The 57,671-nt window shown below is 51.2% G+C and carries 55 protein-coding genes, 2 tRNA genes, 2 rRNA genes, 1 pseudogene and 1 riboswitch (1 of these 61 running past the window's edge); of the genes and pseudogenes, 16 read left to right on the top strand and 44 right to left on the bottom strand.

Annotation, left to right across the window (positions count from 1 at the left end; translation table 11 throughout):
* On the top strand, nt 1–563 hold the 3' portion of the coding sequence (gene rsmD / locus BZG80_RS02085; protein WP_077678631.1) for a 16S rRNA (guanine(966)-N(2))-methyltransferase RsmD. It extends 52 nt beyond the left edge of the window; only the last 563 of its 615 coding nucleotides appear in the window; its start codon lies off the left edge, out of view; the stop codon is at nt 561–563.
* A gap of 27 nt (nt 564–590) precedes the next feature.
* A complete protein-coding gene (locus tag BZG80_RS02080; protein ID WP_077678630.1) occupies nt 591–857 on the top strand; it encodes a DUF1145 domain-containing protein in 267 nt (88 codons plus the stop codon).
* A gap of 5 nt (nt 858–862) precedes the next feature.
* Here the strand turns inward: BZG80_RS02080 and BZG80_RS02075 are convergent, their stop codons facing one another.
* The 4 genes from BZG80_RS02075 to BZG80_RS02060 form a co-directional block, all read right to left on the bottom strand.
* Complete coding sequence (locus tag BZG80_RS02075; protein WP_021022232.1) at nt 863–1,162, bottom strand: putative signal transducing protein; 300 nt, start codon at nt 1,160–1,162, stop codon at nt 863–865.
* 2 nt (nt 1,163–1,164) lie between these two features.
* On the bottom strand, nt 1,165–1,800 hold the full coding sequence (locus BZG80_RS02070) for a lysoplasmalogenase (protein WP_021022231.1): 636 nt from the start codon (nt 1,798–1,800) through the stop codon (nt 1,165–1,167).
* Nucleotides 1,801–1,939: 139 nt separating this feature from the next.
* Complete coding sequence (locus BZG80_RS02065) at nt 1,940–2,299, bottom strand: DUF4145 domain-containing protein (RefSeq protein ID WP_077461876.1); 360 nt, start codon at nt 2,297–2,299, stop codon at nt 1,940–1,942.
* 148 nt (nt 2,300–2,447) lie between these two features.
* The gene (locus BZG80_RS02060) at nt 2,448–3,458 is read right to left on the bottom strand and encodes an acyltransferase (RefSeq protein WP_077660386.1); all 1,011 of its coding nucleotides are present in this window, start codon (nt 3,456–3,458) and stop codon (nt 2,448–2,450) included.
* A 249-nt stretch (nt 3,459–3,707) separates the two neighbouring features.
* On the opposite strand from BZG80_RS02060, the gene BZG80_RS02055 reads away from it, so the two are divergent.
* The 3 genes from BZG80_RS02055 to BZG80_RS02045 all read left to right on the top strand — a co-directional run bounded on the left by BZG80_RS02055 (nt 3,708) and on the right by BZG80_RS02045 (nt 7,389).
* Nucleotides 3,708–5,306 (top strand): AbgT family transporter, encoded by a 1,599-nt coding sequence (locus BZG80_RS02055; protein ID WP_077461874.1) that lies wholly within the window; start codon nt 3,708–3,710, stop codon nt 5,304–5,306.
* A 121-nt stretch (nt 5,307–5,427) separates the two neighbouring features.
* On the top strand, nt 5,428–6,450 hold the full coding sequence (locus tag BZG80_RS02050; protein ID WP_077678629.1) for an alpha/beta fold hydrolase: 1,023 nt from the start codon (nt 5,428–5,430) through the stop codon (nt 6,448–6,450).
* A gap of 135 nt (nt 6,451–6,585) precedes the next feature.
* On the top strand, nt 6,586–7,389 hold the full coding sequence (locus BZG80_RS02045) for a Cof-type HAD-IIB family hydrolase (protein WP_077678628.1): 804 nt from the start codon (nt 6,586–6,588) through the stop codon (nt 7,387–7,389).
* A 41-nt stretch (nt 7,390–7,430) separates the two neighbouring features.
* Here BZG80_RS02045 and BZG80_RS02040 read toward each other — a convergent pair whose 3' ends face one another.
* Entirely contained in the window at nt 7,431–7,886 is a 456-nt protein-coding gene (locus BZG80_RS02040; RefSeq protein WP_077678627.1) for an EVE domain-containing protein, read from the bottom strand.
* A gap of 93 nt (nt 7,887–7,979) precedes the next feature.
* On the opposite strand from BZG80_RS02040, the gene BZG80_RS02035 reads away from it, so the two are divergent.
* A complete protein-coding gene (locus tag BZG80_RS02035) occupies nt 7,980–9,011 on the top strand; it encodes a hypothetical protein (protein WP_077678626.1) in 1,032 nt (343 codons plus the stop codon).
* A gap of 58 nt (nt 9,012–9,069) precedes the next feature.
* Nucleotides 9,070–9,780: a tRNA-uridine aminocarboxypropyltransferase gene (locus BZG80_RS02030; RefSeq protein WP_158011517.1), complete on the top strand. Its 711-nt coding sequence runs from the start codon at nt 9,070–9,072 to the stop codon at nt 9,778–9,780.
* Between the two features lie 56 nt (nt 9,781–9,836).
* Here BZG80_RS02030 and BZG80_RS02025 read toward each other — a convergent pair whose 3' ends face one another.
* From BZG80_RS02025 to ftnA, 6 genes are all read right to left on the bottom strand, one after another.
* Nucleotides 9,837–11,717 carry a methyl-accepting chemotaxis protein gene (locus tag BZG80_RS02025; protein WP_077678624.1) on the bottom strand — a complete coding sequence of 627 codons (1,881 nt, stop codon included), beginning with the start codon at nt 11,715–11,717 and terminating at the stop codon, nt 9,837–9,839.
* A gap of 344 nt (nt 11,718–12,061) precedes the next feature.
* On the bottom strand, nt 12,062–13,393 hold the full coding sequence (locus BZG80_RS02020; protein WP_077678623.1) for an ATP-binding protein: 1,332 nt from the start codon (nt 13,391–13,393) through the stop codon (nt 12,062–12,064).
* A 132-nt stretch (nt 13,394–13,525) separates the two neighbouring features.
* Nucleotides 13,526–14,710: an NAD(P)/FAD-dependent oxidoreductase gene (locus BZG80_RS02015; RefSeq protein ID WP_077678622.1), complete on the bottom strand. Its 1,185-nt coding sequence runs from the start codon at nt 14,708–14,710 to the stop codon at nt 13,526–13,528.
* 76 nt (nt 14,711–14,786) lie between these two features.
* Nucleotides 14,787–15,908, bottom strand: a complete 1,122-nt coding sequence (locus tag BZG80_RS02010; RefSeq protein ID WP_101494574.1) for a mechanosensitive ion channel family protein — start codon at nt 15,906–15,908, stop codon at nt 14,787–14,789.
* 100 nt (nt 15,909–16,008) lie between these two features.
* Nucleotides 16,009–16,356, bottom strand: a complete 348-nt coding sequence (locus tag BZG80_RS02005; protein WP_021022219.1) for a universal stress protein UspB — start codon at nt 16,354–16,356, stop codon at nt 16,009–16,011.
* 53 nt (nt 16,357–16,409) lie between these two features.
* A complete protein-coding gene (ftnA, locus tag BZG80_RS02000) occupies nt 16,410–16,940 on the bottom strand; it encodes a non-heme ferritin (protein ID WP_021022218.1) in 531 nt (176 codons plus the stop codon).
* Between the two features lie 221 nt (nt 16,941–17,161).
* Here ftnA and BZG80_RS01995 point away from each other — a divergent pair, with 221 nt between their 5' ends.
* Entirely contained in the window at nt 17,162–17,587 is a 426-nt protein-coding gene (locus tag BZG80_RS01995; protein ID WP_021022217.1) for a universal stress protein, read from the top strand.
* Nucleotides 17,588–17,730: 143 nt separating this feature from the next.
* Entirely contained in the window at nt 17,731–18,621 is an 891-nt protein-coding gene (locus tag BZG80_RS01990; protein ID WP_077676490.1) for a carboxylate/amino acid/amine transporter, read from the top strand.
* Between the two features lie 61 nt (nt 18,622–18,682).
* On the opposite strand, the gene fre is transcribed toward BZG80_RS01990, so the two are convergent.
* The 5 genes and pseudogenes from fre to trxA all read right to left on the bottom strand — a co-directional run bounded on the left by fre (nt 18,683) and on the right by trxA (nt 23,988).
* Nucleotides 18,683–19,399 carry an NAD(P)H-flavin reductase gene (gene fre, locus BZG80_RS01985; RefSeq protein ID WP_021022215.1) on the bottom strand — a complete coding sequence of 239 codons (717 nt, stop codon included), beginning with the start codon at nt 19,397–19,399 and terminating at the stop codon, nt 18,683–18,685.
* 161 nt (nt 19,400–19,560) lie between these two features.
* A pseudogene (gene ubiD, locus BZG80_RS01980) lies at nt 19,561–20,982 on the bottom strand (4-hydroxy-3-polyprenylbenzoate decarboxylase); the annotation flags it as partial.
* A 74-nt stretch (nt 20,983–21,056) separates the two neighbouring features.
* A complete protein-coding gene (locus BZG80_RS01975) occupies nt 21,057–22,076 on the bottom strand; it encodes a hypothetical protein (protein ID WP_131825132.1) in 1,020 nt (339 codons plus the stop codon).
* A 136-nt stretch (nt 22,077–22,212) separates the two neighbouring features.
* Nucleotides 22,213–23,478, bottom strand: a complete 1,266-nt coding sequence (gene rho / locus BZG80_RS01970; RefSeq protein WP_021022212.1) for a transcription termination factor Rho — start codon at nt 23,476–23,478, stop codon at nt 22,213–22,215.
* Nucleotides 23,479–23,661: 183 nt separating this feature from the next.
* Nucleotides 23,662–23,988, bottom strand: coding sequence for a thioredoxin TrxA (trxA, locus tag BZG80_RS01965; protein WP_021022211.1), 327 nt, complete (start codon nt 23,986–23,988; stop codon nt 23,662–23,664).
* 112 nt (nt 23,989–24,100) lie between these two features.
* On the opposite strand from trxA, the gene rhlB reads away from it, so the two are divergent.
* Nucleotides 24,101–25,411, top strand: a complete 1,311-nt coding sequence (gene rhlB / locus BZG80_RS01960; protein WP_077461864.1) for an ATP-dependent RNA helicase RhlB — start codon at nt 24,101–24,103, stop codon at nt 25,409–25,411.
* Nucleotides 25,412–25,440: 29 nt separating this feature from the next.
* Nucleotides 25,441–26,982: a guanosine-5'-triphosphate,3'-diphosphate diphosphatase gene (gene gppA / locus BZG80_RS01955; RefSeq protein ID WP_077678621.1), complete on the top strand. Its 1,542-nt coding sequence runs from the start codon at nt 25,441–25,443 to the stop codon at nt 26,980–26,982.
* Nucleotides 26,983–27,060: 78 nt separating this feature from the next.
* Here gppA and prlC read toward each other — a convergent pair whose 3' ends face one another.
* Nucleotides 27,061–29,103, bottom strand: a complete 2,043-nt coding sequence (gene prlC, locus BZG80_RS01950) for an oligopeptidase A (protein ID WP_077576395.1) — start codon at nt 29,101–29,103, stop codon at nt 27,061–27,063.
* 281 nt (nt 29,104–29,384) lie between these two features.
* Here prlC and gorA point away from each other — a divergent pair, with 281 nt between their 5' ends.
* Nucleotides 29,385–30,740, top strand: coding sequence for a glutathione-disulfide reductase (gene gorA / locus BZG80_RS01945; protein WP_077678620.1), 1,356 nt, complete (start codon nt 29,385–29,387; stop codon nt 30,738–30,740).
* Between the two features lie 81 nt (nt 30,741–30,821).
* On the opposite strand, the gene BZG80_RS01940 is transcribed toward gorA, so the two are convergent.
* From BZG80_RS01940 to BZG80_RS01925, 4 genes are all read right to left on the bottom strand, one after another.
* On the bottom strand, nt 30,822–31,175 hold the full coding sequence (locus BZG80_RS01940; protein ID WP_077678619.1) for an Hpt domain-containing protein: 354 nt from the start codon (nt 31,173–31,175) through the stop codon (nt 30,822–30,824).
* 339 nt (nt 31,176–31,514) lie between these two features.
* Nucleotides 31,515–31,802 carry a hypothetical protein gene (locus BZG80_RS01935; protein ID WP_077678618.1) on the bottom strand — a complete coding sequence of 96 codons (288 nt, stop codon included), beginning with the start codon at nt 31,800–31,802 and terminating at the stop codon, nt 31,515–31,517.
* Nucleotides 31,803–32,582: a class I SAM-dependent methyltransferase gene (locus BZG80_RS01930; RefSeq protein WP_077678617.1), complete on the bottom strand. Its 780-nt coding sequence runs from the start codon at nt 32,580–32,582 to the stop codon at nt 31,803–31,805. It abuts the gene before it with no gap.
* A 35-nt stretch (nt 32,583–32,617) separates the two neighbouring features.
* Nucleotides 32,618–35,806, bottom strand: a complete 3,189-nt coding sequence (locus BZG80_RS01925; RefSeq protein ID WP_241833845.1) for a bifunctional diguanylate cyclase/phosphodiesterase — start codon at nt 35,804–35,806, stop codon at nt 32,618–32,620.
* A gap of 89 nt (nt 35,807–35,895) precedes the next feature.
* Between BZG80_RS01925 and asnC the strand changes: the two genes are divergently transcribed.
* Nucleotides 35,896–36,357, top strand: a complete 462-nt coding sequence (gene asnC, locus BZG80_RS01920; RefSeq protein ID WP_021022202.1) for a transcriptional regulator AsnC — start codon at nt 35,896–35,898, stop codon at nt 36,355–36,357.
* Between the two features lie 78 nt (nt 36,358–36,435).
* On the opposite strand, the gene hemB is transcribed toward asnC, so the two are convergent.
* The 9 genes from hemB to rmuC form a co-directional block, all read right to left on the bottom strand.
* A complete protein-coding gene (gene hemB, locus BZG80_RS01915; RefSeq protein ID WP_021022201.1) occupies nt 36,436–37,488 on the bottom strand; it encodes a porphobilinogen synthase in 1,053 nt (350 codons plus the stop codon).
* 69 nt (nt 37,489–37,557) lie between these two features.
* Complete coding sequence (locus BZG80_RS01910) at nt 37,558–38,340, bottom strand: TatD family hydrolase (RefSeq protein ID WP_077461858.1); 783 nt, start codon at nt 38,338–38,340, stop codon at nt 37,558–37,560.
* Nucleotides 38,337–39,089, bottom strand: coding sequence for a twin-arginine translocase subunit TatC (gene tatC / locus BZG80_RS01905; RefSeq protein ID WP_077646439.1), 753 nt, complete (start codon nt 39,087–39,089; stop codon nt 38,337–38,339). Before tatC ends, BZG80_RS01910 begins: the two co-directional genes overlap by 4 nt.
* Nucleotides 39,090–39,128: 39 nt before the next feature.
* On the bottom strand, nt 39,129–39,509 hold the full coding sequence (gene tatB, locus BZG80_RS01900) for a Sec-independent protein translocase protein TatB (RefSeq protein ID WP_077660400.1): 381 nt from the start codon (nt 39,507–39,509) through the stop codon (nt 39,129–39,131).
* Nucleotides 39,510–39,512: 3 nt separating this feature from the next.
* Entirely contained in the window at nt 39,513–39,758 is a 246-nt protein-coding gene (tatA, locus tag BZG80_RS01895) for a Sec-independent protein translocase subunit TatA (RefSeq protein ID WP_021022197.1), read from the bottom strand.
* Between the two features lie 53 nt (nt 39,759–39,811).
* Nucleotides 39,812–41,458: a ubiquinone biosynthesis regulatory protein kinase UbiB gene (gene ubiB / locus BZG80_RS01890; protein ID WP_077678616.1), complete on the bottom strand. Its 1,647-nt coding sequence runs from the start codon at nt 41,456–41,458 to the stop codon at nt 39,812–39,814.
* Nucleotides 41,455–42,069 (bottom strand): ubiquinone biosynthesis accessory factor UbiJ, encoded by a 615-nt coding sequence (locus BZG80_RS01885; protein WP_077461855.1) that lies wholly within the window; start codon nt 42,067–42,069, stop codon nt 41,455–41,457. The genes ubiB and BZG80_RS01885 overlap by 4 nt, the downstream gene beginning before the upstream one ends.
* 9 nt (nt 42,070–42,078) lie before the next feature.
* On the bottom strand, nt 42,079–42,846 hold the full coding sequence (gene ubiE, locus BZG80_RS01880) for a bifunctional demethylmenaquinone methyltransferase/2-methoxy-6-polyprenyl-1,4-benzoquinol methylase UbiE (protein ID WP_077461854.1): 768 nt from the start codon (nt 42,844–42,846) through the stop codon (nt 42,079–42,081).
* A 75-nt stretch (nt 42,847–42,921) separates the two neighbouring features.
* Complete coding sequence (rmuC, locus tag BZG80_RS01875; protein WP_077678615.1) at nt 42,922–44,457, bottom strand: DNA recombination protein RmuC; 1,536 nt, start codon at nt 44,455–44,457, stop codon at nt 42,922–42,924.
* Between the two features lie 133 nt (nt 44,458–44,590).
* Between rmuC and BZG80_RS01870 the strand changes: the two genes are divergently transcribed.
* Nucleotides 44,591–45,496: a DMT family transporter gene (locus BZG80_RS01870; protein WP_021022192.1), complete on the top strand. Its 906-nt coding sequence runs from the start codon at nt 44,591–44,593 to the stop codon at nt 45,494–45,496.
* A gap of 83 nt (nt 45,497–45,579) precedes the next feature.
* On the opposite strand, the gene tsrA is transcribed toward BZG80_RS01870, so the two are convergent.
* Both tsrA and BZG80_RS01860 read right to left on the bottom strand, forming a co-directional pair.
* Nucleotides 45,580–45,873 carry an H-NS-like global regulator TsrA gene (gene tsrA, locus BZG80_RS01865; RefSeq protein ID WP_021022191.1) on the bottom strand — a complete coding sequence of 98 codons (294 nt, stop codon included), beginning with the start codon at nt 45,871–45,873 and terminating at the stop codon, nt 45,580–45,582.
* 206 nt (nt 45,874–46,079) lie between these two features.
* Nucleotides 46,080–47,285, bottom strand: coding sequence for a multidrug effflux MFS transporter (locus tag BZG80_RS01860; RefSeq protein WP_077678614.1), 1,206 nt, complete (start codon nt 47,283–47,285; stop codon nt 46,080–46,082).
* Between the two features lie 98 nt (nt 47,286–47,383).
* On the opposite strand from BZG80_RS01860, the gene BZG80_RS01855 reads away from it, so the two are divergent.
* Both BZG80_RS01855 and BZG80_RS01850 read left to right on the top strand, forming a co-directional pair.
* A complete protein-coding gene (locus BZG80_RS01855; RefSeq protein WP_021022189.1) occupies nt 47,384–48,364 on the top strand; it encodes a LysR family transcriptional regulator in 981 nt (326 codons plus the stop codon).
* A 63-nt stretch (nt 48,365–48,427) separates the two neighbouring features.
* On the top strand, nt 48,428–50,215 hold the full coding sequence (locus BZG80_RS01850) for an aminopeptidase P family protein (protein WP_077678613.1): 1,788 nt from the start codon (nt 48,428–48,430) through the stop codon (nt 50,213–50,215).
* 54 nt (nt 50,216–50,269) lie between these two features.
* Here BZG80_RS01850 and BZG80_RS01845 read toward each other — a convergent pair whose 3' ends face one another.
* The 12 genes from BZG80_RS01845 to BZG80_RS01790 form a co-directional block, all read right to left on the bottom strand.
* Nucleotides 50,270–50,500, bottom strand: coding sequence for a glutaredoxin family protein (locus BZG80_RS01845; RefSeq protein WP_069361819.1), 231 nt, complete (start codon nt 50,498–50,500; stop codon nt 50,270–50,272).
* Nucleotides 50,501–50,513: 13 nt separating this feature from the next.
* Entirely contained in the window at nt 50,514–51,665 is a 1,152-nt protein-coding gene (gene thiH / locus BZG80_RS01840) for a 2-iminoacetate synthase ThiH (RefSeq protein WP_077678612.1), read from the bottom strand.
* On the bottom strand, nt 51,665–52,438 hold the full coding sequence (locus BZG80_RS01835) for a thiazole synthase (protein WP_077461847.1): 774 nt from the start codon (nt 52,436–52,438) through the stop codon (nt 51,665–51,667). The genes thiH and BZG80_RS01835 overlap by 1 nt, the downstream gene beginning before the upstream one ends.
* 2 nt (nt 52,439–52,440) lie before the next feature.
* Nucleotides 52,441–52,638 (bottom strand): sulfur carrier protein ThiS, encoded by a 198-nt coding sequence (thiS, locus tag BZG80_RS01830; RefSeq protein ID WP_077461846.1) that lies wholly within the window; start codon nt 52,636–52,638, stop codon nt 52,441–52,443.
* Nucleotides 52,622–53,389 (bottom strand): HesA/MoeB/ThiF family protein, encoded by a 768-nt coding sequence (locus tag BZG80_RS01825; protein WP_077461845.1) that lies wholly within the window; start codon nt 53,387–53,389, stop codon nt 52,622–52,624. The genes thiS and BZG80_RS01825 overlap by 17 nt, the downstream gene beginning before the upstream one ends.
* On the bottom strand, nt 53,373–54,041 hold the full coding sequence (gene thiE / locus BZG80_RS01820; protein WP_077461844.1) for a thiamine phosphate synthase: 669 nt from the start codon (nt 54,039–54,041) through the stop codon (nt 53,373–53,375). Before thiE ends, BZG80_RS01825 begins: the two co-directional genes overlap by 17 nt.
* Nucleotides 54,038–56,014 carry a phosphomethylpyrimidine synthase ThiC gene (gene thiC / locus BZG80_RS01815; protein ID WP_077678611.1) on the bottom strand — a complete coding sequence of 659 codons (1,977 nt, stop codon included), beginning with the start codon at nt 56,012–56,014 and terminating at the stop codon, nt 54,038–54,040. The genes thiE and thiC overlap by 4 nt, the downstream gene beginning before the upstream one ends.
* 94 nt (nt 56,015–56,108) lie before the next feature.
* A riboswitch (TPP riboswitch) is annotated at nt 56,109–56,208 on the bottom strand.
* A 55-nt stretch (nt 56,209–56,263) separates the two neighbouring features.
* The gene (crcB, locus tag BZG80_RS01810; protein ID WP_021022180.1) at nt 56,264–56,644 is read right to left on the bottom strand and encodes a fluoride efflux transporter CrcB; all 381 of its coding nucleotides are present in this window, start codon (nt 56,642–56,644) and stop codon (nt 56,264–56,266) included.
* A 257-nt stretch (nt 56,645–56,901) separates the two neighbouring features.
* Nucleotides 56,902–56,978: transfer RNA gene (locus BZG80_RS01805), tRNA-Trp, on the bottom strand.
* Nucleotides 56,979–57,123: 145 nt separating this feature from the next.
* A tRNA-Asp gene (locus tag BZG80_RS01800) sits at nt 57,124–57,200 on the bottom strand.
* Between the two features lie 59 nt (nt 57,201–57,259).
* Nucleotides 57,260–57,375 (bottom strand): 5S ribosomal RNA (gene rrf, locus BZG80_RS01795).
* A gap of 86 nt (nt 57,376–57,461) precedes the next feature.
* Nucleotides 57,462–57,671, bottom strand: a 23S ribosomal RNA gene (locus BZG80_RS01790); the annotation flags it as partial.

Raw genomic sequence — 57,671 nt, 5'->3', positions numbered from 1 at the left:
TTGGGTCTGTCCGTATTATTGCTGGCCGCTGGCGTGGCCGTAAGCTTGCGGTACAAGACGCGCAAGGGCTCCGCCCCACCACTGACAGGGTGAAAGAAACCGTTTTTAACTGGCTCGCGCCTTATTTGCCAGAGGCTCGCTGCCTCGATATTTTCGCAGGAAGTGGCGGACTCGGCTTTGAAGCACTCTCTCGTGGCGCAAGCTGGATCCATTTTTGTGAGAAACATCCCGCGGCAGCCAAACAATTACGGGCTAATGTAGATCACCTTGGGGCGCAAAACGCACACATTGATTGCGGCGATGCGCTCGCCCTACTTGCCACCGCCCCCAAAGACGGTCCGTATGATATTGTGTTTGTCGATCCGCCTTTTCATCAAGGCCTACTCGAGGACACCTTGGCCGCGTTAGACGCCAATCATTGGCTTGCGCCAAACGCCTGTGTTTATGTCGAAGCCGAGAGTGATTTAGAGGCCTATCAGATCCCCGCGCATTGGCACTGTCACCGTGAAAAACGCGCAGGACAAGTCAACTACCGGTTATATTTTACTGAACCCGATCATTAAGCAAACAAGACCCGTGAGAGAAAAACTATGAAAGTGTTAATCTTATTGGCTAAAGCCGCCATCGCCTTTGTGTGGCTGGTGTTGATTGCCAATATTGTCCATCCTTTTCCTGGTGTCGCCGCCATGGCACTGTACATCATGACGGGCTTTTTGTTGGTCATGCACGGCTTACAAATGCTGATCTTTTTAGGGGCCTTTGGCGATAAAGTTGCCATGAGCCGCTGGGAGAGGTGGTCAATTCTGATTTTTGGGATCTTTGCGCTGCTCGATATTCGCCGTAAGTATATGGTGTAACGCAATCACTCGCGACTATGCTGGCACTGCCAGCATAGTTCAAAGCTACCGGCATTCTCTTCACCGCATGCTTGGCAAATCCAATGGGTGTGACTTTGGGCTTCGTATTCCTGTAGCAACGTCCGCGCCTGAGTCACCTTTTCTGGCTCGACCCACAAGGTGACCCCCTGAACATCCGGGGGTAACTCTCCCACCGCGGCACTCAATGTTTCACCTTTTAACACACAATCAATCTGGTGGCTGACCAGTAACCCTTTTAGGCTGTGTGCTTCTAAGAGGTTCATCGCTTGATAGACTTGCTCCATGGTTATCCTCCTTGGGCGATCACCACCGAGGCGCTAATCAATGCTTGCGCCACAAAGTAACTCGACATCACCATCGCTTGTGCTGCACGGAACTCACCTTTAAAACGCGCAAAAGCAAGCACCGTATCTGAGAACATGAATAATATTGCTCCCGCTAACGCCATCCCTGCTGCGAGAGAATGGGTGTTCAACCAGTACTCGCCTGCGGCCCATACCATCTGTGTGATCACGGCAATATAGATAGCAACCGGTAAGGCAAAACGCCCAAGGTTGGGAAGTAGCAAAAGAAAGACGATCACCCCAAGGCCTGAGAGCATGGCGGGTAACCACCACACCATGTGGCCGTCAAATTGTGCCCAGAACGCAAATATATAAACGAGATGTGCGAATAAAAAGCTGGTTAACCCATGGACAAATCTGTCTTTGGGTAGCATTAAAAAGACATCACCAACCACTGACAGTAATAGTGCAACGAATACCCATTGCGCATAATGGGAGACGCTAAGGTGTGCACCAACAATGAGCATCAGCAGCACAATGGTCAGCGGTTTAAAAAGATAAAACTGCCAGCGCGGGCCCCGGTAGGCTGCGGAGATATGCAGCAGTCCAGAACAACAGACAGCGAACCAGCTCCACATGATTATCATTCCTTTCACAACAAGGACGCCAAGTCTAGGCAGGCTAGCGAAGATGTCCAGTGTACCTTGATAAGAACAAGATCCAGTTTAAAAAAATCGTAATGTTAACGAGGCGGTGACAGTCGCGGCGAGTCGTTCGTTAGCCGCTCCATTGCGGCCAAACTTGCGCGTAAAAACCTATCGCTCCCGCGGTAAACAGCAGAATAAGGGCAGCAGCAAGGCGCCATATTAAGCGGTTGCTTCGCGGTACCAGTTCCGACTCACAATACTTGCTTACCGATATAAATTTACGCATATCATCGACTTGGTAACCGTCTTCATGCACCACTTTATTCCTAATGGTCGCCACGAAGCGCAGCTTTTTGACCACATCATGGGGAAGCCGTTTTTGACTGCTGTCGATAAGCTGGTGGAGCCCTTTCCCTTCCGCGTGGTAGTGCTGGCGCAGTAAGCTTTCTAGGCGCTTACTGTGCTTAATAACCACTGCTACATCATCCATGATCTCTCTCCTTGCTGGCTCACTGCCATCTTTCTAGTATGACGGTTTTTACGCCCTTTAGGGATTCGCGATTTCATGATTGGGATCTGACTCCGTATACATGCTTTCAATTACTTATGACTGCTTTTATCGCAAAAAGTGTCATCCACTAGGGAACCAGCCACGCGGTGATGCGCTGACGCTGTAATAATGCCGTTATCAACGCCGCGCCTGCAAACGCATAAATCGTCAGAGCCGGGATCCATAGCCACGATGGCGATAAAGTGGGCCAGTATGCGCGCACCGGCCAAAGGAAAATCGGATGAATCAAATAAATGCCGAGGCTATAACGACTTAGCGTGGCCACCCATGATGGTGTGGTTCGTCCCTGCCGCCACTGCCGAACCGCCAAAAAGACCGCGGCGCTAATCAGTACCGTGTTGATCGTCGTGTAAGATAACCAGCCTTCGGTGATATAACGCTGGTATTGGATACTGGTACCAAGCACATGGTATCCGGTCATTCCCACGGCGAGTAACCCTAAAACCCACCAAAGAGGCCGCGCGCGTGGGTAATAATGAAGCCAAAATCCCAGCCACAAATAACCGCCATAAAGAATAAAGTCATTCCGCCACCACCCCTGCGCGCCCGATAAATACCAGGCGGTGACGCCCATCCACGCAAGCCCCACCGCCGCCACGCCCGGTGCCGATAAATGCGCGACAATGGGACGCAGTATCGGAATCCAAAGTAACAGCGGGATGTAATAGTAAAAAAAACCTAGGTGATAATAGGTCTCATGGTCGGGCGCAGCGTGTAATGTTTGCGCTACCGTCTGCCAAGAAAAGCCTTCAGCAGTGAGTCCAGATAAGCCCGCGAACAATAGCGACCAAAGCACAAAAGGCACCACCACTTTCATCACCCGACGCTGAATAAAGTGTCTAAGCGTGAACCGGTGCGAGGACGACAACAGCAACACCCCTGAAATCATAATAAATATAGGGACCACCCAGCGGCTGGCGCTATTGAGTCCAACCGCCACGCTCCAATCTGATAAAGCGATCTGCCCAATTTCAGTGCGATACGGCCCCAAGACATGAATCGCGACCACAAATAATGCGGCCAACACGCGAAGTACATCGAGATACGCAATATGCCCTTGATGTTGCGCTGGTTGCATTTGTTAACACCTTTAACCATCTGAGTGAACAAGACGAACTTCATAATACGCCAAATTGCCGTCAAAAGACGCTCATTCACGACAACTTACAGTCAAGTATGTCAATTTTTATGCCGAAAACTAGCACACAGATCGGCTTATTACGTTAAGAGTTAGTATTTAATGTTGATATTTAGTTTAAAAAACAATTAACATCCGGCCTTCTTTCCCATTGACGGGAAGTGCAGTACTAACATGGAGACGAATGACATGCACTCAAACACCTCCGAGCAACGGGGCGGACCACATAAACGCACGCTGTTTACGCGTTTTCTCGATACCGTCGAGTGGCTCGGCAACTTATTACCCCATCCTGTGACCTTATTCGCAATTTTCTGCGTCGCTATTCTGCTGGCATCGGGTGTCGCCGGTTACTTTGATGTTTCAGTGGCGGATCCGCGTCCAGAAGGCGCAAGCGGGCGTGCCGCCGATGGCATGATCTACGTGCAAAGCCTGCTTAATGCCGAAGGTTTGCAAATGATCGTCACCAATTTGGTGAAAAACTTTACTGGCTTTGCGCCATTAGGCACCGTATTGGTTGCTATGTTGGGTGTCGCAGTAGCCGAGCATTCTGGCTTACTCTCAGCATCAATGCGTGGTTTAGTGATGGGCGCCTCTCGCCGTACCGTCACCTTTACCATTGTCTTTGCAGGTATTATCTCTAACACCGCCTCAGAGCTCGGTTATGTGGTCTTAATTCCGCTCGCGGCGATGATCTTTCACTCGTTAGGCCGCCACCCACTTGCCGGCTTGGCAGCAGCATTTGCCGGGGTGTCGGGCGGCTATTCAGCTAACTTATTGCTGGGTACCGTCGACCCATTGCTCTCCGGGATCACCGAATCTGCTGCACAAATGATTGATCCCGAGTACACCGTGGGCCCAGAGATGAACTGGTACTTTATGTTTGTCTCCACCTTCTTTATTGCCTTTGTCGGCGCTTGGATAACCGATAAGATTGTTGAGCCTAAGCTTGGACCTTATGACCAAAGCCAAGCGTCTGAAGACATTTCTGCGGCCTCGGCCAGTAAGCTTAATGATGACGAAAAACGCGGCCTGCGTAATGCGGGGATTGCGGTGCTGATTGTCAGTGGTATTTTAGCGCTCACCATTGTCCCAGAGTGGGGAGCACTGCGTCATCCCGAGACCGGTGACGTGGCGGGATCTCCGTTCTTGAAAGGGATTGTCGCCTTTATCATGGTGTTCTTCGCGGTACCGGGTATCGTGTTTGGTCGTACGGTTGGTACCATCAACAACGATCGTGATGTGATTGACTCGATGTCGAAATCGATGAGTGCGATGGGGATGTACATCGTACTGGTGTTCTTCGCCGCTCAGTTTGTCGCCTTCTTTAAGTGGACCAACTTCGGCCAAGTGATTGCCGTCGGCGGCGCAGATTTTCTGCAAACCATTGGCTTAACCGGCCCTGCGTTATTCTTTGCCTTTATTTTAATGTGCGGTCTAATCAACCTATCGGTGGGATCTGCATCGGCACAATGGGCGATTACCGCACCGATTTTTGTGCCGATGTTAATGTTGGTGGGGTATGCACCAGAGACCATCCAGTCCGCTTATCGTATCGGTGACTCGGTCACCAATATCATTACCCCGATGATGAGTTACTTTGGGCTGATTTTGGCGGTAGCTTGCCGCTATGTGAAAAACCTGGGGATTGGTACCTTAATAGCCACCATGCTGCCTTACTCGATGATCTTTATGGTCGGGTGGAGCATCTTGTTCTATGTGTGGGTTTTTGTTCTCGGTTTGCCGGTCGGCCCGGGCGCAGAGACGTATTACAACTTTAACCAATAATCGTCTTTGATTCTTTACCAGGCAAGCCGATCACGCTTGCCTTTTTTCCCTCTTAAGTGGGATTTTCATCCTTCCTCGAAGACGGTTATAGTAACACTATCTCAATGATGGTAGCCAACAAATGACAACTCTTGCCGACAGTCAGGACCAACCGGCTTGCGACGCTCACTCTCTTGCCCGCGAGGCACAACTGAGTGAGACGTTTAAACACAATATTACGCCCTTTTGGCAGCAACGTGAGCATGGATTTTTCCATGGAGAAAGTGGCTTGCGTCTGCATTGGTGTAGCTTTACGCACCCACAACACACGCGTGCAGTCGTGGTGGTAAATGGCCGTATTGAAAGCGTAATGAAGTACCAAGAGATCTTTTATGACCTCTTTCAAATGGGCTATGACGTTTACAGCTTTGATCATCGCGGCCAAGGTTTATCAGAGCGTTTAGTCATTAAACCGCGCGATTTAGGACATGTTGAACATTTTGACGATTATGTCACCGATCTCGCGACCTTCATGCAAACCATTCGGGCCCATCGTCATTATGATCAGACCTTCATGCTAGGTCACTCGATGGGGGGCGCCGTTGCCACACTCTATACGCATCAGTATCCGAACGCGATCGCAGGATTAGCCATGACCGCGCCCATGTTTGGCGTGCAAGTGAGTCCCTGGCTCGGCCGTATCGCGCCTTGGCTTTGTCGCTCGATGGCACGCTACCAACACCCACCGCGTTTTGGGCCGGGGCAAGTGGGCTATCGTCATGTGCCGTTTGAGCAAAACCGCCTGACTCACTCGCGAGCACGCTATGCCTGGTTTCGCCAGCTATATATCAACCAACCCCAGTTACAAATCGGTGGACCGAGCGCGCGCTGGATTGCCGAAGGCATGGCCGCAGGCGAACAATGCTTAGCGGTCGCATCACAATTAACGACGCCAACATTTATCTGCCAAGCTGGTGGCGAGCAAATCGTCTCTAATCCGGCCATGTCGCAATTTCATTTTTTACGCCAACAGGCCAATCAACCCAGCCAATGGCAGTTTTTTGCAGGGGCACGGCATGAGATCCTGTTTGAAACCGACACCCATCGTATTGCCGCTTTATCCGCGATATGCGACTTTTTTGATCGCCAATGCGAGGATCGCTAATGCAAGCTGTCGGCTCATCCATGTGCTCACTAAAAGCGGAAATCAAACAGTGATAGTGTTCCCTTTTTAACCGCTACGAGTTGCAGTAGACTCAAAGGATACTGTGATTGTGATCGCCAAACTAATGAGGACATGATGTACAAACTTGTCGCTTCTGATCTAGACGGTACCTTGCTGACGCCTGAGCATCGTATCGCCCCCTATACCAAGCAAGTGCTGGAGCACCTTCATCAGCAAGGTATTCACTTTGTGTTTGCGACAGGTCGCCATCATGTCGACGTTGCTAGCATTCGTGAAACGGTTGGTATTCCAGCTTACATGATCACCTCAAACGGCGCCCGTGTGCACGACAATGATAACCAGTTGGTTTACCAGCATAATGTTGACCCTGCTATCGTCGCGAGTCTGATTCAAGACGTCAAAGATGATGCAACTGTCACCATTCACTTATACCGTGATGATGAATGGCTACTGAGTAAAATGGACGAAGAACTCGCCCGTTACCATCAAGACTCAGGGTTCCAGGCCCGTGAATTTGACGTCGATAATCCCCCGGTTGATAACGTGGCCAAGATTTTCTTTATCCGCCATGATCATGACTACCTACTGCAGTATGAGCATCAATTTATTGAGCAGTATGGGGATCAAGTCAGCATTGCCTTCTCTACCCCTTTCTGTCTCGAAGTCATGGGGAGTGGGGTGTCAAAAGGCGCAGCCTTAGAGGCCGTCGCCCGCCGCCACCAGCTCAATCTCAGTGACTGTATTGCGTTTGGCGATGGCATGAATGATGTCGAAATGCTGAATGCCGCCGGCCAAGGGCTGGTGATGGCAACGGCACAAGCACGGGTAAAAGCGACTCTTTCAGACAAGGCAATCATTGGCAGCCATGCCGACGAAGCCGTCGCTCGCTATTTAAAAGCCCATTTATTGGATCAGTGACAGCTTCATTGGGCTTACTTTTGGCGCCAGCCTCGCTGTGGTTACTCCCCCACCATGGCGAGGATGGCCAGCCATTGCGTATCCGTCACCGGCATCACACTTAGACGGTTGCCTTTTTTCACCAAGGGCATCTCAGCCAGGGCCGGATTACCTTTTATCTCAGCCAAGGTAATTAACGGTAAATGACGCTGATAGGCCACATCCACCATAAACCACCTCGGTATCTGTGGCGTCGATTTCGGATCAAAATAGCCGCTTTCTGGCTCAAACTGGGTATGATCGGGATAACACGCACGCACCACGGTCGCCACGCCGGCTACCCCAACGTGCTTGCAGGATGAGTGATAAATCAACACCTGATCACCGACCGTCACCTCATCACGCAGCATATTTCGTGCTTGATAATTGCGCACCCCTTCCCAGCATGAAACCTTTTGCTGCTTTAAGGTGTCTATGGAAAACGTATCTGGCTCGGTTTTAAATAACCAATAACGCATGCTAGCTTGCTCTTCATCCAACCCTAACGGCAATCTTGCCCGCCAGCTTGAATCGGCGCAAGTCTGTCTATCGCTTATCACAAGGAGTTTATCGTGCCATCCACTCGTCATCTGTTCGTGATTACCGCTGTGAGTGTGCTCAGTTTGGTGGGATGCAGCCAATCTTCTGGCCCTATAGAGCTTGGGCACCGTAGCGATGTCGTTGCCTCGGGACTCAGTCAGTCGCCAATTCCTTTTATGCAAAGCGGTCGTATCGCTGTGAGTCCCGAAACAGCCAGTTTTATCCCCTGCGGCAGCCAACAACAGTACTGGCTCGATTTAACCAGCGAACAGCGCGCGGCACTTGACCAGCATGAGGCGTCGGTTTATGCCGAATTTGAAGGCTTTTTCACCCCTGTCTCTCGCCGAGGTTTTAGTGCCGATTACCCCGCCGCCGTCACCGTTTCGCGCTTAAACATGCTGACAAGTGAACTAAAAGGTTGTGCTCAACCGCGTAATACTGTGCTGGCCGAAGGCAGTGATCCCCAATTTTGGTCCGCCGCGGTAGGAAAAGGACATGTAGCGTGGGAAAGTGACAATGATACCCAAGAGGTTCCCCTATCCGACTATCAGTTGGACGATGAACAGGCACAGTTTAGCAGTAAAGAGGCCGTTCTCACTCTCACCCTCAACGGCTGCCAACAAAGCGAACACACCCTTTATGGCTGGCAGGCTCGTTTAAAAACAGCCCAAAATACCTTCCAAGGCTGCGCGGTTCTGCCTTCAGCCGATACCAGCCAGCATTGGACGGGCCAGTATCAAGGGATTAGCCAACACTCGGGCCAACCAACACTGACCACCCAACTGACGTTACTGCCTGACCACAGCGCCATCACTACCTATCACCCGCAAGGGGAAGCCGTGACTAAAGAAACCGGGGTTTGGCAGCCGGTCGCTAACAATAAGGTACAAGTACTGACCACTCGTAGCGGCGAACAAATGGTGGTGTCTGAGCGTATTTATCAACGCAACGGCTTGTCCTTGACCGCAACCGAAGAAACATTTAATGGCAATACGTATCCTTTGGGCCCTGAAGGGTTAACACTTAAGCGTCAGGTCGATGGCGCGGACAGCAGACAACAATGACCTGGTATTCGTGGCTGGGCTTGCGCACAATAGCGCGCTATTAACCAAGGAGACAATCATGGCCCGTTCGCCCTGCCGCCAATGCGGTTTTACCTATCACTGTATCTGTCACTGCTATTGGCCGCTTGAAAGCCAATTGCAATGCGTGCTGGTGATGCACGAAAACGAAGCGGCGCGCCAATCCAACACCGGCAAACTGGTTAAAGCAGCGCTGCCCCACACTCAGATAGAGATTTGGCAACGCAAACAACCACCGCAAGCCTTGCTCGACAGCTGGGCACGCGGTGATGTGTCACCTTGGTTGTTGTTTCCCAGTGATGATGCCGTCCCCGCAGATAGACTCTTCGCTGACCCGGCTCGGTCTGTCTCTTGCGAGAATAGGTTAGTCTCTTGCGCGGAGAGGTCAGTCTCTTGCGCGGAGACGTTAGCCGCCACGAATGCGCCTCGCGCGCCGTTACAGTTTGTGGTGCTGGATGCGACTTGGCAGCAGGCGCGAAAAATACTCAATAAAAGCCCATGGCTCAATCGTCTGCCGCGGGTCAGTTTGCCGTCGACAGCCGCCTCGCAATATACGCTCAGGCGCAACCAGCCACCTGGACACCTGTGTACCAGTGAAGCGGTGAGTGCATTACTACGAAGCCGAGGCGACGTGGATGCCGCCACGCAGCTGGACTATTTTCTTGCCCACTTTATCGAGAGCTACGAGGCCGACCGCCATCATCAAACCGAGCCTCTCCCCGCCGCCAAGGTGCTGACGCCAAAAGAATGAAAAAAGAACGCCGAGCACAGCGCGCTGCCATGCTCGGCGTTTAAGCGGTTTATAGGTTACAGCTTAAAGCGGCTGATCTCTTGCTCGAGGCTATGAGAAAGCTCGGATAACGTCGCAGCTTGACGCGCGGCTTCATCCGCTTCAGTCGATAACTCATTAGACACATCGCGAATGCCCTCTGAGTTGCGGGTGATCTCCGACGTCACGCTCGACTGCTCTTCCGCCGCCGAGGCAATTTGGGTGGCCATATCGCTAATTTGGCTCACCGCCGCAACAATTTGGCTCAGGCTTTCATGCGCAACGCTCGCCTCATCGACACTGGCATGTGCCCGCTTTTGGCTATTTTGCATCATAGTCACCGCTTTACCGGTCGCCTGCTGCAAGGTATCAATCATTTGCTGGATTTCGGTAGTCGAGGCATGGGTGCGTTGACTCAAGATACGGACTTCATCCGCCACCACCGCAAAGCCTCGGCCTTGCTCGCCCGCACGCGCCGCTTCGATCGCGGCATTCAACGCCAACAAGTTCGTTTGTTCGGCCACACTCTGAATGGTCGATAAGATACTCGTGATGCTGTGCGCGTGTTGATCCAACTCACCAATCACACCGGTGGCCGCCTCGACGTCATGGGCCAACTCGGTGATAGCGTGTTTGCTTTTCTCTACCTGCTGGCCACCATCGTTGGCGACGCTTTCGGTCTCTTGGGCAGTGCGTGCGGTGTTATCGGCATTGCCGGCAATATCTTGGGTCGCCGAGGCCATTTCATGGATAGCGGTCGCCACCATATTGATTTCATCTTGCTGATGACCAATACGGGTGGAACGCTCTTCCGCTTGCGCCGCGGTCAGCTCGGCTTGTTGCTTGAGCGAGCCAGACAGCTGGCGCAAATGCGACACCATGGCGTGCATGTTGCCGACAAAGCGGTTGAAGTTATTGGCCAGTTTGCCAATTTCATCATTGCTGTGTGGCTCAAGGCGCTGGGTTAAGTCCCCTTCACCGGAGGCAATTTCTTCTAGCGCGGCGGACACATTGAGCAAGTCACGGAACAACACATGCATCAACCACGTCACAGCACCGGCCACCAGCAAGGTGATAACGAGGGCTGTCAGTATAAGATCGAACAAGGCATCACCCTGGCTGGCGTATTCGGTGCGCTTATCCAGTTCAATCGCCAGCACCCAATCGGTGTTGGGAACCGACGCAAAATAAAACAGTTTATCAACCCCATCGACAGGCAGTTCCACCAGCGATTGCTGTGCCAACGCCTGACGCACGCGGTTTTCATTCAGCTCAGGAGACAGGCTGCGATACGGTTTTAGCAGGCGCGCTTTGTCTTTGTGGGCAAGGAAGGTGCCATCGGCGCCTAACAACATCGCGTTCGCATTTTTGCCCACGTTTAATTGAGTCACGTCACGGATCAGCTGGTCAATCAACACATCTGCGCCCACTACACCGATCAATTCGCCATTACGACGCACCGGCTCGGCCAAGGTCACCAGCATCGCACCGGTAATCGCATCACTGTAAGCGGTGGTAATCATCGGGCTACCTGCACTCACCGCTTGCTTGTACCACGGACGGACGCGAGGGTCATAGTCATCGCGGTTACGCTCTGGGCGCGAGCGATACATGGCACCTTTTGGGGTACCAAAGTAGATATCGTCAAACCCACCAGCCTCGCGCGCTTGCTGCAAATAACTCACACGACGGCTACTGCTGGTGTAATCGGTAAAGGCACTGGTGATATCAGCACGGATTTGCACCCAACCGCTGATCGATTCAGTCGCCGCATCGGCAATACCACTGACGCGGCTATAGATACTCGACTGGGTTTGGGCTTGAATTTGGCTTACCGCAAGCCAAGTGAGAAAGGCGGCCATCAGCAATACAGCAGATAAGCATGCCCCAATTAATTTTTGTTTTAGTGATAACTGCATGGGAACGGCTCTCAAAGCAACGACAGGTTAATTCCAAACTCCCCGATAACCGAGGTAGCAATAGTGAACAGCCGTCACCCCGTCCCTAGGGTACCGCGAGCTTATCCAGCGCGTCGCGGGTTCACAGCGCCGGATAATTTTTATCCGACATGGCAAGCGCGCGCTAATGTAACAGCGCGCAAGAAAGATTGCTATTTTTTAGACAAAAAACAGTCAACTAGAGAATATTTAGAATAAAGATCACATAAACCAATCATCGCTTATGATATGCAGTTTGTTGTAAATAACACAAAAGCAAGCATCTGAGGATTGGGGATTCCTCGCAAGACCGACAGAAACGCGGCCTATTGGCGGACCTCAATAATAACTCGGCTATCTGCATATGAATCAATCAGCGCACCTATCTTTTTCGTATTCTCTGAGTCGAGAAACGCATCCCATTCATCCAGAATCAAGTGACCCGAGCTATTTTCCAGTAACCACTGAATACTCTTGGCGGAGTACATACCATCAGACAGTATTCCTGAATCATCCCAAGGCCACAGTAAGCGCTTAGACGGGTTGAAGTAGAGATAATCATTTTTGGCGCAGAGGTGCCTTAAGAAAGAAGTTTTTCCAGATCCGTTTTCTCCAACAACGCGAAAACGGCCCTCCTGCGCTTGAGCAAGGTTCACGGTATCAACGCTCTCGTTATCTTTAAGGATCGCGATATTCCATTGTGGCTGGTAAAGCGGCTTATTTTTCGAAAAACACGTCATCACCGACAGCTGGCCTTTGATAGACGGAAAAGAGATTAACAAGCTAACAATATCCGACGCAGAATTTAAAAGATAATAAATGCGTGTGAGGTTAACAATCGACGCCACCTTTACCTCCATCGGGACACTGCTAGACGTAAAAATGAACAGTAATACACAGGAAGTTGGCGCAAGCGCGAGCAAGGAAGAAACCAACAATGCCTTATACCTAAACACAGCCTCTTTGATTCTCAGCCCTAAGTATTTCGCTTTCCCTTCCTCGAACCGCGTTTGATAAGCCAATGCATTCACCGACGAACCAAAATGTACATTGTCATGGATAGTCGATAACGTTGACGTCAGTGATGAACCCGCTTTATGGGTGGTGACGGCGTTATTTTCCAGATGCGAGGAAATGAGTTTATTGAACCCCAAGATAAGCAGCACACTGATCATAACGCTGACAAAAAAACGCCAATCAATAAAAGCGGTGATCATTAGCAGACTCAGGAAGAAGTTGAGCCCAGACGACATCCCCCAAAAGGCATAGCCAATAAAGTCAGAAATCGCACTCTTTCCCTGAGAAACGTACACGCCCAGCGTATGGTCGACTGTGCGACTGTCAGTGCAAGATTGATAGCGTTTAGTCGCGGATTGCCAAAATCGACTCAGTGATTCACACAACCACTTTTCTTTATACACATCAGAAAAGTAGCCGATTATATAGGGAAGAATCATCGCGACAATGTAGAGGAATACCCAGAGCTTCAATGCTTCATAATGTTGATTAATTTCAAGAATATAGCCTGAAACCATCACAGAGGCGAAAATAGAAAAAGCAATCGATGACTGGTGAAGCAGCACAAATAGAAACGTATAGAGCGTGTTTTTATTCGATACACCACGGCATATCTCTCTCACGCTTAGAAAAGAAATCACTCACCACTCCTTGGCTCTACTTAAGGAAAAACGGGGAGTCTTCATCCTTTATCCACCCCGCAGCAGATTCTCTACGTGATTAGCGATTAAGCAATAAATTCAGTAAGATAATGTGCATCCAAGCATGTTTTTTTATACATGCTGCCCGGCTACCCAGCCGGAGCTCCAAGCCCATTGGAAGTTATAGCCACCGAGCCAGCCGGTGACATCAAGTACTTCACCGATAAAATACAGGCCGGGAATATCTCGCGCTTCAAGGGTTTTCGAGGAAATTGCGTGGGTATCCACCCCACCAAGCGTCACTTCTGCGGTGCGGTAACCTTCAGTGCCATTTGGGGCAATGGACCACTGGTGAAAGTAGTAATGAAGCTGATCGAGCTGCTTGTCATCGAGCTGCTTGAGCGGTTTATCCGGCAAGCTATCGCGCGCAATCAAGACCTCGACCAAGCGTTTGGGGAATAGGCGAGACAGTGAGGTTTTTAAGGTTTGGTTGGGGTGCTTATCACGCATCGCCACCAGCACGTCTTTTAGCGACTCACTGGGGAGTAAATCGATGGTGACCGCTTCGCCCGGTTGCCAAAACGAGGAAGTTTGCAACACCGCCGGTCCCGATAAGCCGCGGTGGGTAAAGAGCAGGTTCTCGCTAAAGCAAACGCCAGACTCGGTGGTGATCGAACATGGCACCGACACCCCGGAAATATCGGCAAAGCGCGTTTTGTCCTCTTGGTGCAAGGTATACGGCACCAAGGCGGCGCGAGTGGGCAGCACTTTTAGACCAAATTGCTCGGCAAGCTGGTAACCAAAGGGGGTGGCACCAAGCTTGGGCATGGAAAGGCCGCCCGTGGCGACTACCAAAGACTGGCAGCGTACCGGCTCACCATTGAGTTTGAGGCGAAAGCCAGCTTCTTCTTGCTCGATATCATGCACTTCACAGCGATAGCGTTGACTGATGGTGGCTTGGTCGCATTCGGCCAAAAGTAGGTTAACGATATCTTTGGCGCTGTCATCACAAAACAGCTGGCCATGGTCACGCTCGTGATAAGCCACGCCATGGGTGGCCACCAGACCAATAAAGTCCCATTGGCTGTATTGCGCCAATGCGGATTTGACGAAGTGCGGGTTCTCACACAGGAAATTATTGGCGGTGACGTCATAGTTGGTGAAATTGCAGCGCCCGCCGCCCGAGATCAGGATCTTGCGGCCCGGCTTTTTGGCATGGTCCACCACCAAAACGCGGCGGCCACGTTGGCCGGCTTGTGCCACACACATCAATCCGGCGGCACCGGCACCAATCACAATTACATCATACTCAGTCACACGCTTACCTGTTTATTCTCTGCTCACCCTGTGGGAGCGGCATTGTAGCAGCCCGCACGTGAGCGGCAAGCGCGATTTAACGCGCCTGTGCATCTGGCGGTGGCCTCATAGCAGCAGCACCTTGCTCTAGCATATTCGGATCCATATGCAGCGTGCGGGTAGGAAGAGCAATATCCGCACCATGCTGATGAATAATTTCAATCACTTTTAATAACACGTCTTGTTTTACCTGATGGTAACGCTGCCAGTTGACCGTTTTGGTGAAGGTGTAAATAAAGAAATCAAGTGAATGCGGGCCAAAACTGTTGAAGTTCACAATCAAGGTTTGCCGCGTTTCAATATCTGCATGCGCTTCCAACATCGCATACACATCATCAATTACCGTACTGATTTTATCGGCGTCTTGATAACGCAGCCCAATGGTTTCGTAAATCCGACGGTTCAGCATCCGCGAGGGGTTTTCCACCACCACGTTACTGAATACCGAGTTGGGCACGTATAAAGGGCGCAAATCAAAGGTGCGCACTACCGTCATGCGAATACCAATTTTTTCCACCGTGCCCTCAATGTTGCGATCGGGGGAGCGCACCCAGTCGCCTACTTTAAATGGCCGATCAAAGTAGATCATCACCCCACCGAAGAAGTTGGAGAGCAAATCTTTGGCGGCAAGACCGACAATTAAGCCCCCCACACCACCAACCGTGAGTAACCCGGAGACACTGACACCCAGGCTTTGTAGCAGCGTAATCACGCCAATGCAGACGGCGAGTGCGCGTAAGACGTTACCAATGGCGTTAATCGTGGTGTGATCACGGCGCCCTTCGTCAAATAACAGCTGCTCACCACTGTTGACCAATCGGAGCAAAAACCAGATCAATAAGAACACGACCAGCAGCTCTCTGATCACGCTCACCCAGCTTAAATTCAAGTGACCTGCGGTATTATCAAGAAAAATTTCTAGCGCATGAAACGCAGGCCAGCCCCAGATTAAGAGGGAAAATGGCGTATCAATCGCGGGCCACAACACATCATCCCAACGTGTTTGCGTGCGCTCTGCCAGTGCCTTTAAGCGCCCCATCAACACACGCCATATCGCCCAGACGACGGCTCCAAGCCCCATCAAAATGACAATATCTGAGATCCAGTCCCACGCGGCGGCTTGATAGAGTGACTGCCACCATTGGATTAGGCTTTGCATGCTTCCCTCACGATTACGGTGTCTAGGCGTTTATGCTTGTCAGACTAACAAAAAAAATGCTGACCAAGGTCAGCATTTTGTCTAAAGGATGGTTATCCGTTTACCAGCCCGCAAAAGCGACAAGAAAAAAGGTCGCGAGCAAGGCACCGGACAGGGCAACATTAAGCGTGAACAGATGACGTACCTTATTGCATTTACCCACAAATGCCGCATCGTGATGATGAAGGTACTCTTGGCTGCGAATATATTGGTATAAACGTTTTTGTCGCGAGATATCGCCTTGGGGCGATAAAGTGAAGAAGTTGCTCTCACGACGACAGATTTGCTGGTAAAGCAACGGATTGGCATCACGTAACATCACCACCAATGCCCGCAATGACGATACATAGCGTGCGATATTTATCACTGTCACTGTGAACACAGCCACAATTAGGATATCACCGTTCATAATCCTCTCCCTTCACTACACTGGATGGCGCTTCAGAGGGAGAGGTTACGTAATTACTGCCCCGCTGAGCTGTCCATCACTGACGTTGATTCTTCAACTGCCATGGATGCCAAGTCTTTGTCGATAAAGAACAGAGCCTTGCCATCTTCGCCGACTAACTCGATCTTATCGAGTACGCCTTTAAACAACTTCTCTTCTTCGTGTTGCTCCGCGACATACCACTGCAAGAAGTTAAAGGTAGAGTAGTCTTGCGTGGTAAACGCGGCATGCGCCAAGCTGTTAATTTTTTCCGTGATTAAGCGCTCATGCTGATACGTTTCGCGAAACACCTCACCTAACGAGGAAAATTCGTGACGCGGTGCATCAATCGACCCCAAGATAGGCATGGCCCCTGTCTCACTCACATACGTAAACAGGCGCTGCATATGCTGCATTTCTTCCTGTGCGTGCTTATGTAAGAATTTTGCCGCGCCTTCGAAACCCTGATCCTCACACCAAGCGCTCATTTGTAAGTATAGGTTTGATGAGAAAAACTCCAAATTGATCTGCTCATTGAGCCTGTCAACCATGGCAGGTGCTAGCATATAAAACGTCCTCTTTATTGGGGGTTAGCTGCCATTCTGACCAGCAGCACGTCGGTTTTCAAGCGGATTACGCCGGTAATGTCCAGCGTGACCGATTCTTATATCGAATTTATGACCCGCCTCATTGTCGAATTCTTAACCGGAATGCGATCACAGTGACGGATTTTGCCTCTCAAGCTGGTTAAACTGCGTTTATAACCTCGCATAAAAAGGATAACTCTATGTCATACAAGCATATTTTGGTTGCGGTTGATTTGTCAGATGACAGTGAAAGACTGTTGAAAAAAGCTGACGCACTTGCCTTCGCCTTGGGCGCACAACTGTCGTTGGTTCATATTGACGTCAATTATGCCGAGCTCTATACCGGACTGATTGATATTAACTTAGTCGAATCACGTAACCGAGTGATTGAAGAAGCCCAGCAAAAACTCAATCAACTGGCCAGCGACGCACAAAGCACGGTCACACACACCTTGGTCAGTAGCGGTGATTTAGCGGAAGAGATCACCGAGTCGATTCAAAACATGGGGATTGATTTGGTGGTCGTCGGCCATCATCAAGATTTCTGGAGCTCGTTGTTGTCGTCAACTAAACAACTGCTGAATAAAACGCCCGTTGATCTTTTGATGGTGCCCATCCGCGACTAAACCCTCTTCGCTAACCACTCTCGACAGAAGGCGGGTCATTCTGCCTTCTGCGCTTTTAACCATACGCTGACTGGGAACCGATTGCGTCCTAGAAGCGAAACGGTACACTGCCCTTTTACTCTCTTTATCGAAGGAACCGAGTTATGGGGTATCTTAGCGGCGTGACACTGCTGTGGGCCTTTTCGTTTAGCCTAATTGGCGTGTATCTAGCCGGCCAAGTCGACAGCTACTTTTCTGTATTGATGCGTATCGTGCTGGCAGGATTGGTGTTTTTACCTTTCTTACGTCCTCGCCAAGTGCGCCCCGCGTTTGCCGCCAAATTGATGTTAGTCGGCGCGTTTCAGCTTGGCATCATGTACTGTTTCTTCTATCAGTCCTTCTTATTCTTATCGGTACCAGAAGTGCTGTTGTTTACCGTTTTTACTCCGCTTTATGTCACCTTAATTTACGATGCGTTGAAAAGGCAGTTCAGCGCTTGGTACCTGCTCACCGCGGCCATCGCGGTGCTTGGCGCCGTAGTGATCCGCTATGCCACTGTCAATCCGGACTTTCTGGTTGGTTTTTTAGTGGTACAAGGTGCAAATTTGTGCTTTGCGATTGGCCAGGTTGGTTACAAATACTTGATTGAGAAAGAGCAAACTCAGCTACCTCAGCATGCGGTATTCGGTTGGTTTTATCTTGGCGCCTTAGTGGTGGGCGTGCTAGCTTTCGCCTTGCTCGGAAACAGTGACAATCTGCCTTCTACGCCAACCCAGTGGGGAGTGTTGATTTATCTAGGCACTATCGCGTCAGGGCTGGGCTATTTCTTTTGGAATAAGGGTGCAACCCTGGTCAATGCTGGGGCGCTCGCAGTGATGAACAACGCGCTGATCCCAGCCGGCATTGTGGTGAACGTACTGATTTGGAACCGCGACGCGGATCTTCTGCCGTTACTCAGCGGCGGGGTACTGATTTTAGCCGCGCTGTGGTTTAACCAAACCTGGGTCAAGCGCCGCGTCGACGCCCAACGGAATGCCGACCCAAAGCCTCAGTAACCCGAACGTAAAACAGGCAGGGAAACCCCTGCCTGTTTATTTACCCGAGAGCCAACCCTGATCAGATAAAGGCAAACGCGTCTGAGTAGAGATGATCACGACTCACGCCGCGCTCTTTGCAGAACATATCACGTGCCACGCCTGCCATTTCAAAGCGCCCGGCAATATAGATATCGTAAGCGCCGAGGCTAACAAAATCTTCCATCACCGCTTCTAATACATTCCCTACTTTACCTCGCCATTCGCCTTCCGCCTGTTCAACCACAGGCATAAAGGTAATATTGCGATGCGATTCAGACAGTGCTTGCAGCTCGTCATGCGCGTAAAGCTGGCACGGGTTGCGTGCCCCCCAATAAATAAAGATCGGAGACTGTATTCCTTGATTAATACAGTGATCGACCATGCTGCGAACATACGAAAAACCGGTCCCGCCGGCAATCAACAGCAAGGGACGCTCACTCTCACGCAACCAGGCATCGCCGGCCGGTTCGGTGATTTCAAAGCTCGCTTCACCGCTTTCTAGCACGGCTTTGGCTTTTTCAACCACTTCCAGCGCGAACGGATTTTCATCGGCGGCGCCCACATGGAGCTCGAGCTCACCGCCGTCTTGACGACATGGACTACTCGCCAGTGAAAACGGGCGTTTATCTTTTTCGCCCATTACCGCCATCACATATTGCCCAGGGTGATAGCTCACCGCCTGCTGAGGCTTTAGGACAATGCGGTAAGTGTGACACGCCAGCGACTCAACGGCGGTCACTTCACATAGTATCGACATTCTGTTCCTCTGTTCGTTTTGCTACAGCCGTTGAGGTTATGAGAGGCGGTATCACTACCGCCTCAGGCTGTGTTTTTATCATTAACGGTGAATGCTAGCGCATACCAACCGGATTAGTCTAAGATCCCTAATTCGTCCCATATCGCATCGACACGTGCGACCACATCCGGGTCTTTCGCGATCGGTGTGCCCCACTCGCGAGCGGTTTCTCCTTGCCATTTATTGGTGGCATCGAGCCCCATTTTCGAGCCAACGCCAACCACTGGCGACGCAAAGTCGAGCGAATCAATCGGTGTATTTTCCACCATCACGGTGTCGCGCGCGGGATCCATGCGAGTGGTGATTGCCCAAATAACATCATTCCAGTCACGCGCATTCACATCGTCGTCACACACTATCACAAACTTGGTGTACATAAACTGACGCAAGAAAGACCACACGCCCATCATCACGCGTTTCGCATGCCCTGGGTATTGTTTTTTCATGGTGACCACCGCCATCCGGTACGAGCAACCCTCCGGAGGCAAATAAAAGTCGACAATTTCCGGGAACTGCTTTTGCAAAATGGGCACAAACACTTCGTTCAGGGCCACACCCAGTACGGCAGGCTCATCCGGTGGCCGCCCCGTGTAGGTGCTGTGATAAATCGGCTTTTTGCGCATGGTCAGATGCGTCACAGTGAATACATGGTGACGCTCTACTTCGTTGTAATAGCCAGTATGATCGCCATAAGGCCCTTCGTCAGCATATTCGTTCGGATCGATATACCCTTCCATCACAATCTCGGCACTCGCCGGCACATCCAAATCGTTACTGATGCTCTTTGCCACCTCGGTTTTACTGCCGCGCAACAGCCCTGCAAAGGCATATTCAGACAGGGTATCGGGCACGGGGGTGACGGCGCCGAGAATGGTGGCCGGATCCGCGCCATAAGCAACGCTGATAGGAAAAGGTTCACCCGGATGGGTTTGCATCCAGTCATGCAAATCAAGTGCGCCACCGCGGTGTGCGAGCCAACGCATAATCACTTTGTTTTTGCCGATTTTTTGCTGGCGATAAATACCAAGATTCTGGCGCTTTTTATTCGGCCCGCGCGTAATGGTCAGCCCCCACGTCAGCAATGGCGCCACATCGCCCGGCCAGCAGCGCATCACTGGGATTTTATCCAAATCAACGTCATCGCCGCTAAGCACAACTTCTTGGCAACGCGGACGACGGACTGTCTTGGCGGGCATATTTAACACCTGACGAAACACAGGCAGCTTGTCGAGCGCATCGCGAAACCCTTTAGGGGGCTCAGGCTCTTTTAAGTAGGCCAGCAGTTTGCCGACTTCACGTAGCTCAAGCACATCGTGTCGGCCCATACCGAGCGCCACACGCTTAGGGGTGCCAAACAGATTCGCTAATACCGGCATGTCATACCCGATGGGATTTTCAAACAGAAGGGCCGGCCCGCCCGCTCTTAGGGTGCGGTCGCATATCTCAGTGATCTCTTGGTCAGGATCCACTGGCTGCGTAATGCGTTTAAGCTCACCTTGGGCCTCAAGGTAATCAATAAAATCGCGCAGATCGGAAAGTTTCATATCAGGCTCAATGAGTTAATGGACGCCTCTATGATACCAAGTAAACCGGTATCCGGATCGGTAAAGGGTCGACATTAGCGCGACGACAACGCAGATGCAATGTGCTGGCGGCCAAGGGGGCCAAGCTCGTCACCTAATCCACTTAACCACTCATCTTTTCCAGCTTCGACCAATAATTGTGCCACCTGCTGCCCTTGGCGTAATGATAACTGAGACATCAAAAAGTCAGCGACTGGCGCGGGTAATGGAGAAAGATTCGCCAGTTGTCGAATCGCGGGGCCACGCAGCGATGGGTTATCTGCGGCGGCCATCATTTGTTGCAACGCAAACCCATCATTAGCTCGTTGACGCAAAGCATGCAGTGCATTGAGGCTGTATTGATCGGTACCGCGCCGCCAAAGACGATCATACAGTGCCGGCCGGTCCGTCGCTTGTGCAAGTGCAGCCAAAATCGCGTTATCTGGTAGCCACATTAAGGTGGGATCAGTGAGGTATTGTTCGACCAAATAGGCTAAGCCATCGCTGTCATACTCATCAATCATCGCGACCAATGCATCACGGCGTTGTCGATAACCCGGCTGAGATGGCTTAATCCAGTCAGCAATCACCAATTGGCGATAACTGAGTAACATGCCTAACTCTTGGGTCAGTTGTTGCTCCCGATAACGGTTTAACTGTTGGCGTGCTGCTGCCGCGTAATGGAAGGCAGGGGTCGTGACCCAATAACCGTCTTGCTGATGACGTAACAAAAAATGGGGTTGTTGCTGACTCAATTCAGCCAGATAACGTCGCCAATGATCGTTGTTCAGTGGCAAGGGTGAAGAGAGTAAACGGTAGAGTGTCGCTTCACGTGTGAGCGGCGGAAGCTGACGAATATGCGCTTTGAGCGCAGCGACATCGTCTTTCGCGAGCAGAGTAGACATGGTACGCATGGCTTTAGCCGTGTTCGCGTTATCTAGCACCTGTTCAATAAAGGTTTGGGTGACGATCTGACCATCCGCGGCTGGCGCATTAGCCGCCAAGGCCGCCGGGCTCGACAAGCTCATGATCCCAAGCCCTATAGCCAACAGTGTCGTACAGTAACGTCTTGCCATCCGTTGCAATCCTATGCCCAGTGTCACGCGTTCGGCGCCACCTTTCCTTGGTCACGTCTATTGTGCGAGCTGGGCCTTGGGTGAGCAATAAAAAAGCACTGCGAATGCGCAGTGCTTAACACTATTGCGTTAGCCGTTACGAGTTTTGCCGCCGCATGGCATCAAAGAACTCATTATTGGTTTTGGACATCGCCAATTTACCAATCAAGAACTCCATCCCTTCAAACTCGCCCATTGGATGCATGATCTTTCTTAAAATCCACATCTTTTGCAGTTCATCGGGTTTGGTAAGTAGCTCTTCACGGCGGGTGCCTGAGCGGGTGAAGTCAATGGCAGGGAAAACACGTTTTTCCGCAATCTTACGCGAAAGGTGCAGTTCCATGTTACCTGTCCCTTTAAATTCTTCGTAGATCACTTCATCCATCTTCGATCCCGTATCCACCAGCGCGGTAGCAATGATAGTCAGGCTCCCGCCTTCTTCCACATTACGCGCCGCACCAAAGAAACGCTTAGGACGATGGAGAGCATTGGCATCCACACCACCGGTCAATACTTTGCCCGATGATGGCACAACCGTGTTGTAAGCGCGGGCTAAACGCGTGATCGAATCCAACAAGATCACCACGTCTTTTTTATGTTCAACCAGACGTTTTGCCTTCTCAATCACCATTTCGGCAACTTGCACGTGTCGGTTAGCTGGCTCATCAAAGGTCGAGGCAACCACTTCCCCTTTAACCAGACGCTGCATCTCGGTCACTTCTTCCGGACGCTCGTCAATCAAAAGCACCATCAGTTCGCAATCAGGGTGGTTAAACGCAATGCTCTGAGCAATGTTTTGCAGCAACATGGTTTTACCTGCTTTCGGCGGTGCCACAATCAAACCACGTTGGCCTTTACCGATAGGCGAAGCCAAGTCGAGGACACGGGCGGTGATGTCTTCGGTAGAGCCGTTACCGCGCTCCATCACCATCCGCTCGCTCGCGTGTAATGGGGTTAAGTTTTCGAAAAGGATTTTACTGCGGGCATTGTCGGGTTTGTCGCTGTTAACTTGGTTAACTTTTAGTAGCGCGAAGTAGCGCTCGCCGTCTTTCGGCGGCCGAATTTTACCCGCGATGGTATCGCCTGTGCGCAGGTTAAAGCGCCGAATTTGGCTGGGCGAGACATAAATATCATCAGGGCCGGCCAAATACGAGCTGTCTGCGCTGCGCAAGAAGCCAAACCCGTCTTGAAGAATTTCCAGCGCGCCATTGCCAAAAATATCTTCACCGCTTTTTGCGTGCTGTTTGAGGATCGAAAAAATAATGTCCTGCTTACGCAAGCGAGCCAGGTTTTCAAGTCCCATGCTTTCGCCAAGCGCAACCAGCGTCGAGACGGGTTGAGTCTTCAGTTCGGTAAGATTCATAGTGGTGAGTGTCTTGTTTGTCAAAGTTGAGGTCTGAAATTAGTTAGCGTGTCGAGACCAGTGGCATGTTCGAGAGATGAACAGAAGTACAAATTCCGTGCAATAAGGTAGCACCTAAATGGGGTATCGTCTAGTTGACAGAAAAACAACCGCCGCTGTGAGGCAGCGACGGTTACTTTAACATTACAGGTTAGCGTCAAGAAACTCTTTCAGTTGAGTTTTTGACACAGCACCAACTTTAGTTGCTGCCACACTGCCATCTTTAAAGAGTAGCAGTGTTGGGATACCACGGATGCCGAACTTAGGCGGAGTACCTGCGTTCTGGTCAATGTTCAGTTTTCCGATGGTGACTTTACCTGCATACTCCTCGGCGATTTCGTCCAAAATCGGTGCGATCATTTTACATGGACCACACCATTCTGCCCAAAAATCAACCAAAACAGGTCCTGCAGCTTTTAGAACGTCTGCCTCAAAGCTGTCGTCGGTTAGCTGCATAATTTTGTCGCTCATCTTTTACTCCAATACATGTTTTAGTTACTGGCTAAATTGCGACCAGTAAATTATGGGACTATTTGACTGGATTCGCTTCCGTATTGCAAGCCTAAGCTGATATTCTATCCGGATGAAAATGACGCATATCACAGAGCAGAAATTTGCCGAGCTCGGCTTGCACGCCGATGTTCTTAAAGGCTTGGATGCCAAGGGGTTTACTGAATGTACTCCTATCCAGGCATTGGCATTGCCGGTCCTGCTCACCGGCCAAGACATTGCAGGGCAGGCGCAAACAGGGACAGGAAAGACCCTGGCGTTCCTCGCTGCGACGTTTCATCACCTCCTCACGACCGATGTCCCCGCATCGCGTAAACAAAATCAACCGCGTGCCATCATACTAGCTCCTACGCGTGAGTTGGCGATTCAGATCTATAACGATGCTGAACCGCTTTTGGCGAATACCTCAATCACCGCCGGTCTCGCGTATGGTGGTGAAGGTTACGATAAACAGCAACAAACGTTGGAACAAGGGGTTGATATATTAATCGGCACCTGTGGTCGTATCATCGACTTCCACAAAAAGAAAATTATCGACTTGCACAGCATTCAGGCAGTGGTGCTGGATGAAGCCGACCGTATGTTTGATTTGGGCTTTATCAAAGACATTCGCTTTTTGTTTAACCGTATGCCGGCCCCCAACCAGCGCTTAAACATGCTGTTTTCGGCGACCTTGTCCTATCGTGTACAAGAGCTGGCCTTTGAGCACATGACTAACCCTGAACACGTGGTAGTGGAGCCTGAGCAAATCACAGGACATCGGATTAAGGAAGAGCTTTTCCAGCCATCCAACAAAGAAAAAATGCCGCTGCTACAAACCCTCATTGAAGAAGAGTGGCCCGAGCGCGCCATCATCTTTGCCAATACCAAACATCGCTGCGAATCCATTTGGGCCCATTTAGCCGCCGATAATCATCGCGTAGGTCTGCTCACTGGCGACGTCCCTCAGAAAAAGCGGGTTAAAATTTTAGAGCAGTTTACTAACGGCGAACTGGACCTGCTCGTTGCCACCGATGTGGCAGCACGTGGATTACATATTCCTTTGGTTACCCACGTTTTTAACTATGATCTTCCCGATGATGCGCAAGACTATGTCCATCGCATTGGCCGTACAGGACGAGCCGGCGCCAGTGGCAGCTCAATTAGCTTTGCCTGTGAAGAGTACGCGATAAACTTACCGGCGATTGAAGAGTACATTGAGCACAGTATTCCGGTCAGCGAATTTGATCGTAACGCGCTATTGAAGGATCTGCCGCCGCCAAAGAAAATGGCTAAACGCCCGAATACACAGCGTCGTAGTAACAACAAGAGCGGCAGTAGCAATAATAAAGGCAGCAGCAATAACCGCAACCGGCAGCGCCGCCGTCCACAAAAGTCGGCATAACAGAAAAGAAACATAGGTCAGAGCGCATCATGAGTGGTCACGGAAATACAACATCAACACCGACGCTGTACGCCGCGATTGATTTAGGCTCCAACAGCTTTCATATGCTGGTGGTGCGCCAAGTGGCCGGCAGTGTTCAAACCCTTGCCAAAATAAAGCGAAAAGTACGTCTCGCCGCTGGGATGGATAACCAACAACAGCTCAGCGATGAAGCCATGCAACGCGGCTGGGATTGTTTGGCTCTGTTCGCCGAACGCTTGCAAGACTTTAACACGGACAATATTCGCGTGGTCGCGACCGCTGCGCTGCGCCGTGCCAGTAACGCTGATGCCTTTTTAGCCAAGGCAAATACTTTACTGGGTTACCCTATCGAGATTATCTCGGGCGAAGAAGAAGCGCGCACCATCTATCAAGGGGTGGCGCACACCTCAGGTGGTCCGGGTAAACGCTTGGTCGTCGATATTGGCGGGGCCAGCACCGAGCTGATTATCGGTGAGCAGTTTGAACCGACCTTGTTACAAAGCCTTAATATGGGGTGCGTGACTTTTTTAGAAGACTACTTTGCTAATCGCATACTCAACCAAGCCGCTTTTGAGAATGCGATCGCCGGTGCGAAAGCAGAGTTGGCCCCGTTGGTAGCTCAGTATCGCGAACTGGGGTGGGACTGTTGTGTTGGCGCCAGCGGCACGGTACAAGCGCTGCAAGAAATTATGGTGACCCAAGGGATGGATGAAGTGATCACCTTGGAAAAGCTTCACCGACTGCGCGATCAAGCGATTGCCTGCGGGCAAATGGACACACTGGATATTGAGGGGTTAACGCTCGAGCGCGCCTTGGTTTTTCCAAGTGGTCTGTCCATCTTGATTGCCATTTTTGAGTGTTTAGAGGTTACTCGCATGACCCTCGCCGGCGGGGCGCTACGTGAAGGCTTGGTGTACGAAATGATGACCGCGATGCGTCACAGTGATATTCGTGCGCGCACCATAGCTAGCATCCAATCCCGTTATCAGCTTGATGAGGACCACGGGATCAATGTAGCTGCGACCGCACTTGAATTACTTCATCAGTGTCCCGCGTCATGGATTCCAGAGCCGGAAGCCGGTAGCCTGCTCCATGCGGCAGCCTGCGTGCACGAAATTGGGTTGAGCATTGGCTTTAAACATGATGGCGACCATGCCGCATATTTAATTACTCATCTCGATTTACCTGGCTTTACCCGTGCACAAAAACAACTGGTTGCCACCTTGTTACGCTATTACCGTGAACAACTGGTATGCATTGATGGCCAACATGCCTTGTCCACCACCAGTGCCAACCGTCTCCTCCGACTACTACGCGTAGCTGTGATTTTATGCCATCGTCGCGACAGTCGCGTTCGGCCAATGATCGGACTCAATGCTGACGGCGACGCACTCACTTTGGCGTTAGATACCACACTGCTTGACGCTAGCCCACTGTTACGCGCGGAGCTAGAGCAAGAGGCGCTGCGTCAATCAAGCCTTGGACAGCCACTCGTCGTGCACGCTCAAGACGCTCAAGACGCTCACGCTCTATCGCACACACACCATTAGCAAAACAAAAGGCCCACACCTTGATGGTATGGGCCTTTTTATCCTTGGCGCTGTCAATCAGCTCAGCGGGCAATTAAATTAAGCCGCTGCAATCCCACTATGGCGCAATAACGCCTCAGGGCTTGGCTCGCGACCTCTAAAGCGAACAAACAAGTCTTTCGGTGCTTCACTGCCCCCGCGGCTAAGAATATGGTTTAAGAAGTCTTCACCGGTGTCACGGTTAAAGATCCCATCCTCTTCAAAACGCGAATAGGCATCACTCGAGAGTACTTCAGCCCATTTATAGCTGTAATAACCTGCACTGTATCCGCCCGCAAAGATATGCCCAAAAGCATGCGGAAAGCGGTTCCATTCAGGCGTCGGCACCACTGAGACTTGCTCACGCACCGCATTTAGCGTTTCCATGATCCGCGGGCCCACATCCGGATCAAACTCGCTGAATAGACGGAAATCAAACAAACTAAACTCGAGCTGACGCAACATTCCCATGGCTGAGTTAAAGTTTTTCGCCGCGAGCATTTTTTCCAGCATGTCTTCAGGAAGCGCTTCTCCGGTTTGGTAATGCCCCGAAATAAAGCTCAGCGCCTCTTGCTCCCAGCACCAGTTTTCCAAAAACTGACTCGGCAACTCTACCGCATCCCAAGGCACACCATTAATGCCGGAGACATCAGCCACGTCGACTTGCGTCAGCATATGATGAATGCCATGACCAAATTCGTGGAACAGGGTGACCACTTCATCATGGGTAAACAACGCCGGATCGTCACCCACTGGCGGATTAAAGTTACAGGTTAAGTACGCCACCGGTGTTTGCAGTTCACCGTTCGCTTTGCGACGACGCACCCGGCATTCATCCATCCACGCGCCACCACGTTTATGCTCCCGCGCGTATAAGTCCAAATAGAAGCTGCCACGCAGCGTCCCTTGGCTGTCATGAATGTCATAAAAGCGCACACTTTCATGCCACGTGTCGATTCCTTTACGCTCGGTAATCGTCATACCGAACACACGTTTCATCACTTCGAACAAACCATTGAGCACTCGCGCTTCAGGGAAGTAAGGGCGGAGTGCCTCATCGGAGATGGTATAACGCGCTTGCTTGAGTTTCTCGCTGTAATACGGAATATCCCAAGGCTCAAGGGTATCGACGCCAAATTCTTGCTTGGCATACGCCTTCACTTCGGCAAACTCGCGTTCACCTTGAGGGCGGGCTTTGTCGACCAAATCATTCAAAAAGCCCATCACTTGGTCTGGTGTTTCTGCCATCTTGGTCGCCAACGACAGTTCGCTGTAGCTATTAAAGCCCAACAAACGTGCCAGTTCGTATTTTAAGCGCAACGACTCATTCATCAGCTCGGAATTATCCCACTGCCCCGCTTGCGGGCCGCGGTCAGAAGCACGCGTGGTAAAGGCTTCATACATTTGTTGACGCAGTGCACGATTATCGCAATACATCATCACAGGCAGGTACGAGGGGACATCCAGGGTAAATAAATAGCCTTGCTGCGATTTTGCCTCTGCTTGCGCTTTCGCCGCCTGGCGCGCGGACTCAGGCAAGCCTGCGAGTTCACTCTCGTCAGAAATCAACTTGGTCCACCCCATGGTGGCATCAAGTATATTATTGCTAAATGAAGAGGAAAGCTCAGACAAACGCTTTTGAATGTCACCAAATCGGTGCTGCTGATCCACCGGCAAGGCAATGCCCGAGAGTTCAAAATCTTGCAGCGCATCGGTGATGGCTTTTTGCTGAGCAATCTCTAGGGTCTCGAATTCGGCGCTCTCTTTTATCGCTTTGTATGCTTGATACAAACCTTTGTGCTGCCCGCGCCATGTTGAATACTCAGATAATAACGATAAGCAGCTTTCATAGGCTTCACGCAATGGCTGGCTATTGACCACCGCATTCATATGGCTGACCGGTGACCAGATCCGGCCTAGCCGATCTTCGGCCTCAGTCACCGGTACGCAAACAGTGGCCCAGTTAGCTTGGTCAGTGCCTGCAGCGGCATCGACAGCTTGGCGACAGTCAGCAATAGCGGCTTCCACTGCCGGCTTAACATGCTCAGGCTTAATCGCCGAAAACGGAGGTAAATCCTCAAATTGAAGTAGCGGGTTGGACATAATGCCTTCCTTTTTGCTACCAGACGCTCACTCTATGAGGCCTGGAATATGAATGACAACTTGTATATGCCGTCTCGAGGCGGACTTTTCAATCCTTTGGACTCAAGCAAGTTGTATTGCGAGCGTTACAAAATAATTCTGAGACTGCTGCCTCACTGCCGGTTTGGTATGCTAATACTCAGAAGGTCAGAGTGGGTGGCTTTACAAGCGCCACCAAACAGGACAAGCTGACCTCGACATAAAAGCCAGTGGCACCCTGTGCCTATAAGATGGAGAAAGACATGGCGAAGCATTTCGACTATATCTGTATCGGTGGCGGTAGTGGCGGTATTGCCTCTGCCAACCGTGCCGCGATGCACGGTGCTAAAGTCGCCCTTATTGAAGCAAAACACCTAGGCGGCACCTGCGTCAACGTAGGCTGTGTGCCAAAGAAAGTGATGTGGCATGGCGCCCAAGTCGCAGAAGCGCTTAACCTCTACGCGTCAGACTACGGTTTTGATGTGGATGTGAAAGGCTTTAACTGGTCAACACTGGTTAATAACCGTGAAGCCTATATCAGCCGCATCCATAAGGCCTACGACAATGTTTTAGATAAAAACAACATCGATGTCATCCGTGGGTTTGCGCGCTTTGTCGACAACAACACGGTTGAGGTTGATGGTGAGCATTACACCGCCGATAACTTCTTAATTGCGGTCGGTGGCACGCCCACTGTTCCAACAATTCCGGGCGCAGAACTTGGCATCGATTCTGATGGCTTCTTTGCTCTCCCCGAGCAGCCTAAGCGGGTGGCTGTTGTCGGTGCCGGCTATATCGCGGTGGAAATTGCAGGCGTGTTACATGCGCTCGGCTCTGACACCCACTTGTTTGTGCGTAAAGACCGTCCACTACGGACATTCGATCCTATGGTGACAGATACCTTGGTCGAGGTAATGGAAAAAGAGGGGCCAACCCTTCATACCCAGCATGTTCCGGTTTCCGTTACCAAAGAGAACGATGGCAGCCTGACGCTATCATTTGAAAACGGCACCACCCACAATACAGACACCTTGATTTGGGCAATTGGCCGTCATCCCACCACAGATAAAATCAACCTGGGTGCGACGGATGTTCAAACCACGGCAGATGGCTACATTAAAGTCGACCCATACCAAACCACCAGCGTGCCACATATTCACTGTGTCGGCGATATCATGGATGGCGGCATTGAGCTCACCCCTGTTGCGGTGAAGGCGGGACGTTTATTATCAGAGCGCCTATTTAACGGCCAGACACATGCCAAAATGGACTATGAGTTGGTGCCAACCGTGGTATTTAGTCACCCGCCAATCGGCACCATTGGCTTGAGTGAGCCAGAAGCACGCGCCAAGTATGGCGATGACAATATAAAAGTCTACACGTCCAGCTTTGCGGCCATGTACACCGCTGTTACTCAGCACCGTCAACCCTGCAAAATGAAGCTGGTGTGTGCTGGCGATGAAGAAAAAGTGGTGGGCCTGCACGGGATCGGCTTTACGGTCGACGAGATGATTCAAGGCTTTGCGGTGGCGATGAAAATGGGCGCCACTAAGGCAGACTTTGATAGCGTGGTTGCGATTCACCCAACCGGGTCAGAAGAATTTGTTACCATGCGCTAAGCCGCGCGAGATAGGTTCATATCAAAACGCCGTGTCGATACACGGCGTTTTTTTATGGGGATTCATTGTTTGTTACAGCAATTAGCCTGTCAACTGCGCACAGAAGCGAGCCAAGCCTTCTTTAAGACTCGCCAGTGCCGCCGTGGCTTGACCGGCTTCTCCTTGCTTGGCCGCTTGCTCTAGTGTCAACGCGTTCTGATACAGCTCTAGTGCGGCCAAATTACTGGCACTGCCTTTCATTTTATGCGCTTCACGGACCAAATCGGCGTAATTAGCCTCCGCTAACTGCCTTTCCATCATCGGAAGCTGTTGCTTGCTTTCTTCAACAAAAATACGGCAGGCTTCGTCAAGAAGCGCCGGACTGTCCATTAACCGACTTAACGCTTCTTCTTTATCCCAAACCGATAGGTCGGCCTTTCCTTGATTGACACTCATGTTGGATCCTTTGTACTGATAGACCTATGCGCCACATGGGCTTTTTGAATACTTTGTAGTCATCTTGTTTCTAGCTGTTACTAAGGTTAACCAGCTGCGTTTACCCTGTTGAGATAGTGGTTAAACTCAGGTCCAATCATGCTCGCTTTTCCCCCAAATCATAACAACAGAAGTGAGTGCAAATCATGATGGATATGTTGCCTTGGCTAATCGTTTCCGGTCTGATTGTTTCAGTCATCACCGGACTATTAACCGTATTGATGGTAAAAGGTCTCGATTAAGTCTGAAAGACTCCATGGTACGCCATGGAGTTTTTGCTTGTCTGCTGTTTATATTGATTTAGGGTTTATCCGACTTAGCCTTCTTTCTGGCCTTTTTATCCGCTTTACCCTTTTTGTCTTTCTTGGCTGCTTTTTGTTTGGCTTTTTTAGCGGCGTGATCAGACGCTTTCTTCGCTTTCTTTTCTTCACCACTCACTAGCGAAATAGGACGACAGACGTAGCCTTTTTCACTCGCGACCCGCGCACATTTACTACAAGCCACGCGTGGCGGTGTGGTAATGATTGCCAAGGAGGATAGGTTAGCTTCAACCTCGCCTCGGCGCCATTTACATAAAGCTTTGGCCACTTACGCCTCCGCGCCTAACGCTGCGTTAATGTACATATCAAAACGGTTTTTCTTGGTGGTGATGGTCGAATGCGGTGGTCTATCCGCTAACGGCGTCGCATAATCCGGCCGCTTAACCACCACGCGACTGCGGGCCAGTTGAAGTGCGGGCAGCAATAAGGCATCTGCATCGCTATCTGCCCCCACTAAAGATTGAAAAACGCGCATCTCTTTTTTCACCAAGGCGGCTTTTTTCTTGTGGGGATACATGGGATCAAGGTAAATCACATCAGGTCGCACCAAACCTGGCATGTTTGCCATGTCAGTCAGTGCTTGCTCACTATTGGCATGCAATAACGTCATCCGTGATTGCATCCATGCACCAATATCGGGGTCCTGATAGGCTCGCTGTAAGCCATCATCAAGCAAGGCGGCAACAACCGGATGCCTTTCTATCATTTGCACGGAGCAGCCTAAAGACGCCAATACGAACGCATCGCGCCCCAGTCCAGCGGTGGCATCGAGTACGCGCGGGGTGATCCCCTTATTGAGCCCAACCGCTTTCGCTATCGCTTGTCCTTTGCCACCACCGAATTTACGGCGATGGGCGACCGCACCGCTCACAAAGTCAACAAACACCGCCCCTAATTTGGGCTCATCGCGCTTGCGTAGTTCAAGATGCGCCTGTGTCATCACCAGGGCAAACAATGAATCAGGATCGTGAGTGAGTGACCACTTCGATTTTAGTCGTTCAAATTCTTCGGCTTTTTCAAGGGCGTCACAAATCAAAGTGAGTTGCACATCGGATCTCCACGACTGGGGCTGTTCCGATTATATCAGAGATGGTTTTTTTCCTTTACTGTCTCACGACTGGGACGCCAATTTTTTACCTGATCGCTCAACGGCGCCGGCACACTAAAGTGATAACCTTGGGCATAGTCGACGCCAAGCGCTTTGACTCTGTCCAAAATATCCGCGTTTTCAACAAACTCAGCAACGGTTTGTTTTCCCATTTGCTTGGCTAAATCGTTAATGGCTTTCACCATGGCATAGTCTGTTTCATCGGTCGCGATATCGCGGATAAACTGTCCATCAATTTTTATAATATCGACCGGTAAACGTTTCAGATAACCAAACGAAGAAATGCCGGCACCCAAATCGTCTAAGGCTATGGTACATCCCAATGATTTAAGCTGAGAAAACAGATCGATCGCACTGCTCATATTACTGATCGCCGCGGTTTCCGTGATCTCCAGGCAGAGACACTCACTGGGGACCTTGGTCTGTTTAATCGCATCAAGGAGAAAGGCCACGAACGCGCTTTGGGTAATAGACCGACCCGATAAATTGATCGATACCTTGCCCAGCTTCGCGATTTGCTCGGGATTCGCATCAAACCAGGCGAGCGTTTTGGTCACCACCACAGTATCCAGTTGATGCGCCATGCTGTAGCGTTCGGCGGCAGGGATAAACATACTGGGGAGTAACCAGCCGCCTTTGGTGTCGCGCATTCTGACCAAGGCCTCAATGTAGAGCGTATCTTGCGCGTCTGACTGGATATCAACAATTTGTTGCGCATAGATGTCAAAGCGGTCATGCGCAATCGCCTCATGAATATGGCTGACATAAGCCATTTCTTGCTCCCGGCGCTGCAGCTCTTCATCATCGGGATGGTAAATGTGGAGTCGATTACGGCCTTCATCCTTAGCGGCATAACAAGCCGTGTCTGCTTGCGCATGAACTTGTTGAGGCGAACCCGCGGTACGGTCAAGCAGACGAATCCCCAACGAGCACGCTAAGCGCATCCGGCTGCCATGCCAGAAGAACTCACTGTCAGCAAGCACCGCCAGCAAAGATCTTCCCCAGTTCACTGACTGCTCCGCGGCGTGATGATACGCGATAACGCCAAACTCATCACCACCTAAGCGTGAGAGTACCGCCCCTTCCGGCAAGTGCTGACGGATAATCTGAGCCACTTGTTTTAACGCCTCATCCCCCGCTTCATGGCCCGCGGTATCATTAATTAATTTAAACTGGTCCATATCGATGTAGAACATCGCATGGCACTCACCATCTTCTCGAGCTTGTAATAATGCCGCGGCCAGTTTTTGTTCAAAGTAGCTACGGTTGTAAAGACCGGTCAAATAGTCATGATGCGCTTGATAGGTCAGCTGGTTTTCCATTTCTCGGTGCGCGGTAATATCTTCACCCACGACCATTAGCTGGGTTTGATTATGCATAGCGCGGATGGTTTCTCGAACCCATAAGGTGTGTCCATTGCCGGCTCGATACGGAATCTCACGGCGCCAGACTTGCTCTTGGTTATGCTGATCCCGTTTAATCATTCGATGGGGTGGCGCCTGGTCGCTCACATACAACTCAGTGATTTTATGGCCCAGCAAGCACGATTTTTCATGGCCGAATAAATCTGCGGCGTATTGGTTCAGTGACTGGATGCGCGCCTGGTAGTCCACCGTTAACAAAATAACGGGTTGTTGCTCATAGAGCATACGATATTCAATTTCGCTGCGCTGGAGCTTTTCTTCAGTTTGTTTGCGTTGGGTGACATCTCGCGCTTCAAGTAATACGCGTGGCTGGCCTCGTTCACCGGGAAAGCTTTTCACTGCCACGTCCAAGATCACTTCACGGTGGGCTTCGCTTAAACATAATTCAAACCGCTGAGGCTGAGTGGTTCCAATCTGTTTTAGGTGTTGCTCCAAACTTGCCGGATTACGCCAAATTGGCCACAGCCATAAAGGACGCTCTCCATACGCCTGTCTGTCGGTGATCAGCTGATAAAAGCTGGTGTTGCCTGAAACGACGATGCCATTTTGATCCAACAACGCGATCAGTTGATTACTTTGATCAAACACCCCTTTGAGCATCGCCCGGTGACGCATCAACGATGCCTCACTGCGTCGAAGCTGACGAATATTCGCGGCTAGCATAACAATCACGCTGCCCAGTACCAAAACAGCCAAGGCGACCGCTTGCACAGCCACCGGATGAGTTTGCCATATTGGTTCGGGTTGATTGGTGATCGTCACATCATCAAACGCGCTAATATCTAACTGCCAGCGCTTGAGTGCCGGGTAATCAAACATGGTGATATTGGTCCCATCACGTTCGGCGGGTAGCTGACCACTCAAGGTCTTAAGAAGGAGCTTCCCTTGATGGTAGCCTTGATTTTTACCATCTATCACCACGCCGCCGACCACACCCTGACCGAGCATAAAACTCATGGCACCATAGATGGGCACGGGCGTATTGTGAGTGAGCGTTCGGATACCACTGAGTTTATCGAGAAATTGTCCGTTGCTATCCCTAAAATAGGAAAGATAAAACACCGCCTCACCGTCATGCATGGCTTGAATTCTATCGCGTAGTCCCGAAAAGGTGAGACTAGAAAGGCGCACGACGTCGATGCCAGAATCACCGTTTCTGGCCAGTTGCGCTTGCACGACATTCCAGTATTGACGACTCGAGAAGGTATTATCGAGCAACACATAAACGCGCTCTAAACCAGGGTGCAACCGCTTCATTAACGCCAAGTTGCGCGGTAGATCCACTTCCTCTTTGACGCCGGTTAGCTTAGGGAGCAACGGATAATGCTGGCGACCAAAGTTATTCAGGCCCGCGTAAACAACTGGCGTTTCACCAACATATTCATGCAACTGATGGATTAACCAAAGTGCGGCATTATCCGTGGTTAAGATCGCATCGAATTGATGGTTCCCGAGCTTTTGGATATAGAGTTTTTTGAGTTGCTCTCGATACGCCTCTGACTGATAACGTTTAATTTCTAGATAAGTATGTTGAAACGCAATGTCTTCTCCCGCGGTGGCAGTATCGAGTCCTTCGACCAGAGCTTGGTTCCAAAAGAAGTTGGGATGATAGGAATGCACCACCAGCACGTTTTTTTGTGCGGCGCCGACACTCAATGCTACCCAGAACAGTAAACCGCCTAAAAGGTATTTGATCCCCACATCTACTTCCTGTTGGTTGATTGGTATCGCACTAAACAACGCGATACCCTACATTAGGTGTTAACCGAACGGTCAAGCAATCGTGTTAACGAAAAACAAGACCTCGCTATAACAAAAAGACGAAAACAATGAACGAATTGCCGAAACTGGATGACCTTGATCGTCGAATTCTTTCTACCTTACTGGATGATGCACGCGTTCCTTACGCAGAAATGGCAAAGCGATTTAATGTCAGCCCTGCCACCGTGCACGTTCGTGTCGAAAAGATGAAAGCCGCTGGCATTATCGAAGGCACCGAGATATTGGTAAATACTAAAAAGCTAGGCTATGACGTATGCTGCTTTATTGGTATCAATCTGAAAGCGGCGCGCGATTACCACTCCGCGCTAGAAAAGCTGAACCAACTCGATGAGGTAGTCGAAGCTTACTATACGACAGGGGCCTATAACATCTTCGTGAAGCTGATGTGTCGCTCTATCGAGGAGTTACAGTTTGTATTGATTGATAAACTGCAGGCCATCGATGAGGTCCAATCGACAGAGACACTGATCTCACTACAGAACCCGATCAACCGCAATGTTATCCCTTGAGTTTTGTGGGGTAATTCATGCCCTTACTAAAAAAACGCCCCTGCCAATGGCAAGGGCGTAGAGACACTGTGTGGTCATTTAGCCGACGGTATCTTCCGGCCGCGGTGGTAATGGCGCGCCCGCGTCTTCGGCTAACCACTCGGCAACTTGCTTGGCAAAGTAGGTTAAAATGCCATCCGCACCCGCTCGCTTAAAGCACAGAAGTGATTCCATTACCGTTTCCCGCTCTTTCAGCCAACCGTTATCAAACGCTACTTTATGCATGGCATACTCACCAGACACTTGGTAGGCAAACGTTGGCACATTGAGCTCACTTTTCACTCGGCGCACCACGTCCAAATACGGCATTCCAGGCTTCACCATCACGGTATCGGCGCCTTCAGCAATGTCCATTGCAACCTCATGGAGGGCTTCGTCACTATTGGCCGGATCCATTTGGTAGTTGGCTTTGTTACCGCCTTTAAGGTTAGCTGCTGAACCAAGTGCGTCACGGAAAGGCCCGTAGTAGTTGGAAGCATACTTGGCTGAATATGCCATGATTTGGGTATTAATATAGCCGTTTGCTTCCAACGCTTCGCGAATACGTCCAATTCGCCCGTCCATCATATCCGACGGGGCGACAATATCGACACCAGCTTCGGCATGAGACAGGGCTTGCTTGATCAGTACCTCAGTGGTTGGCTCATTCATCACATAGCCGTCGTCGTCGATAATACCGTCTTGACCATGAATGGTATAAGGGTCAAGCGCCACATCAGTAATCACGCCCATTTGTGGCACATGCTCTTTGAGCAGGCGCACAGCACGAGGCACTAACCCTTCCGGATTAAAGGCTTCCGATGCACAGAGCGTTTTAGCATCTTTGGGGATCACCGGAAACAGGGCGATCGCGGGCACTCCCAATTTGGCAAGGTAGTCCGCTTCATGTAACAGCAAGTCGATAGACAGTCGTTCAATACCTGGCATTGAAGCCACTGGCTCGCGACGGTTTTTGCCCATCAGGACGAAGACCGGATAAATTAAATCATTGGCAGAGAGTGTATGTTCTGCCACCAAACGGCGGCTAAAATCAGTTTTGCGTGTACGACGCAGGCGTCGTGCAGGAAAGGCGCTTTGAATGGATACGGCCACGGTATCCTCCTTAATGTTGCAGACCTGGGCTTTGGGGCAGCGTACTGCCTCGCTATCGTTATGCACCCCTCACTGTATCGAGAAACAGCGCTGGGTATTTTTTATTGTACAATCAATAATCTGTTCAACAGGCTGTTGGCGAAGTTGCGCCACCGCCTGTGCAATATGCGGTAAATACTTGGGCTCATTACGGCTACGTTTGGGCCGCGGGCGCAGATCGCGCGGCTGCAAATACGGGGCATCCGTTTCAATCATCAAGCGATCATCGGGCAGCCAGCTTACCTGTTGCTGAAGCTGCTGTCCGCGCCGTTCGTCGCAGAGCCAACCGGTGACACCTATGTATAACCCGGCATCCAAGCAATCTCGCAGTGCCTGATCCTCACCGGTAAAACAGTGCAGTACCGCCGCCGGCAACTTGTCTAACCAAGGACGCAATATCGCCAGCCAACGGTCATGAGCATCGCGACAATGCATAAATACCGGCATTGACTGCTCAGCGGCTAATGCGAGTTGCGCCTCAAAGACCGCTTCTTGTTGCGGGCGCGGCGAAAAGTCACGATTAAAGTCGAGGCCACATTCCCCTATCGCCACCACCTCGGCGCGCTGCGCCAGTTGCCGAATCATGGTTAAATTGGCTGGATCGACAGATTTAGCATCGTGCGGATGCACCCCGGCAGTGGCATAAGCGTAGCCAGGGTACCGCGCCGCTAAATCCGCCGCCGCTTGGCTTTCTTCAACGTTGGTGCCGGTAAAAATCATCCCAGAGACGCCGGCTTGCTGCGCATGAGCAACAACCTCGTCTCTGTCTTTATCAAATCGTGAGCTGGTGAGATTGACACCAATATCAATCATTCATTGGCCTCTTCAGATGCCGATGCGTCGCGCGGGACATAAAAACGTGACAGCAACACACCCAGCTCGAACAGCAAACACATAGGAATGGCGAGCAAGGTTTGCGAAATCATATCGGGCGGGGTCAACATCATGCCAACGACAAAGGCCGCCACCACGACATACGGACGCTTGCTGGTCAAGCTTTTCGCGGTTGTCGCGCCCGTCCAGACCAGCAGTATAATCGCAATAGGGATTTCAAAGGCAATACCAAATGCTAGAAATAAAGCCAAAATGAAATCGAGATAACTGGCAATATCCGTTGCCACCTGTACCCCTTCTGGCGCAATCGAGGTAAAAAAGCCAAACACCAAGGGCAATACCACCCAGTAGGCAAACGCCACGCCCGCATAAAACAACAACGAGCTCGATACCAAAAGCGGCATCACCAAGCGCTGCTCATGCTTATACAGGCCAGGGGCAACAAAGGCCCAAATTTGGTAAAGCACCACTGGGATGGCAACAAACACCGAGATAACCAGCGTCAGTTTGATGGGGGTGAAAAAAGGCGACGCCACATCGGTGGCAATCATGCTCGCCCCTTCAGGCAGCTTGTCAATCAATGGCTGAGCGACCAAGCTATAGATGTCGTTGGCAAAATACACTAACCCGACAAAGACCACTAAGATGGCAACGATGGCGCGAAGCAGGCGGTTACGGAGCTCCATCAGATGACTGATGAGTGGTTGAGAATCGTTTACAGAAGACATAGTGGTTTTTTCATCAGAGACATAAGGCGTCGCTCGTTATCACTTATCGGTCGACGAGGTGGACGAGGGACTGGTGGCCGTGTCCGCACTCTCGGTATCACGCGCTGCAGTGGTTGATGTTGGCGAAGACGCATAAGGATGCTGCACATCGGCGGCTCGCTGTCGCAGCGTCTCCACCGATTCTTGCAGTTCAGGGGAGAGATTTTTCATCCCTGCTTGCTCGGCTTTGTGCAAATTATCTTGCAACTCTTTGATCTTGAGCTCTTGCTCGAGCTCGTCACGGACCGAACCTGCCATACGCTTGGCCGCGCCCACCCAACGTGACACATTACGTATCGCAATGGGCAGCCGCTCTGGGCCAAGCACCACAAGGCCAATGACGGCAATCAGTACCAGCTCCCAGAAACCAATATCAAACACGGCTTATACCTGCTCTTTATCTTTTTGCGTTTTTTCGCTTTTCGACGGTTCAGCACGCTCATTAAGCGACGTTGGCTCGAAGTCAGCATCTTGATCAGCGCGCTTACCCTCGTCATCATGCATCGCTTTTTTGAACCCTTTTACCGCAGAGCCCAAATCACCACCCATATTGCGTAACTTCTTGGTGCCAAACAATAACACCACGATGACTGCAATGATCAGCAGCTGCCAAATACTAATTCCACCCATACCGGTTCCCTTTATTCCGCTTGGTTAATGTTATGTGCGCAGCAGTGTAACTGCTATTTGTTACAGGTTTTATTACAAAGTCGCCAGCCACACAACCAGAAAACGACCGCCCCCGCTGTCGCAACACTCGGTAGTGTATCGATCCGGTTGGCATACAAGATAGTCGCAGTCAGTAGTAAGGTGGCACCAATACCCAGTAGATATGTGGCGCGCGAGTGGCGCTGTTTGGTCTGTAAATAGCTTTGATAGTAGGTGTCTAACCGCTGATTAACTTGCCGCCCCTGGCGGAGGCCATCGTAGATTAGCTCGGGAATTTCTGGCAGCTTTTCGGCCCAAAACGGTGCCTTCTCTTTGACCGCCGCCCATACCGCTTGCGGTCCGACTTGCTGTTTCATCCACGACTCTAAAAACGGCTTTGCTGTGGTCCACAAATCAAGTTGCGGATAAAGCTGACGTCCAAGCCCTTCAATATAGAGCAATGTTTTTTGCAGTAAGACCAGCTGTGGCTGCACTTCCATATTAAAGCGGCGCGCGGTGTTGAAGAGGTTTAATAACACATTACCGAACGAAATTTCACACAGCGGCTTTTCGAAAATCGGCTCGCACACGGTACGAATAGCAAATTCGAAATCGTCGACATTGGTGTCATGCGGCACCCAACCTGAATCGACATGAAGCTCAGCGACCTTGCGATAATCACGGTTAAAGAAGGCAATAAAGTTTTCCGCTAGATAGCGTTTATCATCGCGGTTTAACGTACCAACAATACCGCAATCAAGCCCAATCCACTGCGGGTCGTGCGGGTGTTCATACGACACAAATACGTTGCCTGGGTGCATGTCCGCATGGAAAAAACTATCGCGGAAGACCTGGGTGAAAAAGACTTCAACCCCCCGCTCGGCGAGCAGCTTCATATCTGTACCGTTCGCCTCAAGCGCGTCGATATCTGACACTTGAATACCGTAAATGCGCTCAGACACCATCACGTCTTTGCGGCAATAGTCACTAAACACTTCGGGCATATACAAGGCTTGATCGTTTTCAAAGTTGCGACGCAATTGAATGGTATTCGCCGCTTCGCGCATTAAATCCAGTTCATCAAGCAAGGTTTTTTCATATTCGCGAATCACTTCTACCGGCTTTAAGCGACGTGCATCAGGGAGAAAACGCGCCACCAGCCGTGCCACGCGATACATCAGACGCAAGTCGGCCTGAATAACCGGCAAGATATCGGGACGGATCACCTTAATCACCACTTCACGGCCATTTTCTTTTAATGTCGCGGTGTGGACTTGTGCGATGGATGCGGAGGCTAATGGGTTGGGCTCAAAATCACTGAACCAAGTTTCCAGAGGCCCACCCAGTGACGCTTCAATTTGCGTTTTTGCTTTGTGGCCATCAAAGGGTGCGACTTTATCTTGCAACTGGGCGAGTTCATTGGCGATATGAGCAGGAAAAAGATCGCGGCGGGTCGACATCATTTGCCCGAGCTTTACCCATACCGGCCCCAAACTTTGCATCGCTAAACGCAAGCGCTCACCCACAGGCTTGTCTGGGTGTTGGTTTTTAAGCCAAAACAGCGATTTACGCCCAAGATGGGCGAGTCGAGTCAGCGGTTGCCTGGGTAGTAGGGCATCAACACCGTACAATAACAAAGTACGAATAATAAAATACAGGCGACGAATCTCACTGAGTGTCATGCGGACTCCATCCGTTCTACTAACTGCTTAACCTTGGCTTCCAACCGCGCCGCGTCACTGCGCAATTCATCCACTTGATCACTGTATGCCGCCACTTCTAACGGCCCCGGCGCCAAGCGCCACTCTTCGGTGATCACTTCCCCAGCATAGCGCTGCTGACGCTGAGCCAGTTGCTGTAATTGCTGCCAACGCTGCTGTGCCTGACTGACGAGGGTATGGGCAACCACATCTCCGGTATAAGGCGATAACCATTCGGCGACATCAAACTGAATACCGCTCAACAATTGAGAAAACTGCTGGGCCACGTCCATATCACCATCAAGTGTCAGCTTATCGGCTTTTATTAACGCAGTAAGATTGGCTTTTTGCTGCAACTGCGGCAACGCAGAAAGCGAGAGGGATAGTGCACAATCAAGCTCTCCCTCGTAATGGCTCAGTACATCGATCTGCTGGCCAAAAACAAAGACCCACTGTCGATTATATTCTTGCAGCGTGACGCCAATACTGCGCCCTTTTAGTCGCGCTAAACGGCGCTGGCTATCTGCATCTTTATTAATCACGCCATTTAAGGCGGTCTCGAGTCCTGCACACACGAGTGAGTCAAACGCCATACCGGCTCCTTAGAATTTATACCCACGGTGCAGCGCGACAATGCCACCGGTGAGATTATAATAGCTGGCTTGTTCAAAGCCGGCTTGTTCCATCATGCCTTTCAAGGTTTCTTGATCAGGGTGCATACGAATTGATTCAGCAAGATAACGATAGCTATCTGGGTCATTGACAATGAGCTGCCCCATCTTAGGTAAAATGTGGAACGAATAGGCGTCGTATACTTTCGATAACGGCTTCGCCACCGGTTTAGAAAACTCTAGGACCAGAAGGCGCCCTCCCGGTTTGAGTACACGAAACATCGAGCGCAGCGCCGCATCTTTATCGGTGACATTACGAAGCCCAAACGCGATGGTAATACAGTCAAAGTGATCGTCAGGAAAAGGTAGCTGCTCGGCATTCGCCTGCACATAGCTCACGTTGCCAACAATACCCTTATCGCGCAACTTATCGCGACCCACTTTCAGCATCGAGTTATTGATATCCGCGAGTACCACCTCACCTTGCTCACCGACGATGCGAGAAAACTTGGCGGTCAGATCACCGGTGCCGCCGGCTAAATCCAACACTTTTTGTCCGGGGCGTACACCACTACAGTCAATGGTGAAGCGCTTCCATACCCGATGAATGCCCATCGACATCACATCATTCATCAGATCATATTTAGCGGCGACCGAATGAAATACATCAGCCACGAGGCTTTCTTTTTCTTGGCGTTTGACTTTCTGGTAGCCAAAATCAATCGTTTCTTGGTCCTGGTGCGAATTTTTCTCTGTCATTGTATTCCCCTAACATATTGGCTCCAGTTTACTTTATCGCCCATCCGGACTCCAAGCGCGCAACCCAGTTTATTCTCATTCTTGCGTGGTGGTGCCTGGGTCCGTCTGCATGACATTGACCGACTCTCCCGGTCCAGGTTCCGTGGCCACACTGGCCAGCGCCGGACTTATATCGCGTTTAACCTCGACACCTAGAGCTTTAAAACTCTCCGCTTGGCGCAAGATATTGCCGCGCCCTTGGCTAAGTTTGTTCATCGCTCCTTGATAACTGTCACTGGCTTTACCTAGCGCGCTGCCCAGCCCTTCCATATCGCTAACAAAAAGTCGCACCTTGTCATAAAGCTTGCTAGCCTTCTCGGCGATTTGTTTGGCGTTTTGATTTTGATATTCATAGCGCCATAAATTATTGATTGTTCTGAGAGCCACTAACAAGGTGGTCGGGCTCACCAGCATGATGTTGTTGTCCATGGCGTCTCGAATCAGGCTGGCATCCGCCTCAACCGCGACCTGAAAAGCCGGCTCAACAGGAATAAACATCAGTACGTAATCCAGTGAGCGTACTCCATGGAGTTGATGATAATCTTTGCGACCCAAACCACGAATATGCTGACGAATTGCCTGGACATGCTCTTTAAGCGCGGCATCTTGTTCGCCCAGTGTCTCAGCGTTGTAATAGCGTTCATACGCGACCAAGGCCATTTTGGCATCAACGACGACATCTTTTTCTTGTGGTAACTTAACCACCACATCGGGCTGATAGCGCTTGCCCTGTTCATTTTCAAAGCTGACTTGGGTTTGGTACTCACGCCCCTCTCGCAAGCCAGACTCTTCTAAAATGCGCGCGAGGACCACTTCGCCCCAATTACCTTGTTGCTTATTATCGCCTTTTAGCGCCTGAGTCAGGTTATGGGCCTCACGGGTCATGTCCGCGTTTAATAGTTGTAGATTTTTGATTTCATGAATCAAGGTATGGCGCTCTTTGGCTTGCTCGCCAAAGCTGTCGGTCACCTGCTTCTTAAATCCTTCCAACTGCGATTTAAGCGGTCCAAGCAGGCTTTCTAAGCTCATTTTATTTTGCTCATCGACCGAGTGGACTTTTTGCTCAAATACTTGATTGGCAAGTTGCTCAAACTGGGTGCGTAATCGCTCCTCCGCGTTTTCTAGCAGTGCGTGTTTTTCCTTCGCCGCGTTTAACTGCTGCTCGGCGCTGGCTTTAACTTCTCGCAACTCTGCCAACAGTTCAGACTTTTCCTCACGTACGGAGTCTAATTTGTCGCTTAAGTCGTGATTATGCTGACGCAGTTGCTCCTGTTGCCTGAGTTTCTCGCTCGCAGAGGTTAACTTGCCATAATACTGGCGTAACTCTTGCGTCAGACGATCGCGCTCGACATCTAAGCTATCTAACTCGTGCTGTTGCTGATCAAGCTGCTGCTGCAGTTGTTGGTGTTGCATGTCAGCACTGGCTTGTTGCTGCGCATATTGCGTTTCATACCATTGCTGGTATTGCGCAATAACACGTCGGTGTAGGCCATAACCGAGTCCAAGGGCACTGACTGCGCCAAAACAAAACGTGAGAATAGGTAAAGCGGAAAATGACAAGCCATCAAGCATAAAGCGTTCTCTATTGTGCGGTCATTGGTATCAGCAAAGGCTAATGGGATACTGGATAGATGTCCAGTCTATCTCAGTCAGTTACAATGGCGTAGACTGCCTGGAACGACAGGCATATTGGCAAGGAGGCAACATGCATAACGAACGGAAGGCACTGATCTTTGCCTTGTCTGCTGTACTGCTATGGTCAACGGTTGCAACCGCATTCAAAATCACCCTGAGCTACATGACACCGATTCAAATGCTGGCAGCGGCCAGCTTAGTGTCGGTAGTAATTTTAACCGTTATTGCTGCTGTGCAAGGAAAGCTTCACGCGCTGTGGCCGACCTTTCGGCGTCAACCCGGTTACTATTGCGTGTTGGGGATGATTAATCCATTCATTTACTACTTGGTGCTTTTTAAAGCTTACGATCTGTTACCCGCTTCATTAGCCCAGCCTTTAAATTACAGCTGGGCGATCACTCTGACATTAATGGCGGCATTGTTTTTAGGCCAAACGATTCGTCGTCAAGATTGGATTGCGGCGGCGTTGGGCTATTTTGGCGTGGTTGTGATCGCTACCAAAGGCCAGCTTTTATCGCTCCAGTTCGATAGCCCGCTTGGCATTGGTTTGGCGTTACTCTCAACGTTATTGTGGGCAGGTTTTTGGGTCCTTAATACTAAAAATCGCGCTGATCCTGTGCTCGGCATTTTGCTCTGTTTTATTCTGTCACTGCCTGTATCTTTGCTATTGGCTGGATTAACAAGCACTTGGGAAGGGATCCCTTGGCAAGGATGGTTGGCAGTCGGTTATGTCGGGCTATTCGAAATGGGAATAACCTTTATGCTGTGGCTGAGCGCGATGAAATATACCCAGAACACCTCTCGGATCAGTAATCTGATTTTTATTTCGCCTTTTATCTCTTTGGTGTTACTGGCCACCATTATTGGCGAGACAATTCATATCAGTACCTTGGTTGGGCTAAGTTTTATTGTAGTGGGGTTACTGATCCAACAGCGTACCCCGAAAAAGCGCAAACAACCTGCCGCGAGCGCGTAATCTGTATTGCTTAAGGGTCGCCAATGCCGCTCACAATGATCGGCGCCCGTTGCACGGCGCCCGTTGCACGGCGTCAATCGGCATTAACCCATCTTACGCTGGATCATATATTGGTATAGCTCGTCAGCCGACAGGCCATCTTGCTCCAAACCTTGGGTGATTTCCTCGATACGCTCAGCACGACGATCTTCAATCACGTGATTAAATTGATAAACCAGCTCGCGTAAATATTTGAGCGGCACTTGATGGGCGGCGCTACGGACACGCTCTTCACTTTGGCTGCCTAGCTCTACCAATAATTTACCAAACATGATTTTTTCCGGCGATTCCTCAAGTTGTTCAAGGACGCGCGCCATTTCGATTGTCGATAATGACATAGTGTATAACTGACCTTTGGATATAAAACGAAAAGGAATGAGCGTTAATTCGATTTGCTTAGTAAATATACTCTGAACCACGCACGTTTAGCAAAATAAAAAAACGCTGGCCGAGGCCAGCGCAAAAGGATGATGGGTTGTCGAGACCCCTGCGTTTTGCACGTCTTATTATTGTTTGCCAACTGAGACGTTGTTTTATTGATTATTTAGCTTTTTACCACTTTGGCATGCCATTGCTTACCTTTCGGTGACCATAAAATAATCAGACCCGGCACTAATAACCACATATGCACCGTCATCAAATCACTGGCCGATAAGCCTAGACGCTGGGTTAAGCTCACGAGTAGCCCAGCCCCGCTCATCTGGAATAACCCGAGCAATGCCGCGGCCGTGCCCGCGCGGTCCGAAAACGGCGCTAATGCTGCTCCAGCTGACGCGCCTAACACCCAAGCAAAGCCGAATGAAGAGGTAAAGATCGGCAACATAAAGGCCCAAGGTTCAGCGATGGGGCTAAGCGCCAGCATCAACCCGCCCGATCCCACCAGCATCATAAGGCCAATATTTAATGCCCGGCGGCTACCAAACTTTTGCATATAACGTGGCCCTAACATTGCCGCGGCAATATTTAACGCCGCATTGGCGCCAAACCAAAAGGTGAAACTGTTCATGGAGATACCGTATCTGTCCATCAACAGCACAGGTGCGGAGGTGACATAAGCGAGGATCACCGCCATCGCCAACATGCAAAGGGTTATGTGATAAGTAAATGTTGGTACACGCAGCACCTGCCAATAACGGCGTAAGCTGAATAGGCGGCCCGAGGTATCAGTATGCGATGGTCGGGTTTCGGGCAAAAAGACGATAACCAGCACCAACCCTAATACCGCATAACCGAGCATAAAGGTGAAGTTAGCACGCCAGTCAAACACCTGGGTTAACCAACTACCAAGTAGAGGCGCTAGAGCCGGCACAAAACAAATCGCACCATTTAAGTAGCTAATCATATGGCCACTGCGTTCGGCACCAAAACGATCGCGGACGGCGGCAAAGGCACACACGGAGGTTGCACACGCGCCAAACCCTTGCAGCAAACGCGCCACCAGCATCATATCCATCGAGGTGGCGAGCCACGCCATCAAAGAGCTAAGGCCATAAAGCGAAATACCAATAATAGCCACAGGCTTACGGCCAAAGCGATCGGCCAACGGCCCCGCAAACAGCTGACCAAGACCTAAGCTAAACATAAACCAGGTCACAGTGTCTTGAGCCAAAGTGGGACTCACATTAAAGTCACCCGCCATATGCGATAGTGCCGGTAGGTAAATATCAATCGCCATGGGGCTAAATAGCACCAGTAACACCATTAAGGCGACCAGTAAGCGATTTGATGTCGGTGAATCAGTGTGCGTCATTGGTTACTCCTCTATACAGGCACGCAGTATAGTGGCTTCAGGATATGAACCATAATGGTTTATAGTAAAAGCAGTTATTCCTAAGGAGAATACCAAAGATGGATTTGGACCAACTGCAACGTACCGACCTCAATTTATTGGTGTGTTTGCATGTACTTTTAGAAGAGTGCAATGTCACGGGCACAGCCAAACGCCTGCATTTAAGTCAATCGGCGGTGAGTAAAAATCTGGCCCGGCTAAGATCGCAATTTAACGATCCGCTTTTTACTCGAGCCGCCCACGGATTAAAACCCACGGTTCGTGCACAAACCTTGCAACCTAAATTACGCGCTTTGCTCAATGATATCGCGGCGATGACCGAACCTGACCATTTTCAGCCACACTTAAGTGATCGCTGTTTTCGCTTTGCGCTTGTAGAGAGCGCCTACCCATTACTGCTGCCCCAATTTATTGGCGATATGTTAGAGGCCGCCCCATCGATCACCCTCAATACCGCCGCTTGGGATCAAACCACTTTTGATGGTCTCGCCCGTGGCAATATCGACTTTGGTATTACCGGCAAAGATTTAAATCCCGCCGATGCCATGCTGACCATGATGCCGCCCAAGGGTGTGCGCTACCAAGAGCTTTGCCAAGATCACCAGTGTGTCTTGATGCGCGCCGATCACCCCGCACTCAAGGGCCCATGGGATGAAGCGCGTTACCTTGGACTGCGACATGTACAGGTGAAATGTGATGGAAATGATCGCTGGTTGTTGGACTATAAACTGGCAGAGCGTAATATTGAGCGTGACATTGCCATGTACGTGCCTGATTTTAACAGTGCGGCGAGCCTGTGTACCTATACCGACCTGGTGTTTACCTCACCAAGCCAGTTTGCGCATTATATTGCCGCGTCGCTCAATTTGGTGGTACGGCCGTTACCGACGCCAATACCGCCGATGGCGTACACCTTGTTTTGGCATCAAAATCAAGAAAATGACCCGGGGCACCAATGGCTGAAAGATTTAATTATTTCGCGCTGTCAGCAGTTTAGCCCGGCAAAATTGCAGCCTATCGCCCATCGCGCTAGGGTCTAATCCACTGGTTTTTTACGCGTGGCCGAACATGGCAAGTTCACCCCATACAAAGAAGGAAGAATAATGGACGCGACCCTTACCAAGCGTGTTGAGCAGCTAAGACACTGGCTAGCTCAACACGATTATGACGCCCTACTCATCCCCCACGAAGACGAATATCTCGGTGAGTATGTGCCCGAGCACAACGAACGCCTCCACTGGGCAACCGGCTTTACCGGCTCCGCAGGGGCGGCGGTGATCACCCGCGACAAGGCAGCGATTTTTGTTGATGGCCGCTATGTGGTTCAAGTCCGTAAGCAAGTCCCCGCCGGCCTGTTTGACTACTGCCACCTGATTGATGAGCCACCGGTGCAATGGGCCCAGCAACAATTGCCCAAGGGTGCCAAGCTGGCTATCGACGCTCGCATGCATAGCGTCGCTTGGTACAAACGCACCCAACGCGCGCTGGATGGGGCTTTGGCTTTGGTGAGTGTTGAGCAAAACCCGATTGAAAGCTTATGGGACGATCGCCCCGCCCCGCTTAATAGCCCTGCCATTTTACTGGGTGAAGAGAAAACCGGCCGCGCCAGTTTAGATAAGCGTCAAACCATTGGCCAGCAGTTAGCCGATCAGAACCTTGATGCCGCGGTACTCACTCAACCCGATGCCGTCTGTTGGCTGCTCAATATCCGTGGTCGCGATATCCCACGTTTGCCCGTGGTACTGACCCAAGCGATTATCAAGCAATCCGGTGACGTCACCGTGTTTATCGACCCTGACCGTCTCCCCGACGGCTTTGATGCACACGTGGGCCAAGGAGTGAGCGTCGCGCACCCTGATAGCCTGGTTGATGCCCTGCAAGCGCTGAGTGGTCAACGTGTATTGGTCGACCCAAACGGTGCCAATGCGTGGACACTGGACACGCTCCAACAAGCGCAAGTCACCGTGGTGGAAGCGCAAGACCCATGTGCGCTTGAAAAGGCGGCCAAGAACCCGCAAGAAATCGCCGGTATGCAAGCCTGCCACGTGCGCGATGGTGTTGCCGTGACTCGCTTTTTGGCGTGGTTTGACCGTCAAGTCGACGCCGGTGAACGCCCTGATGAAGCTGTGCTCGCAGACACCCTGTATCAATTCCGCCAACAAGACGATCAACTGGTCGACTTAAGCTTTGATACCATTTCCGCCGCCGGTGGCAATGCGGCCATGTGTCACTATAACCACAACAATCAGCCCAAACCGAGCGTGATTGAGAGCAACAATGTCTACTTGGTCGACTCAGGCGGCCAATACTATGACGGCACCACGGACATTACCCGTACCGTGCCGGTGGGCGAATGCAGCGCTGAGATCAAAAAGGCCTTCACGCTGGTGCTGAAAGGACATATTGCGCTGGCCACCGCGCGGTTCCCGAAAGGTACCTCAGGCAGCCAGCTTGATGCCTTAGCACGCCAGTATTTGTGGCAACACGGCTATGATTTTGACCATGGCACCGGTCACGGTGTCGGGCATTTCTTGGACGTACACGAGGGTCCGCAACGCATTTCCAAAGCGCCCAATAGCGTCGCGCTATTGCCGGGCATGGTGGTGTCAAACGAGCCGGGCTACTATCGCGCCGAGGCGTTTGGGATCCGGATTGAAAACCTCGAGTTGATTGAAGAAAAGCCCACCGAGGGCGACATGACGATGCTCGGGTTTGCCTCACTCACGCGTGCACCGATCGATCGTCGTTTGGTCGATGTGAGCTTGCTCAGCGAGGCGGAAATCCAGTGGTGGAATCGCTATCATCAAACCGTGTGGGATGAAGTTAGCCCATCTTTAGATGAGCAAGACCAAGCTTGGTTAAAACAAGCGACCGCGCCGCTAAGCCGTTAAGTCGCCTCTTCACTAAGTATAAAAAAACAAAAAGCGTCCGATTGGACGCTTTTTTTATTCCCCTTTCAGGGCTTTCTCGACCGCTTTAGGCGAAAAGCCGCGCAAGGTGGTATCGCCAATGCAAATCACCGGGACACCCCGCGAGCCTGTTGCTGCCAGCAGCTTCTTGCCTTTGGGCGTGGCCGTATCGACAACACGATAACGCAGCCCTTTTTTATCCAAGTAAGCTTTGGCCGCCTCACAGTGAGGACAGCGCGGGCCCACATATACAGTAATACGTTTCATGCCCGCATTGTCGCTAACCCGCTGCCGTTTGTGAAGCCATTTGCGCCTGACGCGCGACATCGTAGATGTTATCCCAATCTTTCCATACCACCTCAAACCCGAGGGCACGGACGCTGGCGGCCACCTCTGCCGCGCTACGTTCATCACTGATGGCAAACTGCTCCAATTGTGGCTCAGGGTTGGCATAACCGCCCGGTTGGGTTTTTGACGCCGCGGATAAGCTCGTGACACCAAGCGGCAACACATTGTCGCGAAAGTGAGGTGACTCCCGTGTCGATAGCGACAGCTCTACCTGCGGATTCCACAACCGATAGGCACAAATCAGCTGGACCAGCTGCTTATCCGTCATCACCGATTTCGGCTGTAACGCCCCCGCGCAAGGGCGTAAGCGCGGAAAAGATAGCGAATAGCGGCTTTGCCAGTATTGCTTTTCCAAATAATCCAGATGCTGGGCGGTAAAAAAGCTGTCGGTGCGCCAGTCCTCAAGGCCAATCAAGGCGCCGAGACCGATCTTATCGACCCCTGCTTGTGCCAACCTATCTGGGGTTTGCAGCCGGTAGTGAAAGTCGGTTTTATTCCCGCGCTTGTGGTGTTCCCCATAGGTTGGAGCGTGGTAGGTTTCTTGGTACACCATCACCGCATCCACACCTTGTGCCACCAAGGCGCGATACGCGTCGGTATCCAGCGGCTGCACCTCCATCGCCACATGATGAAAGTATTGCTTCACCACCGGTAAGGCGCGGAGAAAATACTCGAGCCCTACCTTGGTTTCATGCTCACCGGTCACCAAGAGCACACTGTCAAAGCCCATTTTTTTGATCGCTTCACACTCGGCGGCGATCTCAGCTTCATCCAGCGTGCGCCGTTTGATTCGGTTTTCCATCGAAAAACCGCAATAGGTACACACGTTGGCGCACAAATTGGAGAGATACAGCGGAATATAAAACCCCATGGTGTAGCCAAAACGCTGCCGCGTCAGCGCCGCAGATTGCTGAGCCATGGCCTCAAGATACCCTTCAGCGGCTGGGCTGATCAGGGCAGCGAAATCGTCCAAATTGCGCGAGGATTTAGCCAGCGCCCGCTCGACATCTTGGCGCGTTTTACTGTAAATCGAAAGGCGATGATGATCCCAATCGAGTGCCGCCCACCGCTCAGAAAAGCTCATCACGCCTCCTTAGCGTCAAGAAACGTAGTTAAGGGGCTAGAAGCGTGGGCGTGATTGTGTGTGCCCGCCAGCCCAGCGCGATACGCGCAGCGTCCTGCTTCAACCGCTTGTTTAAACGCTGCGCCCATGGCAATCGGATCGCCAGCCGTGGCAATGGCGGTGTTGACCAAAACTGCATCGGCACCGCGCTCCATCGCTAACGCCGCATCTGACGGTGCACCAATGCCGGCATCAATGATCACCGGCACGCGAGCTTGCTCAATAATGATGTCGAGAAACGCCATTGAGGCCAGTCCTTGGTTGGAGCCAATTGGTGAGCCAAGGGGCATCACCGCCGCGCACCCCACCTCTTCCAAACGCTTACACAGCACAGGATCGGCATGACAATATGGCAGCACCACAAACCCCTCATCTACAAGCGTTTTCGCCGCTTGAAGGGTTTCAATCGGATCAGGCATCAGATACTTAGGGTCGGGGTGAATTTCCAGCTTTACCCAAGGCGTTCCTAATGCTTCTCGAGCAAGACGCGCGGCAAACACCGCTTCTTGCGCATTTTTCGCCCCCGAGGTATTGGGCAGCAGGCGCACACCTAGTTCACGCAGCGGGGTTAAAATATCGTCTTGTGTGGCATGCACATCGACTCGCCTTAGCGCCATGGTGACCAGCTCAGTACCACTGGCCGCCAGTGATTCGGCCATGACCTTGCGACTGGCAAACTTGCCGGTGCCGGTTAACAGCCGAGATGAAAACGTCGTATCCGCAATGGTTAACATAATTATCCTCCGGCAATCGCTTGAAAGACCGCCAAGCTATCGCCAGCGGCAAGTGACGTGGATGACCAAGCATCGCGCGCAATAATGGTCTGATTTAGCGCGACCGCGACTGATTCAGCCGGCACCTTCATCTCCTCAATCAATTGCGCGACGGTCGTGGCATTGACCTCTGTAGGCGTGTCATTAATGGTTAACTGCATCGCTTACCTCCCGCTTTGGCTGACAAACCGCACAGTGCGGATGCACAGGCAGCGAAAAGTGCTGCCATGTCATGGTTTGTCCATCCAGTCGTGACAAGCGATTGGTACCGACCGCCTGCCCTAATAATAATTTTATCCCTTCAAGCGCTTGCGCAGTGGCCATCATGCCGACCACAGGTCCCATTACCCCAGCTTCAGCGCAGCGTGTGGGTTCAGAGGGCGTCACGTCTGCAAAGGCGCACGCATAACATGCACTATGCGGTTGATAAACCAATAACTGGCCTTGCCAGCCAATCGCGGCCGCGCTCACCAACGGCGTGCCAGTCTCTACACAGACTTGGTTGACCGCATGACGAGTGGCGAGATTATCACTGCAATCAAGCACCACATCCGCCATCGCCACTTCGAGCGCCAGGCGCTCATCCTCGAGATAGGCATTGATGGCCCGGCACTGGCAATGTGGGTTCAGCGCGCCCAAGTTAGCGGCTAGCGCTGCGGCTTTATCGGTGCCGATTTGCTCATCCCGATACGCCACCTGACGCGCCAAATTGGATAGCTCAATGTGGTCCGAGTCAGCAATCGCTAACTGTCCCACGCCAGCGCCTGCAAGATAGAGACCCGCGGTGGTTCCAAGCCCACCGGCACCGACCATCAACACGTGCGCCTTTTTAAGTGCCTGCTGCCCGCACTCTCCAACCTCTGGCAGCATGATTTGCCGGCTATAACGCAGGTATTCACTGTCCGATAGCATCACGCCCTCCTTGTTGTCTTGATGGATTAAGACAGCGGTCAAATGCCTCAATGCGCGCCGCTAAATCAGGCGCTTGCGTCACGGCACGGACCACCGCAATGGCGTCCACGCCAGTGCGCCAAACGTCAGGGGCTCGGTCGAGATCAATACCGCCAATCGCCACCGTCGGAAAACGGCCATCAACAGTCGCCACCTGCTGTGCTAACGCAGAAATGCCTTGCGGCGGCTCGGCGAGCTGTTTGGTGGTGGTGGGAAAAATATGGCCGATGGCAAGATAACTGGGCGTGAGTTCAACCGCTGCAGCGAGCTGCTCGGGACTGCGCGTCGAGACGCCAAGGCGCACGCCTTGTCGTGCGAGCCGGTCAAGATCCGCCTCTTGTAAGTCTTGCTGCCCCAGATGAACGCCATAGGCGCCAGCCTCAAGCGCGAGCTGCCAGTGATCGTTGATAAACACCTGCGCATGGTGCGCGCGGCCCAATGCCACCGCGCGCTGTATCCAATCTAGCAATTGTGGATGCGCTGGCTGCTTCACACGCAGTTGCACGGTTTTCACCCCCAAGCAAAGCAAGCGTTCGAGCAAATCCACATCGTCCACTACCGGATATAATGGGCCTATACCTTCAGACATAGATGCAAACGGGGTCAGGCTCATGACTCCACCTTATCGCTGTCCACTACCTCAGCGCCTTGTGGTGACGAATGATGGGATTTTTGCAGGTAGAGCTCACTGCCTTTTTCTCGGAATTCTTGCGATTTTTGCTGCATGCCTGCTAACGGGTCTTCCAGCATAGCGACATCAATCGCTTGACCCGCGGCGGCATAGCCGTTTTCTTTGGCGTAGTCCCGGACTTCCTGGCTGATTTTCATGGAGCAGAACTTCGGTCCACACATCGAGCAAAAATGTGCGACCTTGCCCGACTCTTGAGGCAGTGTTTCATCGTGATAGGCGCGTGCCGTGAACGGATCAAGGGATAGATTGAACTGGTCTTCCCAGCGGAATTCAAAGCGCGCTTTAGAAATGGCGTTATCACGCACCTGCGCCCCCGGGTGTCCTTTAGCTAAGTCCGCAGCATGCGCGCAAAGCTTGTAGGTGATAAGCCCAATTTTAACATCCTCCTTATTGGGCAGACCCAGATGTTCTTTGGGCGTGACATAACAGAGCATCGCACACCCAAACCAGCCAATCATCGCCGCACCAATGCCGGAGGTAATATGATCGTAACCGGGAGCAATGTCGGTGGTTAGCGGGCCGAGAGTATAGAAAGGCGCTTCATGGCAATGGGTGAGCTGCTCGTCCATGTTCTCTTTGATCATATGCATGGGCACGTGGCCAGGGCCTTCAATCATCACCTGCACATCGTATTCCCATGCCACCTTGGTGAGCTCGCCCAGGGTACGTAGCTCACTGAATTGCGCTTCGTCGTTCGCGTCTGCCACTGAGCCGGGACGCAGCCCATCGCCCAACGACAAAGACACGTCGTAAGCGGCACAGATTTCGCAGATTTCGCGAAAATGGGTATACAGGAAACTTTCTTGATGATGCGCCAAGCACCATTTGGCGATAATCGATCCACCGCGCGAGACAATCCCAGTCACGCGATTGGCGGTCATGGGCACATAGTGCAAACGCACCCCAGCGTGAATGGTAAAGTAATCGACCCCTTGCTCGGCTTGCTCTATCAAGGTATCGCGCATTACTTCCCAGGTCAGGTCTTCGGCAATGCCGTTCACTTTCTCAAGCGCCTGATACATAGGCACAGTGCCAATCGGGACTGGGCTATTACGTAAAATCCACTCGCGGGTTTCGTGAATATTGCGGCCCGTCGATAAATCCATCACCGTATCCGCACCCCAACGAGTCGACCATACCAGTTTTTCAGTTTCTTCCTCTATTGAGGAGCTCACCGCTGAGTTACCAATATTGGCATTCACTTTCACCAGGAAGTTACGCCCGATGATCATCGGCTCCGCTTCTGGGTGATTAATGTTAGCCGGAATAATCGCCCGCCCTTCGGCGATCTCTTGGCGCACAAATTCGGGAGTGATGTTTGATGGCAAGTGAGCACCAAAGCTTTCCCCAGGGTGCTGGCGATTGAGCTGCTCTTCACGATACTGCTGGCGACCCATATTTTCGCGAATAGCGATAAATTCCATTTCTGGGGTAATGATGCCTTGGCGTGCGTAATGCAGTTGAGTCACACACTGATTAGGTTTGGCGCGGCGGATAGATGGTAAGGCACTAAAGCGAAGTTCATCCAAGGTTTCATCACTGAGGCGGGTTTGGGCATAGTCAGAGCTCACCGCATCAAGAAACTCCGTATCGGCACGTTCATCGATCCAGGCTTTTCGCACTGGCGCTAAGCCTTGGTAAATATCGATAGTACTCTGTGGGTCGGTATAAGGCCCTGATGTGTCATAAACCCGAATGGACTCATTGTCTTCATACTGAGGCTTTTCTTTGCTGCCGCCCACAAAGGTGGGGGAAAGATGGATCTCGCGCATCCCGACGCGAATGTCAGGTCGCGAGCCCTCGACATAGACTTTTTCCGAGTTAGGGTAGGTTTGCGCAGAGAGGGAATCGATAAAGGATTTGGCCTCAAGGCGGGCCTGTTTACGGGTCGACATAGCATTACTCCGGTGTTCATTATGGGAATTAATGCTTGCCGGAAAACGCTGAATTTGAGATGTGAGCAAAATGGCAGACGGGTTGCGTCTGTGATCTGAAGCATCTCTTGTTCCCTTCGCTGGTCTTAACCAGATCAGGTTCAACGGATCCCACTTTATGTGGTCTCAGCCAATTGGCACTCCGACAAGTTCAACGCCAGTATAAGAAATCACCGCCGCAACAACAAGCGACGTACGCGATGTTTTCTATTACCCGGTAATACGTCCCAACAGCCAAGCACCCATCGCTGCCGCTCCGAGGCATAAGGCGAGATTCAAACCAACATTTAGTAAGGCTTTCACGGTTTCTCCATGTTGGAACAGCATCAAGGTATCGACAGAGAACGTCGAGAAGGTGGTAAAAGCCCCTAAAAAGCCAATCGCAATCAGTTGACGCCAAGGCACTGGGGCAATCAGCTCTTGGCTCATCGCCGCTAAAAAGACGCCCATTGCTAATGAGCCCAGCACATTAACCATTAGGGTGCCGTAAGGGAATCCTCGACCAAACACTGCGACGCTCCACTCTGAAACTAAAAAACGCGAGGACGCCCCTAATGCGCCACCAAGCCCTACCCACAATATGCTTACCACTGGGTGCTCCTTTCGATTGGTAAAAACTCATCATACCGCGACATGTGAACAAGAAACAGGAGGGAGAAAAAGGAAGAAAGGCGCGGTTACTACCACAGACAGTAGACATAAAAAAAGCACCGACGATGTCGATGCTTTAATATTTGGCAGGGGTAGAGGGATTCGATCGGACTGGCGGCCCAGCCCCCAACACGATTTTTTGTGGTTTGCATGTTCACATACAAAAAAAGCACCGACGATGTCGATGCTTTAATATTTGGCAGGGGTAGAGGGATTCGAACCCCCAACACGCGGATTTGGAATCCGCTGCTCTGCCAGTTGGAGCTATACCCCTGTAGATAGTTGCCTATTGTAGCGATCTCGCGACAAATTACCACCATCAATTACTAGTCAAACGTTTAATCGCTTATTTATAAAGCGATTTGTCTGGTCGGCCAATAACAAAAAACCCCAGCTTTTCAGCTAGGGTTTCTAAGTAGTGGCGGAGTGGACGGGACTCGAACCCGCGACCCCCGGCGTGACAGGCCGGTATTCTAACCAACTGAACTACCACTCCGCACCAATTCTGTATGACTAAAGGCTTATATCTCTTTGCTTTAATCAATTGTAATCAAAGCCTGGCGATGTCCTACTCTCACATGGGGAGACCCCACACTACCATCGGCGCTGCTTCGTTTCACTACTGAGTTCGGCATGGAATCAGGTGGGTCCAAAGCGCTATGGTCGCCAAGCAAATTTGGTCATCTAGAAAGCTGTTCGTTCTCGCCACAATCAACTGGCTTATTTCAAGTCCAACCCAAAACCTCTTGGGTGTTGTATGGTTAAGCCTCACGGGCAATTAGTACAGGTTAGCTCAACGCCTCACAGCGCTTACACACCCTGCCTATCAACGTTCTAGTCTAGAACAACCCTTTAGAGAGCTCGAAGCTCTAGGGATGACTCATCTCGGGGCCAGCTTCGCGCTTAGATGCTTTCAGCGCTTATCTGTGCCGAACTTAGCTACCGGGCAATGCGTCTGGCGACACAA

The sequence above is a fragment of the Salinivibrio sp. MA440 genome, from assembly GCF_001996265.1.
GTDB lineage: Bacteria > Pseudomonadota > Gammaproteobacteria > Enterobacterales > Vibrionaceae > Salinivibrio > Salinivibrio costicola.
This window is presented reverse-complemented; position numbering and strand designations above follow the sequence as displayed.

What these genes read in the sequence shown, in the direction of transcription:
- BZG80_RS02080 (WP_077678630.1), top strand. Translation starts at nt 591, where the DNA reads ATGAAAGTGTTAATCTTATTGGCTAAAGCCGCCATCGCCTTTGTGTGG.
- BZG80_RS02075 (WP_021022232.1), bottom strand. Translation starts at nt 1,162, where the DNA reads ATGGAGCAAGTCTATCAAGCGATGAACCTCTTAGAAGCACACAGCCTA.
- BZG80_RS02070 (WP_021022231.1), bottom strand. Translation starts at nt 1,800, where the DNA reads ATGTGGAGCTGGTTCGCTGTCTGTTGTTCTGGACTGCTGCATATCTCC.
- BZG80_RS02065 (WP_077461876.1), bottom strand. Translation starts at nt 2,299, where the DNA reads ATGGATGATGTAGCAGTGGTTATTAAGCACAGTAAGCGCCTAGAAAGC.
- BZG80_RS02060 (WP_077660386.1), bottom strand. Translation starts at nt 3,458, where the DNA reads ATGCAACCAGCGCAACATCAAGGGCATATTGCGTATCTCGATGTACTT.
- BZG80_RS02055 (WP_077461874.1), top strand. Translation starts at nt 3,708, where the DNA reads ATGCACTCAAACACCTCCGAGCAACGGGGCGGACCACATAAACGCACG.
- BZG80_RS02050 (WP_077678629.1), top strand. Translation starts at nt 5,428, where the DNA reads ATGACAACTCTTGCCGACAGTCAGGACCAACCGGCTTGCGACGCTCAC.
- BZG80_RS02045 (WP_077678628.1), top strand. Translation starts at nt 6,586, where the DNA reads ATGTACAAACTTGTCGCTTCTGATCTAGACGGTACCTTGCTGACGCCT.
- BZG80_RS02040 (WP_077678627.1), bottom strand. Translation starts at nt 7,886, where the DNA reads ATGCGTTATTGGTTATTTAAAACCGAGCCAGATACGTTTTCCATAGAC.
- BZG80_RS02030 (WP_158011517.1), top strand. Translation starts at nt 9,070, where the DNA reads ATGGCCCGTTCGCCCTGCCGCCAATGCGGTTTTACCTATCACTGTATC.
- BZG80_RS02025 (WP_077678624.1), bottom strand. Translation starts at nt 11,717, where the DNA reads ATGCAGTTATCACTAAAACAAAAATTAATTGGGGCATGCTTATCTGCT.
- BZG80_RS02010 (WP_101494574.1), bottom strand. Translation starts at nt 15,908, where the DNA reads ATGCAAAGCCTAATCCAATGGTGGCAGTCACTCTATCAAGCCGCCGCG.
- BZG80_RS02005 (WP_021022219.1), bottom strand. Translation starts at nt 16,356, where the DNA reads ATGAACGGTGATATCCTAATTGTGGCTGTGTTCACAGTGACAGTGATA.
- ftnA (WP_021022218.1), bottom strand. Translation starts at nt 16,940, where the DNA reads ATGCTAGCACCTGCCATGGTTGACAGGCTCAATGAGCAGATCAATTTG.
- BZG80_RS01995 (WP_021022217.1), top strand. Translation starts at nt 17,162, where the DNA reads ATGTCATACAAGCATATTTTGGTTGCGGTTGATTTGTCAGATGACAGT.
- BZG80_RS01990 (WP_077676490.1), top strand. Translation starts at nt 17,731, where the DNA reads ATGGGGTATCTTAGCGGCGTGACACTGCTGTGGGCCTTTTCGTTTAGC.
- fre (WP_021022215.1), bottom strand. Translation starts at nt 19,399, where the DNA reads ATGTCGATACTATGTGAAGTGACCGCCGTTGAGTCGCTGGCGTGTCAC.
- BZG80_RS01975 (WP_131825132.1), bottom strand. Translation starts at nt 22,076, where the DNA reads ATGGCAAGACGTTACTGTACGACACTGTTGGCTATAGGGCTTGGGATC.
- rho (WP_021022212.1), bottom strand. Translation starts at nt 23,478, where the DNA reads ATGAATCTTACCGAACTGAAGACTCAACCCGTCTCGACGCTGGTTGCG.
- trxA (WP_021022211.1), bottom strand. Translation starts at nt 23,988, where the DNA reads ATGAGCGACAAAATTATGCAGCTAACCGACGACAGCTTTGAGGCAGAC.
- rhlB (WP_077461864.1), top strand. Translation starts at nt 24,101, where the DNA reads ATGAAAATGACGCATATCACAGAGCAGAAATTTGCCGAGCTCGGCTTG.
- gppA (WP_077678621.1), top strand. Translation starts at nt 25,441, where the DNA reads ATGAGTGGTCACGGAAATACAACATCAACACCGACGCTGTACGCCGCG.
- prlC (WP_077576395.1), bottom strand. Translation starts at nt 29,103, where the DNA reads ATGTCCAACCCGCTACTTCAATTTGAGGATTTACCTCCGTTTTCGGCG.
- gorA (WP_077678620.1), top strand. Translation starts at nt 29,385, where the DNA reads ATGGCGAAGCATTTCGACTATATCTGTATCGGTGGCGGTAGTGGCGGT.
- BZG80_RS01940 (WP_077678619.1), bottom strand. Translation starts at nt 31,175, where the DNA reads ATGAGTGTCAATCAAGGAAAGGCCGACCTATCGGTTTGGGATAAAGAA.
- asnC (WP_021022202.1), top strand. Translation starts at nt 35,896, where the DNA reads ATGAACGAATTGCCGAAACTGGATGACCTTGATCGTCGAATTCTTTCT.
- BZG80_RS01910 (WP_077461858.1), bottom strand. Translation starts at nt 38,340, where the DNA reads ATGATTGATATTGGTGTCAATCTCACCAGCTCACGATTTGATAAAGAC.
- tatC (WP_077646439.1), bottom strand. Translation starts at nt 39,089, where the DNA reads ATGTCTTCTGTAAACGATTCTCAACCACTCATCAGTCATCTGATGGAG.
- tatA (WP_021022197.1), bottom strand. Translation starts at nt 39,758, where the DNA reads ATGGGTGGAATTAGTATTTGGCAGCTGCTGATCATTGCAGTCATCGTG.
- ubiB (WP_077678616.1), bottom strand. Translation starts at nt 41,458, where the DNA reads ATGACACTCAGTGAGATTCGTCGCCTGTATTTTATTATTCGTACTTTG.
- BZG80_RS01885 (WP_077461855.1), bottom strand. Translation starts at nt 42,069, where the DNA reads ATGGCGTTTGACTCACTCGTGTGTGCAGGACTCGAGACCGCCTTAAAT.
- ubiE (WP_077461854.1), bottom strand. Translation starts at nt 42,846, where the DNA reads ATGACAGAGAAAAATTCGCACCAGGACCAAGAAACGATTGATTTTGGC.
- rmuC (WP_077678615.1), bottom strand. Translation starts at nt 44,457, where the DNA reads ATGCTTGATGGCTTGTCATTTTCCGCTTTACCTATTCTCACGTTTTGT.
- BZG80_RS01870 (WP_021022192.1), top strand. Translation starts at nt 44,591, where the DNA reads ATGCATAACGAACGGAAGGCACTGATCTTTGCCTTGTCTGCTGTACTG.
- tsrA (WP_021022191.1), bottom strand. Translation starts at nt 45,873, where the DNA reads ATGTCATTATCGACAATCGAAATGGCGCGCGTCCTTGAACAACTTGAG.
- BZG80_RS01860 (WP_077678614.1), bottom strand. Translation starts at nt 47,285, where the DNA reads ATGACGCACACTGATTCACCGACATCAAATCGCTTACTGGTCGCCTTA.
- BZG80_RS01855 (WP_021022189.1), top strand. Translation starts at nt 47,384, where the DNA reads ATGGATTTGGACCAACTGCAACGTACCGACCTCAATTTATTGGTGTGT.
- BZG80_RS01850 (WP_077678613.1), top strand. Translation starts at nt 48,428, where the DNA reads ATGGACGCGACCCTTACCAAGCGTGTTGAGCAGCTAAGACACTGGCTA.
- BZG80_RS01845 (WP_069361819.1), bottom strand. Translation starts at nt 50,500, where the DNA reads ATGAAACGTATTACTGTATATGTGGGCCCGCGCTGTCCTCACTGTGAG.
- thiH (WP_077678612.1), bottom strand. Translation starts at nt 51,665, where the DNA reads ATGAGCTTTTCTGAGCGGTGGGCGGCACTCGATTGGGATCATCATCGC.
- BZG80_RS01835 (WP_077461847.1), bottom strand. Translation starts at nt 52,438, where the DNA reads ATGTTAACCATTGCGGATACGACGTTTTCATCTCGGCTGTTAACCGGC.
- thiS (WP_077461846.1), bottom strand. Translation starts at nt 52,638, where the DNA reads ATGCAGTTAACCATTAATGACACGCCTACAGAGGTCAATGCCACGACC.
- BZG80_RS01825 (WP_077461845.1), bottom strand. Translation starts at nt 53,389, where the DNA reads ATGCTATCGGACAGTGAATACCTGCGTTATAGCCGGCAAATCATGCTG.
- thiE (WP_077461844.1), bottom strand. Translation starts at nt 54,041, where the DNA reads ATGAGCCTGACCCCGTTTGCATCTATGTCTGAAGGTATAGGCCCATTA.
- thiC (WP_077678611.1), bottom strand. Translation starts at nt 56,014, where the DNA reads ATGTCGACCCGTAAACAGGCCCGCCTTGAGGCCAAATCCTTTATCGAT.